We start from the raw sequence: 49,007 nt of genomic DNA, 5'->3' as shown, positions 1-49,007 counted from the left end.
TTACCTATCCCGATTGTATATTTTATCCTTTCAATGGAGGAATGTGTGCGTTTGATATTGACATGGATTGTTTTTATAAGAAAGAAATGGATGAAAAAGATTTGAAACTTATTAAGGAAAAGATTAAAAGGTTAAATTCAAAACATATATTTAATCTGTCAAATGTACGGCTGTTACTGATGATTATTATTACAGCATTATTATGGATTGTGCTGTTAAAGCTCGGCATTGCAAGACCAAGATGGTGAGGTGATGATATGGATAAAAATGAAAAAACTGCTAAAGTTCTCGGTATAGTTTCTTTTGTATTGAGTATTTTAGGATTAAGAATTGTCATAATCTATCCAAAAGAAATGAGGAAAGTTAATGTGGGACGAAAATAAGGTAAGAATAAAAGATATAGCGGAGGAGCTCGGAGTCAGTACGGCGACAGTATCTAATGTGCTTCACGGCAAGACAAGAAAGATTTCCGACAGGACAGTAAAAAAAGTTGAGCAAAAGCTTGAGGAGCGCGGCTATATTCCCAATATGGCGGCAACATTGCTCGCGCGTAATAATTCCAGAATTATCGGAGTTATAGTAAATGACCATCCGAAATACGAAGGGCATACCTTTGAAGATTTGTTTATTTCAGCAGCAATAAATCACTTGTCTGACGAAATAGAATTGTGCGGATATTTTATGATGCTTAAAAAAGCGAAGAAGATCTCGGAAATTGTAAGATTTGCATCAATGTGGAATTTGGACGGCGTTGTAATCATAGGCTTTTGTGAGGATGAGTATCAGGATCTAAGGGATCATATTCGTGTGCCGTTTGTGATTTATGATGGGTTTGCCGATGTTCAGAATCGTTTTGGCAACATTACAATTGATGATTTCGACGGAGGCAGGCAGGTTGGTGAATATCTCAAGAGTATGGGTCATAACCAAGTCCTATGTATTGCCGATAATGATGTGTGTATGGACCTTATGAGGTATAAAGGACTATGCGAAGGACTAAACCTCAAAGCTGATTTTTTAAAAATACCTATGGAAGCAGATGAAAGAGAAGAATTCTACCTTTCAAAACTTGATGAGTTAAAAAGACACACTGCCATATTTGCCGTGTCTGACTATTACGCAATTGAGCTTATGCGCTTTTTGCGTCGACATGGAATAATAATTCCTGATGAAATCTCTATAGTGGGGTTTGATGGCAGCAGAGAAGCATTTGATATTACTCCAAAGCTTACTACAGTTGCACAGAATAATCTACTTCGTGCGCAAACAGCAATATCATTATTGGTTAAGATGATTAATAACAACGAAGCGACTGAGAATTTGTGTATACCGGTAAAGCTTTTAATAGGAGAAAGTGTAAAAGAGTTAAATTGATGCATCCGGATTCTTGATACGATGTATAGGATAAGGTAAGGAGGTGGCTATTTTCAAAGAAAAATCAGATTGGATAATATGCCCGGTTTGCAAAAACAAGACAAGGACCAGGATGACAATAGATACTGTAATCAGAAATTTTCCTTTGTTTTGTCCAAAGTGTAAGAGGGAAACAGTAATAAGTGTTACAAGAATGAATATTTCAGTCATTGAAGAGCCGGACGCATCAGACGCAGAGCCGATGAACTTGTGAGCAATGACAGAGTACATCGGCTCTTATTTTATTGCTATTTAGCAGAAAGGAATGACGAATGGAGAAAAAACTTATTCTTAAATCAGATGTGCTTAATACATTTGAGAAGTTGGGATTGAAATCAGGACAAGTGATAATGGTACATACGTCCCTTAGCAGTATAGGCTATGTTTGCGGAGGTGCTCAGACCATTATTGAAGCTTTGATTGAAGCAGTTGGAAATGACGGTACAATTATGATGCCATCACAATCGTGGAAAAATCTTGATCCCGAATCAGGAGTGCATTGGGAGGTGGATGTGGATTGCTGGCAGACCATACGTGATAATTGGCCGCCGTATGATAAGGATGTTACACCGACCAATACAATGGGGGCAGTGGCAGAGATGTTTCGACTGTGGAACGGAACTATTCGCAGCGACCATCCCGCAAGGTCAGTAGCGGCATTTGGCAAATATGCAAAGTATTTGACGCAGGGGCATGATTTGTCGAATATTTTCGGGGACGGTTCTCCTGTCGGAAAGCTTTATGAGCTTGATGCATATGTGCTTCTTATAGGAGTTGGGTATGACAAGAATACCTCTCTGCATCTTGCTGATGCAAGGGCAGAGTATCCGGGCAAGCATCTCTGTACGGAATACAGTGCTGTTATGGAAAACGAAAAGAGAGTGTGGAAGGCATATGACACGCTCTATGTTGACGGCGAGGATTTTGAGCAGATTGGTACAGCCTTTGAAGAAAACTGTGAAGTTAAAAAGGCTACGCTGGGAAATGCAACTCTGCGGCTTATGAAGCAAAGAGAGCTTGTGGATTTTGCCGTTGGTTGGATTGAGAAAAACAGAGTTAATAACAAACATCAGGAGGACTAAAGATGATAAAAACAATTATTAAAAAAACAACTGTAGGATTACTTACATCAACGGGATTAAGCAACCGGATGGAACTATCAAGAACTTGCCGATAAAGCAAGTGGCTGACATACTCGGACACACAACGACCGAGATAACCGAACTCTACTATGTGAGACGAGAGAGCGATAAGCTCAACGGAGTTACCGACGGATTCGAATTATAAGAAAATGCTTGGGCTATACCGAAAGGTATGGCCCAAGCAGATTGACGATTTACTAAAGTGGTCCCCTTGTCAAGACCACGGCTTGAGAAAAATGCGTGAACATTGGCAGCGTTAATTCTGACTCTGTTGTATCCCGCCAAAAATGTTCGACACTGTGCCGGGCAGCCGCCCGCCTACAGCGGGTCGAAGAGCCTTGACCGGGCTCCGCTGGTCTGTTACAATGGCTCGCCGCGTGGTCGAGCTTTGTTTTCCTGACTCCGCCGCACCCACGCCGCCATCGAATCAACAGGCCAGCGGGGCACTGTCAAGGCCGGCGGTGATGGTTGCTGAACGGCTGAATGAGGCATAATAGACAGCATCCGGCGTTTTGTTGTCAAGCGCCTGGTGCGGTCGGATCGTGTTGTATTTCCGAATGTATTCTCCAACGGCATGACGAAGCTCCCGCGGGGTACGATATTCGTTGATGTAGATTTCTTCCTGTTTCAGACTGCGGAACCAGCGCGCCACCATGATGTTATCTGCCCAGCGCTTCCGCCCGTCCATGCTTTGCGTGATGTGATATTCTTTCAAAAGGCTTCTGTATTCCTTGCTTGTGAACTGACTGCCTTGATCGCTGTTGAGAATCGCCGGGGTACCGTACCGTTCTACAGCATCGCGGACAGCTTCCAATACATGATAAGTCTCAAGCGTATCCGCCAGCCTCCAGCCGACGATTTTCCTGCTGTACCAGTCGATGATTGCAGCCAGATACATGTGGTGACGGTACATTTTGATATAGGTGATGTCTATTGACCAATACTGATTGGGGAACAAAGCGGTTTTGTGCCGCAGGAGGTACGGTACAACGCCCTCTTTGCCGTCATTTTTTGACAGATTCGGCTTCGGATAGATTGCGTAGATTTCCATCTCGCGCATATAAGCCCGAACCAGTTTTCGACCAACCTTGTAACCTTCGTCCCGCAGCTTGGCTGCAATCTTCCTGGAGCCCATGGCCGGAAGCTCGGTGTGCCAATAGTCGATCCTGGCCATGATTTCTTCTTTCAGCAGGCGCTGCGTCTCCGTAGGTTCCTTAGTTTCGTAATATACGGAGGACCGGTTGACTTGCAGTAGCTCGCACTGCCGCCGAACAGACAAATCAGCGTTTTTCCGGATCAAGTTCCGGCACGGGACGCCCGCTTCGGCGAAAGCAGTCCTGAAGAAAGTCACGTTCAATCGTCAGCTGACCGATAGTTTTCAGCATGGTTTCCTTTTCTTTCTTCAGGGCTTCCTCCTTCCTGCGAGCTGCCTTTTCGGCTTTCTTCGGATTTTCGAAAATCATGCTCGCGTTCTCAAGAAACTCTGACTTCCAGTTCCGGACCATGTTGGGATTGAGGTTGTACTGCGAGGCAATCTCACTTAGACTTTTCTCCCCTTGGAGAACCTCGATGACTACCTTTGCTTTGAATTCCGACGTGTACGTTTTGTATGACATAGTTTGCGCTCCTTCCTTTAGTTATACGCATTATACCATGTTCACGCATTTTTTCAATCCCGTGGTCCAAATTACAGGGACCATTATAAAATCTCCCATAGCACCCGTGTAAAACATTTCGCATCCTTGTTCAGCTATTTTCAGCAAGCTTTCGTATAAACTGTTCAGTTATACTTCCAAATTCCTGTCTGTGACCAAAACTGCACCAGGTTTTTATCTTGTTCACGGCTATTCGACCCGTTACTATATGGATTTAAAACTTAATCGAAAAAGATCATAGCTTTTCTTTTACAAGGATTATATCCTTGTCATAATTAATTATAACATATATTTTACAGGATGTCATCACCATTAGTAATTGTTTCTTCCGTTTAGTTTGTGTATCTATTTTATAAAATCATCTATTCTAATAGTTGTAGAGAATAACTATAAGGAATGGTAATGCTATGAAAATGACTTCTATTGGTCAACACATTAGGCAATATAGACTTGAGAGGAATATGCGACAGGAAGACTTGGCGGAGAAAACCGGCTTAAGTGTTAATTATGTTGGAATGGTCGAGCGAGGTGAAAAGATTCCCGCTTTGGAAACTTTTATTACTATCCTCAATGCTTTAGGAATAACCGCTGATGTAGTTCTATGCGATGTCTTGGATAACGGATATACTATTAAAAATTCAATTTTAAACGATAAGCTTCAGGGTCTTTCCAAAGCCGAGCAAAATAAGATTTATGAAGTAATTGACACACTGATAAAGCATTCGAATAAATAAATTGCAACAATAAAAACATCGAGCAGAACTTTTAATAATTCTGTTCGATGTTTTCTTTTGTGCTCCCAATCGGCTATTTTTTTACGATTTCAAATCATCCTTATGAGTATCAGCCTTTCGGCACACCCGCTTTCTTGATAGGATTTACTTTTTATTGGGATTTTTCACCATTCTGCCGTTGACGAAGATGTAGTCGTCCTCGGTGTTTTCCGTATGGATGACGACAGGCTCCTCCTCGACAACCGGGTCAACAAATTCTCCGAGGTTCTCGATCAGTCCCTTTGATACCATCGCGATCACAAGATACGTGATGAGCATGGGGAAGACCGCGCCGATCAGTACGCAGGCGATGATTCTGCCGGCGCCGCTTGTGAAAATGATAATGAAAACCGCGGCGGCTGTCGGCACCGCGATCATCAGGAGGGCGAGCAGGTTGCGCGGAAGATTTCTGATGATCAGCAGCAGGGAATGCTTGTAGATATCGCGCCAGCGCAGTTCGTAGGTGACGGTCATCAGGGGCACATAGAACAGCATGACAAGCAGTGCGGCGATGAATATGCCGTAGATCGACAGCACATAGCCGAAGGTCACATCCTCCTGCGCGAGCGTGTAGTAGTAGAGGATGGCGAACGACGAGCAGGAGCAGACGGCGTATACCACAAAGCCGTGCAGCAGGAATGCTTTCCGGTTTTCCATTACCGCGCGGAAGAAGGTCGGGACAACGGGAACATAGTCGTTCTCTATTCCGTATTTGCGGATAACGGTGACAAGTCCCGCGTAGAACAGCATGCCCGGGATGATGCCCACGCCCCAGAGGATGATGCTGTTGAAGCCCGTCAAGAGGGAGATCAGGATGAAGATGCCCGTGCAAGCCGCCATGCACGCGGAGAAAAGAACGCCCGCGAGCAGCAGCTGCGGCAGCTTCTGAAAGAACACGGTGATCGGTTTTTCGTGTTTTGGTTTCATATGATGATTTCCTTTGTGTTTTTGTACCTCCCTATCATACCATATAACAGGGGTGGTTTTCAATAGGATTTTGAAATCAGTGTGAATCACTTGCAACTGCGGCGCCTTTGATGTATAATGAAGCTATCACACCAGCGAGGTAAAGCATGAAACGAATACTGCCCATTATTTTGATTATTCTGATTTTTCTCGTCGGACTCGGCATTCTGAGCTATCCGCTCGTCAGTTCGATGATCAACAACTATTTTGACCGCAGTGAGGCGCATGACAGGATGGTCGCCGCGGAAGGCATGCCGAAAGAGGAGATTCAGCAGTTCTTTGAGGATGCGGAGAATTATAACCGCAGCCTGACCGATACCGTCGTCCTGACCGACCCGTTCGACATGGAGAGCTACGAAAAAATCGGCGCGCACTACGACGAAACCTTCGATATTGACGGAAACGGCTTTATCGGCTACATCGAGATCCCGAAAATCAACGTTTTTCTGCCCATCTATCACGGCACCGACGACGAGGTGCTGCAAAAGGGCGCGGGACATCTGCACAACACCTCGCTGCCCATCGGCGGCGACAGCACCCACAGCGTTATTTCCGCGCATTCCGCCCTGCCGTCCAAGACGCTGTTTGACTATCTGCCCGATTTGGAGGAGGGCGACGAGTTCCATATCTATGTTCTCGACCGCACGCTGACCTACCGGGTCGATCAGATCAAAACCGTCCTGCCCAGCGAGATCGACGACCTCTACGTCGTCTCGGGCAAGGATCTGGTGACGCTTATGACCTGCACGCCCTACACGGTCAATACGCACCGTCTGCTTGTCAGGGGTGAGCGCGTAGCGGATGATGACGGCAAGACGGAGGAGAAGGCCGAAACGGAGACAAAGCCCTCCGACAAGAAAATCAAGTCTGTCAGCACGGGTAACGACAACTTCTTCTTCCTCGGCTACAAGGTCAGCTATCTGGCAGCGATCCTGAGCATCGCGGGCTTTCTGCTGGCGGTCGGTCTGACGGTATTCTTCATCGTTCGACGGAACATCCGCAGGGCGAAAAAGGACGGTGAGTAGCATGTGGAAAAAAGTGCTCGTCGTCATCGCGATTCTCATGCTGCTGACGGGAATCGGATTTCTGCTCTTTCCGCCCGTTTCCAACTGTGTCGGTCAGCAGAACGCCGATTCGCTGATTGAGAAGTATGACAAGGTGCTCGACAACGTGATCACGGAGGAGGACGCCGCACTCAAGGAGGAGCTTGGCGTGACCGCCGACAGCTTTGAGGAGGCGCGCGAAAAGGGCGAGGTCGACGAGGAAGGCTATCCGATCGACATTGTCACGGGTGAGCGTACCTACAGCTACCCGATCACCTTTCAGAACGACTTGAACCGTCTTTATGAGGACAGCAAGGCGTATAACGCCTCGATCCTCTACCATCAGGGAACCGTCGACACCGCCGACTTCCGCAAGGCGGCGCTCAACCTGTCAAGCTACGGCCTGTCGAATGTCTACGGCTACCTGTCCGCTCCCGCGATCGATATGGACCTGCCCGTCTATCTCGGCGCGAGCGACTATATGATGAATTTCGGCGCGGCGCAGCTTTACGGCACCTCGCTGCCGATCGACGAGAAAAACACCAACGTCTGTATCGCGGGGCACACGGGCTACATCGGCAGGATATTCTTCGACAATATCCGCAGTCTCAGAAAGGGCGACACGATCAGCTTTTCCAACTACTGGGAGACGATCGACTACAAGGTCATCGACTACAAGATCATCACGCCCATCCAGACAGAGGATTTTATCATTCAGCCGAACCGTCAGCTGATCACGCTGATCACCTGCACGCCCGCGGGTCACGGACAGTTCAACCGCTACATCGTGATAGCGGAAAAAGAGTAAAACGAAAACCGCTTCCTTATTCGGAAGCGGTTTTTTGCAGGAATCTGACCTCTTGGTCAAGAAGCACTTCTTTGATAAACAGATACGAAATCCAGACATAAAGCCCGATGTTGACGATGGACGTCATGCCGAGGGAGATGACCTCGTAGTCCCCGAACAGATAGAAGCAATAGCCTCTCAGGCTGATCATCAGCGCGATGACCGCCGTGAACGGATGCCGCCTTGTCGAGAAGAAGTAGATCAGCAGCAGTATGTCGAGCAGATAGGCGTAACGCTCGTGCATGGAGGACAGGAACATCAGGCAGGTGAACACCGACCAGATGCCCGTCATCAGAAGCTTCTTGTTGTCGGACAGGTCGACTCTTTTGCGGAGAATCAGGAACATGCCTGCCGCGAGCACCGTCAGCGTCAGCAGCACGGCGAAGCCCTTGAGCAGATAGTAATTTTCCGTATTCATTCTGTCGCACATGAAGGCGTAGAGGTTCGGATAGTTCATCTGAATCTGCTTGCCGTAGTCGGTCTGGTCGACGTAAATCTTGATGATATCCTGGAATGGTCTGCCCATTGCCACGACGGGCAGGCACATCAGAACATCCACCGCGGGAATCACGGTAAAGTGCAGAATACTGACCTTGCGCGTGGACGCCCAGTAATAGAGGAACAGAGGCAGGATGAAAACCATCTGCAGCTTGAACGCGAGCGACGCGCCGAGCAGCGCGAACGCGGGAAGGTAGTTTTCGCGCATGGTGAAGTAGATTGCGAGCGCGATAAAGAACGTGTAGATCGAATCGCACTGCGCCCAGAAGGACGAGTTCATCACAACGGTAAGCGAAAGCAGCACCGCGGAGTAGGTCATCAGCGGCATCATGTCAAAGAGCCTGCATTTCAGATATTCCTTGACGACCATTGCGCAGGATAGCGCGAGCGCGAAGTCGAAGATCACCGAAAGCAGCTTGTAGGAGTCCAGCGCGTCGAACGGCGTGAGCGTCATGAGGTAAATGATGATCTGATAGGGGATGTTGTAGTTGCCGACCTGCGCCTTCAGTCCGTCAAGACCGGCGTAGCCGATGGTGGAGAACCACGGGTTCAGAAAGCTGCGGAAGTCGTCGCTCTCATAGTCGATGCAGGCGAACCGCAGCATGACAGCCAGCGCGGTAAAGACGACAAACGCGATCAGCGGCAAATATTTGATAACAAGGTCAAAAAACTTGCGTTCTATCTTTGTCATTTGATAAAACCAACCTTTTTCATCACCTTGTCGAGAGTGCGGCTGCTGATTTTGTACGCGATTTCGTCAGCCTTGCGGTAGCATTCCGCGAGGTAGCCCTTGTCCGCAACGAGACGCTCATAGCGTTCGCGGATGGGACGCAGCTCCTCGACGACAGCCTCGCCGACGGCGGTTTTGAAGTCGCCGTAGCCCTTGCCCGCGAATTCGTTTTCGATCTCCTCAAAGGTCTTGCCCGTGACCGCGCCGTAGATGGTCATGAGGTTGTTCACGCCGTCCTTGCCCTCGGCGTAGCGCACGCAGGCGTCGCTGTCCGTGACCGCGCGCTTGAATTTCTTCATAATGACCTCGGGGGAATCGAGCAGGTGGACGCAGCCGTTGACGTTCTCGTCGGACTTGCTCATCTTGTTGAGCGGGTTCTGCAGCGACATGACGCGCGCGCCGTTCTTCGGGATGAAGCCCTCTGGAATCTTGAACACGTTTCCGTAAAGACCGTTGAAGCGCTTGGCGATATCGCAGGTCAGCTCAATGTGCTGTTTCTGGTCGGCGCCGACGGGCACCTTGTCCGCCTGATAGAGCAGGATGTCGCCCGCCATCAGCGAGGGATAGGTGAACAGCCCCGCGTTGATGTTATCGGCGTGCTTTTTGGACTTGTCCTTGAACTGCGTCATGCGCGACAGCTCGCCGAACTGGGTGTAGCAGTTGAGGATCCACGCGATCTGCGCGTGGGTGGGGACGTGGCTCTGGATGAAGAAAAGGCTTTTTTCCACGTCGATGCCGCAGGCGAGGATCGACGCGTAGGCGTCGATGATGTTCCTGCGCATCTGCGCAGGCTCCTGACGGACGGTGATGGTGTGGAGATCGGCAAGGGCGTAGATGCAGCTGTATTCGTCCTGCATTTTGACCCAGTTGCGGATGGCTCCGAGATAATTGCCCAGCGTGATGGTGCCGCTCGGCTGGATCGCGCTGAACACGACTTGCTTTTTAACGGGTGCGGTGTTTTCCATGATGTGTACCTCGGGATTCAATTATAGATCTTTCGCCAGCTCACCGAGGATTTTGATGCCCTTTTCGAGCTGCTCGTCGGTGGGAGTGGAGAAGTTGATGCGGAAGCTGTGGCATTCCTCTGTTTCATCGGTGAGGAAGGCGTTGCCGGGAACGACGCAGACCTTGTTGAGCACTGCCTTCTTGCAGAACGCGGGCATATCGACGTGCTCGGGCAGGTCGCACCAGATGAACAGACCGCCGTCGATGCGGTGATAGGTGATGTTTGGCGCGCAGTATTTGTCGAGCAGCTCCATGCAGAAGCGCGCTTTCTTGGTGTAGATATCGCGCAGGTGCTGCAGATGCGCGTTGAAGTCGTACTTGGTGAGGAACTCGTCGCAGACGCGCTGCGACCAGATGTTGGTGTGGACGTCGTTGCCCTGCTTGCAGACGACCAGCTTCTGGAAGATTTCCTTGGGCGCGATGGTGTAGGCGACGCGCATGCCGGGGGAGATGACCTTGGAGAACGAGCCTGCGTAGATGACCATTCCGTCGGTATCGAAGCTCTTGACATTGGGCAGATTCTCGCCGCTGTAGCGCAGATCGCCGTAGGGATTGTCCTCGAGAATCAGCACGCCGTACTGTCTTGCAAGCTCATACATTCTTCTGCGCTTTTCAAGGCTCATGGTCACGCCCGAGGGGTTCTGGAAGTTCGGGATGGTGTAGATGAACTTCGCGTTGGGATTCGCCTTGAGCTTCTCCTCCAGCTCGGTCATGCTCATGCCGTCGGGCTCGACGGTCACGCCGACGAGCTTGGCGTTGTAGCTGCGGAAGGTGTTCAGCGAGCCGATAAAGGACGGCGCCTCGCAGATGACGACCTCGCCCTCGTTGACGAGCGCCTTGGTGCAGAGGTCCATGATCTGCTGCGCGCCCGTGGTGATGAGGATGTCGTCGCTGTCGTTGCCGGTGTTGTGATATTTCTTCATGTACTCCTTGAGGTGGTTGCGCAGGGGGGTGTAGCCCTCTGTCACGCTGTACTGGAGCACGGAGATGGGATTCTCGCGGAAGATACGCTCGGAAATCTCGGTGATCGCCTCAACGGGGAACGCGTCGGGAGAAGGGTTGCCTGCCGAAAGGGAAACGACCTCGGGGTCGGCGGCGTATTTGAAGATTTCACGGATGGCGCTCGGTTTCAGATTGGAAACTCTGTCGGAAAAAACATATTCCATAGTACTAACCTCTTTTTCTTAATTTTATAACATACCAAATGCTATTGTATCATATTTAAAGGTATTTGTAAAGCGGCGGATTGCAAATCAAAGTGCAAGTTCCTACTTGTCAAAACGGAACTCTTGTAGTATAATAGAAACATTATGATTATGACCTAAAAGGAGAAATAGATATGGTTGCAAACAAGAAAATGGTCGAGGCGATCACCAGCCGCGACGAGGATTTTGCAAAGTGGTATACCGACATCGTCAAAAAGGCTGAGCTTGCCGATTATTCGGGCGTCAAGGGCTGTATGGTCATCCGTCCCTACGGCTACGCGATCTGGGAGCTGATGCAGGCGGATATGGACAGACGCTTCAAGGAGACCGGTCACGAGAACGTCTACATGCCCATGTTCATCCCCGAGAGCCTTTTGCAGAGAGAAAAAGACCACGTTGAGGGCTTCGCTCCCGAGTGCGCGTGGGTGACCGTCGGCGGTGAGGAAAAGCTGACCGAGCGTCTGGCTGTCCGTCCGACCTCCGAGACGCTGTTCTGCGAGCACTATAAGAAGGTCATCAAGACCTACCGCGACCTGCCCAAGCTCTACAACCAGTGGTGCTCCGTTGTCAGATGGGAAAAGACCACCCGTCCGTTCCTGCGCACCTCCGAGTTCCTCTGGCAGGAGGGCCATACCATGCACGCCACCGCAGAGGAGGCGCAGGAGGAGACTTTGAAGATGCTCAAGGTCTACACCGATTTCTACGCCGAGACCCTCGCGATCCCCGCTGTTGTCGGTCAGAAAACCGAGAAGGAGAAATTCGCGGGCGCCGAGGCGACCTATACCATCGAGCCGATGATGCACAACGGCGTCGCGCTTCAGGGCGGCACCTCGCACTACTTCGGCGACGGCTTCGCCAAGAGCTTCGGCATCACCTACACGGGCAAGGACAACCAGCTCCACTATCCGCACCAGACCTCATGGGGCACCTCGACACGCATGATCGGAGCGCTGATCATGGTGCACAGCGACGACGACGGCTTGGTACTGCCGCCGAGAATCGCGCCGATTCAGGTCGTGATCATCCCCGTCGCCCACCACAAGGAGGGCGTTCTCGAAAAGGCGGAGGAGCTCAGAGCGATGCTCGCGGGCAAGTTCCGCGTCAAGCTCGACGACAGCGACCACGCTCCCGGCTGGAAGTTCGCCGAGTATGAGATGAAGGGCGTTCCCGTCCGCGTCGAGATCGGCCCCAAGGACATCGAAAAGAACCAGTGCGTCGTGGTACGCCGCGACACCAGAGAAAAGGCGTTTGTGCCGCTCGACGAGCTGAGCGCCTTTGTGGAGAACCTGATGGAGACCATCCGTCAGGATATGTACGACAGAGCGGCACAGAATACCAAGGAAAAGACCTTCGTCGCGACGACGCACGAGGAGTTCATCGACACCGCGAAGAACCACCCCGGCTTCATCAAGGCGATGTGGTGCGGCGACAGCGCCTGCGAGGATCAGCTCAAGGACGAAACAGGCGGCGTCAAGAGCCGCTGCATCCCCTTTGAGGAGGAGCATCTCAGCGACGTCTGCGTCTGCTGCGGCAAGCCTGCAAAGCACATGGTATTCTGGGGCAAGCAGTATTAATTTGAAATCACGCATCAAGACGCGAAAGGAGTGAGAATATGCCGATTAAGGTTCAGAGCAATTTGCCCGCGATCAAGGTACTGGAGAGTGAGAACATCTTTGTCATGCCCGATGAGGTCGCGCTCAGACAGGACATCCGTCCGCTGAAAATCCTCATCCTCAATCTCATGCCCACCAAAATCACCACCGAAACCCAGCTCCTGCGCCTGCTTGGCAACAGTCCGCTGCAGGTGGATATCGAGCTGCTGCAGATGGCGTCTCACACCTCCAAAAATACATCGCCGCACCACCTCACCACCTTCTACAAGACCTTTGACGAGATCCGGAACCAGACCTTTGACGGTCTGATCATCACGGGCGCTCCCGTGGAGCAGATTCCCTTTGAGGAGGTCGACTACTGGGAGGAGCTGTGCGAGATCATGGAATGGTCGAAGCACAACGTCTATTCCACCTTCCACATTTGCTGGGGCGCACAGGCGGGTCTGTATTATCACTACGGCATTCAGAAATATCCGCTGGAGGAAAAGCTCAGCGGCATCTATCAGCATAAGGTGCTGACGCCCTTCCATCCGCTCATGCGCGGCTTTGACGACACCTTCGTCATCCCGCATTCCCGCTACACCACCGTCCGCTATGAGGACATCAAAAAGCAGCTTTCGCTGGAGGTGCTTGCCGTCAGCGAGCAGGCGGGTCCGGCTGTCATCGCCAACAAGAGCGGCAGACAGGTCTTTATCACCGGTCACGCCGAGTACGACAGGGAAACGCTCGCCAATGAGTATTACAGGGATCTCAACAAGGGCATCGAACCCAACCTGCCCTGCAACTACTTCCCCGACGACGACGCGTCGCTCACACCGCCGATGGTGTGGCGCAGCAACGCGACGCTGCTGTATACCAACTGGCTCAACTACTTTGTCTATCAGGCGACGCCATACGATCTGGGCGAGCTGCTGCGCAAATACCGATAATTTTGAGAGGCGTGTTGTCACGCCTCTTTTTGCCTTTCGGGGCGGCAAATGTGACAAGAACGGCGGAGACCATTGACAAAGCGGTTCCCGCTTGCTACAATAAACTTGATTACGCCGGCATCACGGCAAAAAAGAGGGATATCTATGAAACATCAGAATATGGCTATGCTTGTTGATTTCTATGAATTCACCATGTCAAACGGCTACTTCAAGAGCGGCTTCTTTGAGCGCAACGTCTACTTCGACGTGTTCTTCCGCAGCGTGCCCGACAAGGGCGGCTTCGCGATCGCCGCAGGACTGGAGCAGCTGATCGAATATATCAAAGACCTGCACTTTGAGGACGAGGATATCGCGTATCTTCGCTCCAAGGGCATCTTCGACGAGGGCTTCCTCGATTATCTGAAAAAATTCCGCTTCACGGGCGATATCTACGCCGTTCCCGAGGGAACGCCCGTTTTCCCCAACGAGCCGATCCTCACGGTCAAGGCGCCCGCGATCGAGGCACAGCTGATCGAGACCTTTGTGCTTTTGACGCTCAATCATCAGAGCCTGATCGCGACGAAGGCGAACCGCATCGTCAGGGCGGCGCAGGGCAGAGCGGTACTGGAATTCGGTTCCCGACGCGCGCAGGGCGCAAGCGGTGCGGTCGACGGCGCGCGTGCCGCCTATATCGGCGGATGCGCAGGCACGGCATGTACCCTGACCGACGAGCTGTACGGTGTTCCCGCAGGCGGCACGATGGCGCACGCGTGGGTGCAGATGTTCGACAGCGAGTACGAGGCTTTTAAAACCTACTGCGAGCTGTACCCCGAGAATCCCACCCTGCTGGTGGATACCTACGACACGCTCAAGAGCGGCATTCCCAACGCGATCAAGGTCTTTCTCGAAAAGGGCATCAAAAAATGCGCGATCCGTCTGGATTCGGGCGACATCTCCTACCTCTCCAAAAAGGCGCGGAAGATGCTCGACGCGGCGGGCTTGACGGAGTGCGGTATCACCGCCTCCAATGCGCTCGATGAAATTCTGATCCGCGACCTGATGATGCAGGGCGCCAAGGTGGATACCTTCGGCGTGGGCGAAAGACTGATCACCGCGTCCAGCTCACCCGTATTCGGCGGCGTGTATAAGCTGGTGGCGGTCGAGAAGCTGAACGGCGAGATCGAGCCGAAGATCAAGGTCAGCGAAAACGCCGCCAAGATCACCAATCCGCACTTCAAGAAGGTTTACCGCTATTTCGACAACGAGAGCGGCAAGGCGCTTGCCGACGAGCTTTGCGTCTATGACGAGATTGTGGACGACAGCAAGCCGCACACCATCTTTGACCCCAACGCCACATGGAAAACCAAGACGCTCACCGATTTCACCGCGAAGGAGCTGCTGGTGCCGGTTTTCAAGGGCGGCGAATGCGTCTATGAAAGCCCCTCGATTCAGGAAATCGCCGACTATTGCCGCGAGCAGGTCGATATGCTCTGGGACGAGGTCAAGCGGTTTGAGAATCCGCATAACTATTATGTCGATCTTTCCGAGCAGCTGTATCAGATCAAGAACATCCTGCTCAAAGTACACAAGATTTAAAAACAAAACGGGCGCTGCGTCATGCAGCGCCTGTTCTTCTTATGGGAATCTCTAATAATTCAATGTCGTGCAGAAGTACGGAAGATTTATGGCAGAATATTGTCAAAACGCCGCAGGAATACTGACGTATTTCAAGGCGTTTTGGCAAGATTATGTCGTGAAGATTTCGTGCTTATGCGCGGTAGGGAATTATTAGAGGTTCCCTTATTTATGAAAGCTTTTCTTCTTCAATGATCTCGCGGATCAGCTCACGTTCATCCATGTGGTACTTTACGCCCTTGATTTCCTGATAGTCCTCGTGACCCTTGCCCGCGAGGACGATGATGTCGCCGTCCTCGGCGTTGAGCATACAGTAGCGGATCGCTTCCTTTCTCTTGGGGACGACGACGTATTTGCCGTCGGTCTTGTGCAGACCGGTCTTGATGTCCTCGATGATGTCCATGACGTCCTCAAAGCGGGAGTTGTCCTCGGTAATGACGCTGAGGTCGCTCAGTCTGCCCGAGGTTTCGCCCATCTCAAAGCGGCGTACCTTCGGACGGTTGCCGCCTGCGCCGAACATCGTGATCAGTCGGTTGGGATTGTATTGACGGAGTGTCGTGAGGACGTTCTCCATCGAGAGCGCGTTATGCGCGTAGTCGATCAGCAGGGAGTAGCTGCCGGGAACGGAAACAGGTTCGACTCTGCCCTGGACGTGGGCGATTTTCAGTCCGTCGATGATTGCCTTGTCGGGAATGTCGAAGAACGACACCGCGCAGATAGCGGCAAGCGCGTTGTAGGCGTTGAATTTGCCGGGAACGCCGACGTCGAGGGAAAGGGTTTTCAAGCCCTCGGTCTCGAAGTGAACGCCGATAAAGCCGTTCTCCGAGAGAAGCCTGTCGTTTTTCGCGCGCAGCTGCGCCTGTTCCGAAAAGCCGTAGGTGAGGATATCGCCCGCAAAGTCTTTGGTAATATCGCGCCACGCGGGATCGTCGCAGTTCGCGGCAGCCTTGCGGCACTGACGGAAGAGCAGGCTCTTGCAGTAGAGGTATTCCGCCATGTCCTTGTGCTCCACGCCGCCGATGTGGTCGTCGGAGAAGTTGGTGAACACCGCCGCGTCAAAGGTCATGCCCGCAAGACGGCTGTGTTTCAGCCCGATGGAGGACGCTTCGATCACCATCGCTTTGCAGCCCGCGTCGATCATCGCGCGCAGCGCCTTCTGGATTTCGTAGGATTCGGGCGTGGTGTTGTCGGTTTTATAGGTGTTGCCGCCGTAGACGATACCGAGCGTGCCGATGGTGCCCGTTTTGATGCCCGCCTGCTCGAAGATCTCCGCGATCATCGCGGTGGTGGTGGTCTTGCCTTTTGTGCCCGTGATCGCGACGGTCATCAGCTCCTCCGCGGGATTGCCGAAGTGCTCCGCGCTCATGAGCGCAAGCGCCAAGCGGGTGTCGGCGGTTTTGACGACAGCGACGTTTTCGGGTACGGCGAAGTCGAGGTCGTCGCTGATCACGAGCGCCGCAGCGCCTTTTTCAACGGCGGGCTGCGCGTATCTGTGACCGTCGGAGGTGTAGCCCTTCAGACAGACAAAGACGGTGCCTTCCTCCACCTTGCGGGAGTCGTAGATGACGTCGGAAATGACGGGATCGCCGTCCTGAACGACGGTATAGGATACATGCTTCAAGAGGTCGTATAGCTTCATGGTAAACTCTCCTTATTTTGCAGATAAAACATTTTTGCGCGTCAAAAAAGCTCCGCGCGTTGCCCTGCGGGCGTCTGATTATTATTATATCAATATCCGTCGGTGATTACAACAGTTTTCACAAAAAGCGCAAAAAAATATACATTTCAAAAGATTAGTAAAATTTCACGAAAAAAACACCAAAACCATTTGAGGGGCGCCGATTTTCCCTTTGATTTAGACCGACAAGGTGCTCGTTTTCTCAAATAGATTTGGTTGACTTGCACAAGATGCACAAAGGGACTGTGGTAATAATCAACAGAATTGATTCATAAAGTTTGTAATAAACATTAATTTGGGAGAAATAACAGGATAATTTAAACAAAATTTTACTCTACTTTTAACAAGTTAGATAAAAAGTACAAAACCTGTTGCAATTTGATTCGTTTTTTGATATTATTTAATTAGTGAAGCAGAGCGCTATTTGTGCAATTTGCTCCATCGGAAAAAATTTTTTTGAAAGAGGGATATTCCAATGAAAAAGATTCTCGCCATTTTATTGGCAGGCATGATCACCGCAACTGCCCTCGCGGGCTGCGGCGGCGGCAACGGCGGCAGCTCTTCCACAGACAGCAAGTCTGACGCGAGCTCCGGCTCCGGTTCCACGGACGCTTCCGCGGAGAAGGTTGTTGATGCAAACACCGTTGACCCCGAGCTGTTCGGCGACGAGGACAACATCTCCCTGAAGGTATGGGCGCCTTCTCAGGCTCTCGAGCTTGTTAAGAAACAGGTTGAGGACTTCAAGGCTGCTTATCCCACCAAGACCTTCACCAACATCGAGGTTTCCGCTATGGCGGAGGCTGAGTCCGGCACACAGGTTCTGAACGACGCGAGCGCAGCTGCTGACGTATTCGGCTTCGCTTCCGACCACCTCAACAAGCTCGTTGACGCGAAGGTTCTCTCCGAGGTTGCTTTCGTAAACACCGTTTCCGAAATGAACGCTCCCGAGACCGTTGAGGCAGGCAAGATCAAGGGCACACTTTATGCGTATCCCGAGACCAACGATAACGGCTACTATCTCGTATACGACAAGACTGTCGTTTCCGAGGACAAGGCAGGCAAGCTCGAGGATATCCTCGCCGCTTGTAAGGATGCCGGCAAGAAGTTCATCTTCGACTGCGGCAACGGCTACTATGCCTGCACCTATGCGTTCACCGCTGGCGTTAAGATCGACGGTCTTGAGGAAGACGGCGTAACCCAGAAGTTCGTACAGTATGACGAGAACGAAGCAGTCAAGACTCTGCAGGCATTCTCCAGACTCATGCATGAGTACAAGGGCACCTTCACCTCTCTCGACGTTGCTCAGATCGCTTCCGGTTTCTCCACCGGCACACTGGGCGCAGGCGTTGACGGTTCCTGGAACACCAACGCTGACCAGAAGGCTCTCGGCGACAACTTCGGCGCTGCGAAGCTCCCCACCATCAATGTTGACGGCACCGACAAGCAGCTCATTTCCCTGTTCGGTTACAAGTACATCGGCGTAAACGCTGCTTCCAAGTTCCCCGCATCCGCTCAGATTCTGGCTTACTACCTCCACGGTGAGAAGTGCCAGGAGCAGAGAGCAGAAGAGCTCGGCTGGGGCCCCTCCAACAAGAACGTTCAGGGCAAGCCCGTTATCACCGACAACCCGATCCAGCAGGCTATCAAGCAGCAGTCTGAGAACGCTTGCGTACAGGTTAACATCGCTCCCACCTTCTGGAACCCCATGGGCAACCTCGGCAACAAGCTCATCGCTGACGAGACCGATCCCGAAGATGCTGAGTACTTCAGCAAGCTCCTCAAGGACACCGTTGCTAACGTCCGCGACGAGGGCTGATTCGTAAGCAAGGTTCACTGATACTTAAATTTTAACGTTTCGGGACGCTTTGCAAAAGCGTCCCGAAACAAGCCTTTACGTTTTCGATACACCAAACGAATAATGTTTTATTATAGGGAAAACGTAATAGAATATTATTAGTTTGGTGTACCCGTAATAAAAGAGAGATTTTCAGATTAATTAAGGAGAGCTTATATGACATACGTTGAATATAAAATGCTCAATCCTATGCAGAAGTTTGGTTACAAAGCCAAGAAGTTTCTTGTGTCTGTTCCCAAAGCAATCGGAAGATTTTTCAAGGCAATTGGTTTAGGCATTGTCAATTTCTTCAAAGCGTTTGCCAAGGGAATCAAGAACTACGGCTCCACTTTCGTTAAGGGTGACTGGGCAACCAAGTTATCGTATCTGATCTTTGGTATCGGCGATTTGTCCAAGGGCAAAATCTACAAGGGCATCCTCTACTTCCTCGTTGAGGTGTTCTACATTTTCTACATGGTCTCCTTCGGCGGACAGTATATCGCGAAGTTCGGTACCCTCGGTACCGTTGAGACTCACACCGAGAAGGTCGGCATCGTTTCCAAGACCGTATTCGGCGACAACTCCATGCTGATTCTTCTTTACTCGGTTGTTACCATCGTTATCACGGTGGTTGTATTCGCTGTCTATATCAGCAACATCAAGGACGCATACAAGCATCAGGTCATGAGAGAAAACGGCGAAAAGCCCACCAGCTTCTCTCACGACATGAAGGAATTCCTCGACGGCAAATACCACATCACACTTCTTTCTTTCCCTGTGCTGATGATCTGCGTATTCAACATCCTGCCGCTCATCTTCATGATCCTGATCGCGTTCACCAATTATGATAAGGCGCACATGCCTCCCGGAACCCTGTTCACATGGGTCGGCATGGACAACTTCGGCTCCCTGTTCAACCTCGTTGAGGGCGCCAAGAAGGGTAAAACCTTCATCGAACTGACCGAATGGACCATCCTCTGGGCTATCCTCGCAACCTTCTCGAACTACATCCTCGGTATGATCGTCGCTCTGATGATCAACAAGAAGGGCATCAAGCTCAAGGCTCTGTGGAGAACCCTCTTCGTTATCACCATCGCGGTTCCCCAGTTCGTATCCCTGCTTCTCATGAACCAGATGCTCCAGACCAACGGTGCGCTCAACGTACTGTTGTCCGACATCTCGAAGATGTTCGGCGGAGGACCGGTCGAGATCCAGTTCCTCAACAGCACCACTCTCATGGCAAGAGCAACAGTTGTTATCGTCAACTGCTGGGTAGGTATTCCCTACACCATCCTCTCTATGTCGGGCATTCTGATGAACATCCCCGAAGACCTGTATGAATCGGCGCGTATCGACGGCGCAAGCCCGGTAAAGACCTTTACCGCAATCACGCTCCCGTACATGATTTTCGTAACTACGCCGCAGCTGATCACCCAGTTCGTAGGTAACATCAACAACTTCAACGTTATCTACCTCCTGACAGGCGGCGGTCCCACCACGCAGGACTACTATCAGGCAGGTCGTACCGATATCCTTGTAACCTGGTTGTTCACCCTTTCGATGACATCTCAGGACTACGGACTCGCGGCGGCAATCGGTATTCTTGTATTTATCGTCTGCGCCACCATCTCCCTGATTGTATACAACAACTCGAAGTCTATGAAGGATGAGGAGGCGTTCTCATGATAAAAAGCTATAAAGCGAGAAGAATTATCTCGAACGGCCTGATTTATTTACTCCTTGCTATTATGGGCATCATCTGGGTATCGCCGTTTGCATATCTTCTGATGCACTCCTTCCGTCTTGAGTCCACCATCGCGGTTCCGTATCTGGTTCCCCAAGAGTGGACATTCCAGAACTACATTGACCTTTTCGCAGGCGCAGGTTCTTCCTCCGCTATCAACTTCCCGAGATGGTTCCTCAACACCTTCGTAGTTGCATGCTTCAGCTGCGTAATTTCCACCATCTCCGTTCTTGCGGTTGCTTACACCTTCTCCCGTCTCCGTTTCAGCGCTCGTAAAAAGCTCATGAACGTAGCCATGATCCTCGGTATGTTCCCCGGCTTCATGACCATGATCGCGATTTACTACCTGCTGAAGGCTATGGGTCTGAACCAGAACCTGATTGCGCTGGTAATCTGCTACAGCTCGGGCGCAGGTCTCGGCTTCCAGATTTCCAAGGGCTTCTTCGACACCATTCCGCGTGCGCTCGACGAAGCCGCTACCATCGACGGCGCGACGAAGAACCAGATTTTCTGGAGAATCATTCTTCCGATGTCAAAGCCTATCGTTGTTTACACCGTACTTACCGCGTTCATCGGACCTTGGTGCGACTTCATTCTTGCCAAGATCATCATGGGCGATAAGCGTGAGCTCTACACCGTAGCGATCGGTCTGCAGTCAATGACGAGTGCAGAATTCATCAATGAGTACTACAAGCAGTTCCTCGCGGGCTCCGTACTCGTTGCGATCCCGATCACCACTCTGTTCCTTATCATGCAGAGATACTATGTAGAAGGCGTAACCGCCGGCGGCGTAAAGGGTTAATTCACATTTCCCAACACAAGCTCTTTTTGGGCGGCAGTCATTGGCTGCCGCCTTTATTTTACATCGCGGACTTCTTTTACATCGCGGACTTCTTTTACATCGCGGACTTCTTTTACATCGCGGACTAAGGGTTTCTGCGGCGGTGGGTGCACATTTACGCGGGAGGAGTTCATCAGACTCTTTCCAATCCCATTTCCCGTGGACAGCTTGCGTGTAAATCCCATTACTTGAGGACAGCTTGCGGGAGAAGCCTGTTTTCGCGACGGGAATGTGATAATTACCCGACCGCTCACAACTGACAATTTCTAAAATGAGGTTTCATTATGAAAAAACTGATATCTTTACTGCTCTGTGCAGTTCTTTTGGGAAGCGCGGTGCTCACGGGCTGCGGCGGCAGCTCGGATCCGATGGAGAAGCGCACCGCAAAGGCTTCCGACGACAAATACCGCAATTTCTATGAAATCTTCACGCAGTCCTTCTGCGATTCCAACGGCGACAGCGTCGGCGATCTGCAGGGAATCATCTCACAGCTGGACTATCTCAACGACGGCGACCCCGACAAGGGCGACGACCTCGGCATCGACGGCTTGTGGCTGACGCCGATCATGCCGTCGAAATCCTATCATAAATATGATGTGGAAAACTACTACGACATTGACCCCGCATTTGGTACGCTCGACGACTTTGACGCATTGGTAGAGGGCTGCCACAAGCGCGGCATCAAGCTGATTATCGACTTAGTGCTCAACCACATTTCCTCCCAGAACCCGCTCTTTACACAGGCGGTCAAGGAGGTCATGGACGGCAACCTCGACGGCAACGCCAAATATTTTGAGATCCACCCCAAGGATTATTTCGATCCTTCCACGCAGGTCGTCAGCATGGGCGACTACGCCTGCGAAGCGAACTTCTCTCAGGACATGCCCGAGTGGAACCTCAATGCCGAGGAAACGCGCGAGGAATTTAAGAAAATAGCCAAATTCTGGCTTGACCGCGGCGTAGACGGCTTCCGTCTTGACGCCTGTCTCTACTACACCAACAAGACGACCGACGGCAAGGAATTCCTCAAGTGGTTTGTCGACACCTGCCGCGACATCAACCCCGACGTCTATATCGTCGGAGAGACGTGGTCGGGCGACGCGGATATCGAAAATCTCTATCCGAGCGGCATCGACAGCCAGTTCGCGTTCAAATTCGCGACCTCTACGGGCTTGATCAACGAATTCATCAGCACCACAAAGGGCAAGGCGCTTGTCTCGAAGGTGCTCAGCTACGACAGCAAAATGCGCAAGGCGAACGCGGACGAGATCAACGCGATGTTCCTCTCGAATCACGACCAGTCCCGAATCGCGAACTCACTCGGCTCCAAGGGACTTGATTATGAGAAATTCGGCGCGGCAGTCTATATGCTATTCCCGGGCAATTCCTTTACCTACTACGGTGAGGAAATCGGTATGAAGGGACCGAGCACGACAGGCGACGCGAACTTCCGCACGCCGATGGTATTTGACAGCGAGAACATGCAGGAGATCATTGTCTACAACCTCGGCAGCAGCTTTGAAGCGCCTCCGCACGGCGGCGTCAAGCAGCAGCTCGCGGACAAGGATTCGCTGCTCAACTTCTATCGTAGAATTATCAGGGCGAAGCTCCAGAATCCCGAGATCGCGCGTACCAAGGACGCGAAAGCCGTTGACGCGGGCGACGACGCGATCGGCGCGTTCATCGCGGAATACGACGGCAAGCAGGTCATGGTGATCCACAACTTCGACGCGGAGGAGCAGAAGCAGGTTGCCATCACCGACGACATGCTTAAAAACCCCGAAGTCGCAGCGGACTTCATCACGGGAGAAGCCAAGATCGAGCTGAAGGACGGCAAGCTGACCATGCCGCCTCATTCCTCGGCGATTCTCCGCACAAAGGAAAGCTGATACTAAGCCAGCGCGCAAGCGTCGGCTTTTGTATTTTTACTTTCCGCACAGACAAAGAGTAGATAAAAATTACATGTTGCATTTTTTTGTAACTCATGATAAAATAATAAATTAGGTATATGGATTGCTGTTTGACGATAAGAATGACGGAGGGTGCAGAGTGAAACTGGGACTGGACATAGGCTCAACGACGATCAAGTGCGTTGTGCTCGACGACGAAAACAAGCTGATTTACAGTACATATGAGCGCCACTATTCTCAGATAACCGAAAAAATAGCAGAGCTGCTCAGCCGTGTGCGCCGTGAAATCGAAGGAGCGGAGCAGGCGTTTGTCGCGCTTTCGGGTTCCGCAGGCATGGGCGTGGCGCAGGATTGCGGCATCGACTTTGTGCAGGAGGTGTACGCGACGCGCGTCGCGGCGAACACCTTTATTCCCGGCACCGACGTTGTCATCGAGCTTGGCGGTGAGGACGCGAAAATCCTGTTTCTCACGAACGGTCTCGAGGTACGCATGAACGGCACCTGCGCAGGCGGTACGGGCGCGTTCATCGACCAGATGGCGACGCTGCTCAACGTCCCGCTCGAGGAGCTGGACGACCTCGCGAAGCAATACGAAAAGACCTACACGATCGCGTCGCGCTGCGGCGTGTTCGCGAAAACCGATATACAGCCGCTCCTGAATCAGGGAGCGCGCAAGAGCGACATCGCGGAGAGCATTTTCAAGGCGGTCGTCAGTCAGACCGTCGCGGGATTGGCGCAGGGCAGAGAGATCGAGGGACAGGTTGTCTACCTCGGCGGACCGCTCACCTTTATGAGCGAGCTGCGCCGCTGTTTTGACCGCACGCTCGGCACGACGGGCATCTGTCCCGAAAATTCGCTCTATTACGTCGCCTGCGGCGCGGCACTCTGCGCCGACAAGCCGATCGATTTTGACGACGTGATCCACCGCGTCAAGAACTACCGCGGCTCGGGCAACTTCGCGTTCCAGCCGCCGCTTTTTGAAACCAAAGAGGACTACGCGGCGTTTCAGGCGCGTCACGCCAAGGCGGACGTGAAGCAAAAGGAGCTGAAGGGCTACAAGGGCAAAGCCTACATCGGCATGGACGCCGGCTCCACTACGGTCAAGGGCGTGGTGCTCAATTCCGACGGCGAGCTGCTGTTCTCGCAGTATCTTCCCTCCAAGGGCAACCCCGTCGAAATCATCAAGGCGTTCCTCGAGGAGATTTATTCGATCAATCCCGATCTCAATATCGTGTCCTCCGCAGTCACAGGCTACGGTGAGGACATCATCAAAAACGCCTTCGACGTGGACTACGGCATCGTCGAGACGATCGCGCACTTCACGGCGGCGAAGTATTTCATGCCCGACGTGGAGTTCATCATCGACATCGGCGGACAGGATATCAAGTGCTTCAAAATCCACAACGGCGCGATCGACAACATCTTCCTGAATGAAGCCTGTTCGTCGGGCTGCGGCAGCTTTTTACAGACCTTCGCCAACGCCCTCGGCTATAATATTAAGGACTTCGCAAAGCTCGGACTGTTTGCCAAGCGACCCGTCGATCTCGGCTCACGCTGTACGGTGTTTATGAACTCGAGCGTCAAGCAGGCGCAGAAGGACGGCGCGACCATCGAGGATATCTCGGCAGGTTTGTCACTCAGCGTCGTCAAGAACGCCTTATATAAAGTTATCCGCGCCTCTGACCCCGACGAGCTGGGGAAGCGCATCGTCGTGCAGGGAGGCACCTTCCTCAACGACGCGGTGCTCCGCGCCTTTGAGCTGGAGATGGGCGTCGAGGTCGTCAGACCGAATATCGCGGGTCTGATGGGAGCCTACGGCGCGGCGCTCTATGCTATGAAAAAGTCAGCGGGCAAGGGCAGGAGCAAGCTCTCCACCGCTGAGGATCTCCGTAACTTCGTGCATGAAATCAAGGTCACGAACTGCGGACTCTGCAACAACAACTGCCGTCTCACGATCAACTCCTTCGGCGGCGGAAGAAAGTTCATTGCGGGCAACCGCTGTGAACGCCCGATCACGAAAAAAGCGCCCGCAACGGGCATGAATATGTATGAATATAAGCTCAGCCTGATCAACAGCTACAAGCCCGTCGAGGGTCTGCGCGGCAAGCTGGGCATCCCGATGGGGCTGAATATGTTCGAGCTGTACCCGTTCTGGTACCGCTTCTTCACCGAGCTGAAATTCGAGGTGATGCATTCGCCCTATTCCAACCGCAAGCTCTATCAGCGCGGTCAGCAGACGATCCCCAGCGACACGGTCTGTTTCCCGGCAAAGCTGATGCACGGTCACGTGCAGACGCTGATCGATCAGGGAGTGGAGACGATTTTCTATCCCTGCCTGTCCTACAACTTCGACGAGCACCTCGGCGACAACCACTATAACTGTCCTGTGGTCGCCTACTATCCCGAGGTCATCCGCAACAACATGAAGGACGTCAAAAAGGTCAACTTCATCAAGGAGTACTTCGGCATCCACCGTCCCAAGGACTTCCCCAAGAAGGCGTATGAGCGACTGAGCTTTTACTTCCCCGACCTCACGCTGAACGAGGTCAGAGTCGCCGCCAAGCGCGCCTATGACGAGCAGGCGATGTACCGCGCGAAGGTGCAGGCGAAGGGCGACGAGATCATCAAAAAAGCCGAGCAGGAGGGCAAGCGCATCTTTGTCCTCGCGGGCAGACCCTATCACATCGATCCCGAGATCAACCACGGCATCGACAAGCTCATCGCGGGCTTTGACGTGGCGATCATCAGCGAGGACGTCGTTTCCTCACGCGTCGACCGCTTCCACACCGACGTGCTGAATCAGTGGACGTACCATTCCCGTCTGTACGCGGCGGCAAGATACGTCACCACACGCAAGGATATGGAGCTGGTGCAGCTCGTATCGTTCGGCTGCGGCGTCGACGCGATCACCACCGACGAGGTGCGCGAGATCCTCGAGGCGAAGAACAAGATTTACACCCAGATCAAGATAGACGAAATCACCAACCTCGGAGCGGTCAAAATCCGCATCAGAAGCCTTTTGGCTGCCATTGAGGAGCAGGCGTCCGAGAAATAAACACACAGGAGTCATTCATGGCTGAATTAAAATACGACAAAAAAACAGGACGGCTGCTCTTTACCAAGCAGATGAAGCGCGAGTACACGATTCTGATGCCAAACATGGCGCCGATCCATTTCCGTATGCTCAAGGACGTCTTTGTCCACTACGGCTACAAGGCGGAGCTGCTCGAAACAACGGGACCCGAGATCGCGCAGACGGGACTGAAATACGTCCACAACGATACCTGCTATCCTGCGCTGCTGGTCATCGGACAGTTTATCCACGCGCTGCAAAGCGGAAAATACGACGTGCATAAAACCGCGCTGATGATTACCCAGACGGGCGGCGGCTGCCGTGCGTCGAACTATATCTTCCTGCTGCGCAAGGCGCTCAAAAAGGCGGGCTTCGCGTTTGTTCCCGTCATCTCACTTTCATTCGGCATGGAGAAGAACCCCGGCTTTTCGCTGACGGTTCCGCTGATCCGCCGTTTCGTTGGCGGTTTGGTCTACGGCGACCAGCTGATGCTGCTTTCCAACCAGATCAAGCCCTACGAGGTCAACAAGGGCGAGACGATGGCGCTGGTGCAGAAATGGAGCGACCGCCTTTCCGAGATGCTCATTGAGGGCAAGGGCTACACCCTCGAGGAAATCGACGAGAACCTCCACAAGCTCACCAAGGACTTCTCCAAGATCGAGGTCAACCGCGTGCCCAAGGTCAAGGTCGGCATCGTCGGCGAGATTTACGTCAAATATTCCAAGATGGCGAACAACGGTCTGGAGGACTTCCTCGCCGAGCAGGACTGCGAGGTCTGCGTTCCCGGTCTGATGGGCTTCGCGGCGTTCAAGGTCGACAACCGTCTGGAGGACTATAAAATGTTCGGCGGCAACCGCCTGAAATATGAGTTCTGCAAAATGCTGCTCGACTACGTGACCAAGCTCGAAACGCTGATGGTCGAGGCGGCGAAGCGCTTCAACTTTGTGCCGCCGCATCAGTACGCGCACACCAAGGAGCTTGTCAAGGGCGTCATCGGCTACGGCAGCAAGATGGGCGAGGGTTGGCTTCTGACAGCGGAGATGCTCGAGCTTGCCGAGACGGGCTACGAGAACATCGTCTGCACGCAGCCGTTCGGCTGCCTGCCCAACCACATCAACGGCAAGGGCGCTATCCGCCGCATCAAGGAGATCAAGCCCAACGCCAACATCGTCACGATCGACTATGACCCCGGCGCGCCGAAGGTCAACCAGGAGAACCGCATCAAGCTGATGCTTGCCGTCGGCAGGGAAGAGCTGCAGAAGAAAATCGACGCCGAGAAAGCGGACAAGGCGGAAACAGAAGATCAGTAATAAAATAACGGGAGCGGACAGACGTCCGCTCTTTTTTAGGTTATCCTGATACAAATTGCCGGTATTGTTTGTATTGCGGCAGGAACCGCACAAAAAAATTGCCGCACGGTCATTTAAATACTTGACAAACCGCGCAAGAAAGGTATATAATGAGTAAACGTGGAGCATTCTCTAGGTGCGCCCATTTGGGAGCGTGAGGGCTTCACGAGGTTTTATCAATTTCCAATACATTTTGAAAGGAGGAAAAACATGCCTACATTTAACCAGTTGGTACGTAAGGGCAGAGAGGTTACTGAGAAGAAGGCAAAGGCTCCTGCGCTTCTGAAGGGCTGGAACTCCAAGAAGAGAGTTGCCATCAACCAGAATTCCCCTCAGAAGAGAGGCGTTTGCACCGCTGTCAAGACAGCCACCCCGAAAAAGCCTAACTCCGCGCTGAGAAAAATCGCCAGAGTAAGACTTTCTAACGGTATTGAAGTCAGTTCCTACATCCCCGGCGTCGGTCACAACCTTCAGGAGCACAGCGTTGTTCTGATCCGTGGCGGACGTGTAAAGGATCTCCCCGGTGTGCGTTACCATATTGTAAGAGGTACACTCGACGCACAGGGTGTCAATGGTCGTATGCAGAGCCGTTCCAAGTACGGTGCAAAGCGTCCTAAGAAGAAATAAGGAATTGACAAAACTCTCTTGACTTAAATTGATTTAAGTTCTGCTATGCGGCAGATGCTTCATATATACGGAGCGTCTTGTTGGCATACGGGAGTTTGTCGCTTTCGAGTACCGATGATATCTCAATTATTGTGAAGGAGGGAAGCAAAGTGCCAAGAAGAGGTTCTATTGCTAAGCGTGACGTATTACCCGATCCGCTTTATAATTCAAAATTAGTAACCCGTCTGATCAACAATATCATGTACGACGGCAAGAAGGGCGTTGCCCAGAAGATTGTTTACGGTGCATTCGATATTATTGCTGATAAGACAGGCAACAACCCGCTTGAGGTTTTTGAGCAGGCAATGGAAAACGTTATGCCTGTTCTCGAGGTAAAGGCCCGCCGTGTCGGCGGTGCGACTTACCAGGTTCCGATGGAGGTCAGAGCCGAAAGACGTCAGACACTCGGTCTGCGTTGGATCTCGACCTACTCAAGAGCCAGAAGTGAGAAGACCATGAAGGAAAGACTTGCCGGTGAGATCCTCGACGCCACCAACGGCGCCGGCGGCGCGTTCAAGAAGCGCGAAGATACTCACAAGATGGCAGAAGCCAACAAGGCTTTCGCTCACTACAGATGGTAATCTGATTGACGGAGTAATTAATTATAGGAGGATTTTATGCCCAGACAGGTTTCACTTGAACAGACAAGAAACATCGGTATCATGGCGCACATCGATGCCGGTAAAACCACGACAACCGAGCGTATCCTGTACTACACCGGCGTAAACCACAAAATCGGCGAAACCCACGACGGCGCCTCCACCATGGACTGGATGGCTCAGGAAAAAGAGCGTGGTATCACGATTACTTCTGCTGCGACCACTGCTTTCTGGGAAGGCAGCAAGCACCAGTATAAAAAGCACAGAATCAACATTATCGACACCCCCGGACACGTTGACTTTACCGTTGAGGTAGAGCGTTCTCTGAGAGTTCTCGACGGTTCTGTAACGGTTCTCTGCGCCAAGGGCGGCGTTGAGCCTCAGTCCGAGACCGTATGGCGTCAGGCTGATAACTACGGCGTACCGAGAATGGTTTACGTTAACAAAATGGACATCATGGGTGCTGACTTCTACCATGTTGTTCAGATGATGAAAGACAGATTAAAATGCAACGCTGTTCCCATTCAGCTGCCCATCGGCGCTGAGAGCGATTTCACAGGCATCATTGACCTCGTGACAATGAAGGCGGAAATCTATCACAATGAGGACGGCACCGACTACTCAGAGGAGGATATCCCTGAGAATATGCAGGAGCTCGCTGACGAGTACCATGAGAAGCTCATCGAATCCGTTGCGGAACTCGACGAGGAACTGATGGAAAAATACTTCGGCGGCGAAGAGATCACCATTGACGAGATCAAGGCTGTGATCAGAAAGGCGACCATCGAGAACACCATGGTTCCCGTGACCTGCGGTTCTTCTTACCGCAACAAGGGCGTTCAGATGATGCTCGACGCCGTTATCGATTACATGCCCGCTCCGACAGACATCCCCGCTATCAAGGGTGTGAACCCCGAGACCGACGAGGAAGAGGACAGACCTGCATCTGACGAGGAGCCCTTCGCGGCGCTCGCGTTCAAGATCGCGACCGATCCCTTCGTCGGTAAGCTCTGCTTCTTCCGTGTATATTCCGGTAAGGTAGACGCGGGTACCACCGTATTCAATTCCGTAAAGGGCAACAGAGAGCGTCTGGGACGTATCCTGCAGATGCACGCCAACGACAGAAAGGATATCGACTGCTGCTACAGCGGTGATATCGCGGCTGCCGTCGGTCTGAAGAACACCACCACCGGTGACACACTCTGCGACGAGAAGCATCCCATCATTCTGGAGTCCATGGAATTCCCCGAGCCTGTTATCCGCGTAGCCATCGAGCCCAAGACCAAAGCCGGTCAGGAGAAGATGGGTATCGCCCTCGCAAAGCTCGCCGAGGAGGATCCTACCTTCAAGGCGTACACCGACGAGGAAACAGGTCAGACCATCATCGCCGGTATGGGCGAGCTTCACCTTGAGATCATCGTTGACAGACTTCTCCGTGAGTTCAAGGTAGAGGCGAACATCGGCGCTCCCCAGGTTGCTTATAAGGAGACCATCCGCAAGGAGGCTTCCGTTGACGAGAAGTATGCCCGTCAGTCAGGCGGTAAGGGTCAGTACGGTCACGTTAAGATCAACGTGTTCCCGAACAAGGACCACGGCTACGAGTTCGTCAACTCCGTCGTCGGCGGTGCGATTCCCAAGGAATACATCCCCGCTGTCGATCAGGGTATCCAGGGCGCGATGCTCAGCGGCGTTGTCGCAGGCTACAATGTAGTAGACGTCAAGGTAGAGCTGTATGACGGCTCCTACCACGAGGTTGACTCCTCTGAAATGGCGTTTAAGATCGCGGGCTCCATGGCGTTCAAGAGCGCGATGAAGAAGGCGGATCCCGTCCTTCTCGAGCCCATCATGAAGGTTTCCGTTATCACCCCCGAGGAGTACCTCGGCGACGTTATCGGCGACCTCAACTCCCGCCGCGGTATGATCCAGTCCATGGAGGCTGACAACGGCGTGCAGAGAGTTACCGCTCACGTTCCCCTTTCCGAGATGTTCGGCTACGCGACCGACATGCGTTCCAAGACACAGGGCCGCGGTCAGTACGTCATGGAGCCCGACACCTATGCCGAGGTTCCCAAGAACATCGCCGAAAAGATCATGAGCGACCGCAACAAGAAGGACTGATTTGATCCTTTGCGTGCTGTTTTTCAGAAAAAATCAAAAAACTATTGATTTTTTCCCGAAAAATTGGTACAATAATTTAAAATATGCTGTAAACAGGATTTACAGACACTAAGGAGGAAATTTCCAATGGCAAGAGAAAAGTTCGAAAGAAATAAGCCGCACGTTAACATTGGTACTATCGGCCACGTTGACCACGGCAAGACCACACTGACCGCTGCTATCACAAAGGTTCTCGCTCTTGAGGGCGACGCTGCTTTCGTTGATTACGCTAACATCGATAAGGCTCCCGAGGAGAGAGAGCGCGGTATTACAATCAACACCGCTCACGTTGAGTACGAGACCGCTAACCGTCACTATGCTCACGTTGACTGCCCCGGCCACGCCGACTACGTTAAGAACATGATCACCGGTGCTGCTCAGATGGACGGCGCTATCCTCGTTGTATCTGCTGCTGATGGTCCTATGCCCCAGACCAGAGAGCACATCCTGCTTTCCCGTCAGGTAGGCGTACCCTACATCGTTGTATTCATGAACAAGACCGACCAGGTTGACGATGAGGAGCTTCTTGAGCTCGTAGAGATGGAGATCCGTGAGCTCCTCGACGAGTACGAGTTCCCCGGCGACGACACACCCATCATCAAGGGTTCCGCTTATCTTGCTCTCACCAGCGACTCCAAGGATCCCAACGCTCCCGAGTATGCTTGCATCCACGAGCTGATGGCTGCTGTTGACGAGTTCATCCCCACTCCCGACCGTAAGGCTGACCTGCCCTTCCTGATGCCTGTTGAGGACGTATTCACCATCACAGGCCGTGGTACGGTTGCTACCGGTAGAGTTGAGAGAGGCCAGATCAAGACTTCCGAGTCCGTTGAGATCGTTGGTCTTACCGAGGAGAAGAGAACTGTTGTTGTTACAGGTCTTGAGATGTTCAGAAAGACTCTGGACTATGCTGAGGCCGGCGACAACGTAGGCGTTCTGCTCCGTGGCGTTCAGAGAACCGAGATCCAGAGAGGTCAGGTTCTTGCGAAGCCCGGCACCATTCACCCCCACACCAAGTTCCGCGGCCAGGTTTACGTTCTGACCAAGGACGAGGGCGGCCGTCATACTCCTTTCTTCAACAACTATCGTCCCCAGTTCTATTTCAGAACCACTGACGTTACAGGCACCATTTCTCTTCCCGAGGGCACAGAGATGTGCATGCCCGGCGATAACGTAGAGATGGACGTTGAGCTGATCACTCCTATCGCTATCGAGGTAGGTCTCCGCTTCGCTATCCGTGAGGGCGGCAGAACCGTAGGCTCCGGCGCTGTAATCGCTATCAACGAGTAATTTCAAATTCTCACATTTTCAGGCAGTCTTGCTCAGCAGGACTGCCTGTTTTTCCGAGATTTAAGACTATAAGGAGATGGGTAGAAAAATGGGTAAGAAAAACGACGGTATCTACGACGCGCGGACGCTCGGCAAGCCGAAAATGATGATTCTCGGCATCCAGCACCTGTTCGCGATGTTCGGCGCCACGATTTTAGTTCCGATTATCACAGGTCTTGACGTTTCCACCACGCTGCTGATGGCTGGTCTGGGAACGCTCCTGTTCCACTTTATCACGAAATTCAAGGTTCCCGCCTTCCTCGGCTCGTCCTTCGCGTTCCTCGGCGGTTATGCCGCGGTCAAGGCGCTCGCACCCGAGGGAGCCGACCCCAATTCGATGCTGCCTTACGCCTGCCTCGGCGTTGCCTGCGCAGGTCTGGTGTACTTCATTCTCGCGGGCATCATCCGCGCGATCGGCGTGCAGAAGGTCATGAAGTTCTTTCCGCCTGTTGTGACGGGTCCGATCATCATCGCGATCGGTCTGGGACTCGCTCCCTCCGCGGTGAGCAACTGCACCACCAACTGGCTGCTCGCAATCATCGCGCTCGCGGTGATCATCGTGTTCAACATCTGGGGCAAGGGAATGATGAAGATCGTCCCGATCATCATGGGACTGCTGATTTCCTACGCGATCGGTCTGGTTCTCTATTTCATCGCGCAGGGCAATCCCTCGCTGATTTCCGACATGCCGTGGCTCTTTTCGGGCGGTACGGTGCTGGACGATTCGGGCAACGTGACGCAGTATCTGCCCATCTTTGATTTCAGCAAGGTGCAGACGATCGTTTCCAACATCGGCAGCGGTCAGATCTTCGGCGCAGAGGGTTTGATCGGCTTCCCGATTTACTGGGACAAGACCGCGATCGGCGGCATCGACTGGTCGAACGGCTCTGTCATCGCTTCCGCGATCATCGCGATCGTGCCGATTTCTCTCGCGACTATGATGGAGCACATCGGCGACATCAGCGCGATCGGCTCCACCGTCGGCAAGAACTACATACAGGATCCCGGTCTGCACCGCACCCTGATCGGCGACGGTCTGGCGACCACTCTCGCGTCGATCTTCGGCGGTCCCGCGAACACCACCTACGGTGAGAACACGGGCGTTCTCGCGCTCACAAAGGTCTATGACCCGCGCGTTATCCGTATCGCGGCGATTTTCGCCTGCGGCATCTCGTTCTTCCCGATTGTCGCGGCGATCATCGGCTCCATTCCGAGCTGCATCATCGGCGGTATCTCCTTCGTGCTCTATGGCATGATCTCCGCTATCGGCGTGAGAAACGTCGTCGAGAACAAGGTGGACTTCACCAAGAGCCGCAACCTGATCGTCGCGGCGGTCATTCTGGTCTGCGCTCTCGGTCTCGGCGCGAATACCGTCAGCTTCGCGATCGGCAGCGCGAACATCACGCTCTCACCGCTTGCGGTAGCGTCCATCGCGGGTATTGTCCTGAACGCGATCTTCCCCGGGAAGGACTACAAATTCATTACCAACGGAAAATAACAGAACAGGCGCGGCTGCCCTATGGACAGCCGCGTTTTTTTGTCGTCTTGACACGGGATAATTTGTGAATTATAATGAAATCAGTATATGGGAACCTTAACAATTCCTTACCGCACATTGAATTATTAGAGATTCCCATATGACAAAGAACGGAGGGTGATGAATGAAAAAAGCGAATACGCTGGGAGGACTCTATTTTCTGGTTCATTTTCTTGTGGAGATCACCTCGTTTTATGTCGTCACCTCCTATACGCAAAGCCCGTATGTCTGGATTCTGATGTTCGTCTATGACTTTGTCGCGTTTGTGCCGCAGGGCGTTTTCGGCTATCTGCGGGACAACGGCATCCGCGTCAATTTTGCGCTCGTCGGAACCGCGCTGACGACGCTTGCGCTCGTGCTGATGTGGGCGGATTCCAACGTGTTTTTGATTGTGACGGTGGTCGCGATAGGAAACTGCTTCGTGCATATCCACGGAGCGGAGGTGACGCTGCGCAATTCGCCGGGACGCATCACGCCCGCCGCGGTGTTTGTGGCAGGCGGCTCGTTCGGCGTGATTACGGGAAAGCTGCTGGCGGCGAATCAAATCGCCGTACCGTGGCTGATCGGGCTGAACCTGCTCTCGCTTTTGCCGATTCTGTTTGCGGACGGCTCAAGGAGGGCGACGGGCAGGAAAACCTGACGCAGTACCGCTTTGCGAACACCCGCTTCCGCGCGTCGGTGATCATCGCGCTGGCGGTGTTTGTTGTCGCTGTGCGCGCGTACATGGGCTACGGCATCCCGACCTCGTGGAACAAGACGACCGCGCAGTCGATCATGCTGTTTTGCTGCATGGGAGTCGGAAAAGCGATGGGCGGCGTTTTGGTGGATACCATCGGAATCCGCGCGACCTCGCTGATCAGCACGCTCGGCGCTTTGCCGCTGCTGCTGTTCGGCGCGGAGGTGATGTCGGTGTCGCTGATCGGTATCGCGTTTTTCAGCATGACGATGGCAATTACGCTGGCGCTGATCGTGTCCTGCCTGCCGAAAGCCCCGGGAGTCGCGTTCGGCTTCACAACGGTGGGACTGTTTCTCGGCACCGCGCCCGTGTTTTTCTTCCGCATCCATTCATTTGTCATCAATTGTATTATGATTTCAACGCTGTCTGTCCTGTGCGTCATCATTCTGTGTATGATTTGTGCGAAGCGGACGGCGCGTAAGGAGGTATAATAGAAAATGCCGGAACCGAGTTTTATTGTCGCCGACGCGATCATGCCGCCCGAGCTGCTGCCGACGGAGCCGGAAGTTTCCGAGCCGGAGATCGAGATTATTGCAGAGGTGGAAGAACCGCAATACGAATCGAAAAACGAACAGGAAGATGAACAGGGATCCGTGCAGGAATCCGCACAGGAATCCGCGGAGAATCATGAGCAGGAGGTCGTGCAGGAAGCGGAAACGGAGAAGCAGACGGAAAAGCAGACCGAAAAGCAAACCGAAACACGTGCTGCCGTGACGGAGCAAAAAACGACTGCTGCCACGACTGTGCAGACCGTGACGATACCGCCCATCAATCCGTTCAGCGGAAATACGGCGCTGATCAACACCCTTTGCGTGGTGATTCCGCTGCTGCTCGCGGCACTCGGCGCAATCATCGCGATTGTGATCGTTCGCAGCCGCAAGAAGCTGAACGAGGAGGATACTTCGTATCATGAGATACCACCGCTCAATCGCAATACGGACAACCCAAACGACCATAACCATGTGTCGTAGCGGACAGGGAGGAAAAAATGATGGTACTTGCCGATGCTGCAACGCCCTATAATTTGTTCGGTATGATTCCCGACGGCTTTGTGTTGCTGACGGTGCTGATTCTGGTGGTGCTGTTCCTGCTTGTTTCCGCGGGAGGAATCATCGCGATCGTGCTGGTGAGAAGGAACAGGAAGCCGCCTGCTGAAAAGAATCCGCCGGATAACCGCGGGAATATGCCGTGAACAGTCTGCTTTTCGGGCTTGCCTACGGTCTTTCCGTGACGCTGGTGACAGAGCTGTCAGTCGCCGCTCTGCTGCGCGTGAGAGGCTGGGACTTGGTGCTGATCGGTCTGGTGAACTGCCTGACGAACCCCGTTGTGAATCTGATCTACGCGTGGTCGCTGCTGAATTTTTCGCAGAACAGCGCTGTGCCGTATCTGGTTCTTGCTGCGCTGGAGATCGCGGTCGTGTTCGGAGAAGCGTGGGCGTTTCGCGTCACGCTGAAATATCGGCGGATCCGTCCGCTGCTGCTGTCGCTGATACTCAACGGCGTTTCGTTTTCGGTCGGTTTGATTTTGAATATTCTTTTCTGAATGAAGAAAGGCAGCCTAGCGGCTGCCCTTCTCTTGTTATTCGCAGTTTTTACCGGTCTGAACGTCCTTGCAGTTGCTGTAGGAGCGGCTGCGGTCAGACGGTACCGCGCCTGTCATTTCGTTGGAGGACACGGTGTGCATCTGCTCAACGGTCTGTTCGTCGGGATTCTGCTTTTTGGTATTCTTTTTCTTGCTCATCAAAAATCACCTCGGGATTAGTATTGCCCAAGGTGACGAAATTATTTCACAATATATTCTTTTATTTTAAAAACATCGCCGTCCATGATGGTGTACTGACTGCGCAGCTCGCCGTTGATCTCGGGTGAAATGCTCTGATGGATGTAGAGCGAATCGATGCCGAAATCCGCCGCTCCGCCGATATCGGAGATGTAGTCGTTGCCGATCATGATACTCTCGGACTTTTCCAGACCGTAGCGCTCAAAGAGCGTCTGATAATAGTGGTAATCGGGCTTGGAGCATTCCTCGTCGGAGCTGATGACGATGCCGTCAAAGTACTTCGTCAGACCGAGCATGTTCAGCTCGTTCTCGGTAAAGACGCGCTGGGCGTTGGAGAGCAGATAAACGCGCTTGCCCTTTGCCTTGAGGGTGTCGAGAAGATCGATCACGCCGTCATAGAGCTTGATGTATTTGGTCGAGAAGCAGCGGAACGCCTCGGCGATGAAGCAAAGCTCCTTTTTGGTGACCTTCACGCCCTTCTGCGCGAACAGCTCGCGGAACACCTTTTCTATTTTGATATCGATCACCGTGTATTCGGGATGGCGGCGGCGGACAGCCGCTTTTTCCTTTTCCACCAGTCTGCCGTACTCGTTTTTGATTTCGGTGTAGGAATATTCCGCGCCGCGGTAGCCGTAGAGGATTTGCAGGCTTTTCCAGAGCTTCGCCTGCCATTCGTCGGTGTTGATGTCAATGAGGGTGCCGTAAAGGTCAAAGATATAGTTCTGATACATGGTTTTCTCCTTTGGATAAGTCCGATTTTGATTGCATTGGATGAAAAAATATGGTAGAATTCTGTTAGTTATCGAAATTTGGAGGTGGGTGTATGACAAAAAAGGAAATCGCGCACGCGGCAGTCGACGCGCTCAAAGCGGAATATCCCGACGCGAAGTGCTCGCTCGATTACAAAACGCCGCTGCAGCTGCTGATCGCTACGCGGTTGTCGGCGCAGTGTACGGACGCGCGTGTCAATCTCGTGACGCCCGCGCTGTTTGAACGCTTTCCCGACGCGGAGAGCTTTGCGCAGGCAGAGGTGTCGGAGGTCGCGGAGTACATCAAGTCCTGCGGGCTGTTCAAGACCAAATCGCGCGATATTGTGGCGATGGCGCAGATGATACTTGATGATTTCGGCGGCGAGGTGCCTGACAATATCGACGACCTCACCAAGCTTCCGGGAGTGGGACGCAAGACCGCTAACCTGATCTGCGGCGACGTCTACGGAAAGCCCGCCGTGGTGGTGGACACCCACTGCATCCGTATCACGACACGGCTCGGTCTGCATAAAGAAACCGACCAGAAAAAGATAGAAACCGCGCTGCGCAGGCTGCTGCCTCCCGAGGAGAGCAACAACTTCTGTCACAGGCTGGTGCTGCACGGCAGAGCGGTCTGCACCGCGCGCTCCCCGAAGTGCGCACAGTGCTGCATGAACGGCTTTTGCCGCTTCGGGAGAACGGAGCTGAAAAATGGACATTAAGCTTCTCGCGTTGGATTTGGACGGAACCGTCCTGCGCAGCAATAATACGCTGTCCGCAGGGATGAAAACCGCCCTTGAAAAAGCCGTTGACAGCGGATTGGAGGTCGCCGTCGCGAGCGGCAGACCGTATTCCTCGATGCCGCAGGACATTTTGAATATCGACGGCATCGACTGGGTGATCGCCTCCAACGGCGCGTCGATCTATCACCGCGGCGAGCGGCTGCGGGCGCTGAAGCTCAGGGAGCAGGATGTGCTGGATATCCTCGACCTGACAAAGGCGCATGACCTGATTTGGGAGGCGTTCATCGACGGCGTCGCCTGCACCGACAAGCGGTACTATGACGATCCTATGCGCTACGGCTGCAGCGCGGCTTACGTCAGCTATGTCAGGGGTTCGCGCGATGTGAGCAGCGATATGCGCGGCTTTATCCGCGACCACCGCAGGGTGCTGGACAGCATCGAATTTGTCTGTCCCGAACAGACGCTGCGCGAGCGTCTTTGGGACAATATCGCACGGGAGGTCGAGGGCGTTTATATCACCTCATCCTCGGCGCATTTCGTGGAATTTATGCACGCCGACGCCACCAAGTCGGGAGCCGTCGGATGGCTGTCCGAGCGGCTCGGAATCGCGCAAAATGAGATCGCCGCCGCGGGCAACGCCGACAACGACAGGGATATGCTCCTGCACGCGGGACTCGGCGTCGCGGTCAGCAATGCGACGCCCGCGTGCCTTGACGCCGCCGACTGGATTGTCGGCAGCTGCGACGAGGACGGCGTGAGCGAGCTGATCGAGCGGCTGATCGGCGAAAGGGGAGCGAAATAGTCAGTACTGCGGCGGTTTATTTTTCGGGTACGGCAGGCTTTTCACCCGTGAGGAACTCGATGCTGCGCTCGATCGCGTCCACCGAGGTGCCCCAATCCTGTCCCTTGTTGCGGTAGTCGAACATCGAGACGAAGTGCTTGATGTCGCCGTAGAGCGCTTCCATGTAGTTCTTTGTCAGCGCTGCGGTGTCGGCGTGGAACTCGCCGAGCAGCTTGGACGGTATGCCGCCGCGTGCCATCGCAGCGGTCATGATGTACTGATAGTGCTTCAGGCAGATGAACGGCTGCTCGCGGTACAGCTCACGGAATTCGCCGCCCTTTGCCCATTCCATGAGCACGAGCGATACAAGGTGCGCGACGTTCGAGGCGATGCGGTCGCAGACGTAGCAGGAGCCGAGCATGTCACGCAGTCCCTCAAGCTTCTTCTTATCGGGCTTGCCGCCGTCTTTTTTGGGCAGATAATTCGCCATGACCTCCTCCATGTGCGTTTCGAGAAGAAGGGCGTTCGGCAGACGGTTGCCCAGCATCAGCATCCGCGAGAAGTGGCGGTGGCAAAAGCCTTTTTTGTTGGTGGCGACGCGGACGCTCGGCTCCATCATCGCGTCACCCGTGATGTACTGCACGCCCTGTTCCTCGAGCATCTCCTCCATGCGGCAGACGGGACAGCCGCACTTCGGGCGGAACAGGTCGTTGATGGGGATAGTCAGAATGGTTTCACTCATCATCAAAACACCTCAATAATATTGATAGATACATTGTACCATATTCCGCTGCAATATGGTATCTTTTTTTCGGAAAAGGATGTGAAAAATATGACGGAATCCGTGTTAGTGATTCAGAATGTCAGCGATCTCGACCTTGTGCAGACGCTCGACTGCGGTCAGAGCTTCCGCTGGACGCAGATCGCGGACCATTCCTTTGCGGGCGTCGCGTTCGGCAGAGCGGTCACGGTCACGCTCGACGGGACAAATCTGCGTATTGAGAACGCGCCCGAGAGCGACAGGGCGCTGTGGGAGGACTACTTTGACCTCTCACTCGACTACGGCGGCATCCGCCGCGAGCTGAGCGCGCTGCACCCTGTTCTGCATGAGGCGGCGGACTACGCCGCAGGCATCCGTATTCTGCGGCAGGAGCCGTATGAGGCGCTGTGCACCTTCATCATCTCGCAGAACAACAACATCAAGCGCATCAAGGGCATCGTGCAGCGGCTTTGCGAGAGCTTCGGCGAGCCGCTCGCGGGCGGTTATTTCACTTTTCCGACAGCCGAAACGATGTCGCTGCTCAGTGTGGAGGATCTGGCGCCGCTGCGTGCAGGCTTCCGTGCGAGATATCTGATCGACGCGGCGCAAAAGGTCAGCGCGGGTGAAATTGACTGGGAGCTGTGCCGCACGGGGGACTACGAACAGGCGCGGCGTGAGCTGATGAAGATCACAGGCGTCGGCGTGAAGGTCGCGGACTGCACGCTATTGTTCGGACTGCACCGCGTGGAGGCGTTTCCGCTGGACGTCTGGATGAAGCGCGCGATGGAGCGGCTGTTCCCTGATATGAGGCCCGCGGATTTCGGCAGCTATGCGGGCATCGCCCAGCAGTATATTTTCCATTTCAGCCGCATGCATCCCGAGATGTTTGTGTGAGGAATCCGCATAAACTCTTGACATCAGCGCTTTAATGCGGTAAAATAAGCGTTAGCATGTTTTTTTGAATCAATCATAAGGGGTTATGAATTACTATGAAATTAACAGGTGCGGAAATCATTTGCGAATGTCTGCTGGAGCAGGGTGTCGACACCGTATTCGGCTATCCCGGCGGCGCTGCGCTCAATACCTATGACGCGCTCTACCGCTACAGCGACAGAATTAACCATATTCTCACCGCCCACGAACAGGGCGCTTCCCACGCGGCGGACGGCTATGCCCGTTCGACAGGCAAAACGGGCGTGGTGCTCACCACCTCGGGTCCCGGTGCGACGAACATCGTTACGGGTCTTGCCACAGCCAATATCGATTCGATTCCTATGGTGGCGATCACCGCCAACGTCAACACCGACCAGCTCGGCAGAGACAGCTTTCAGGAGGTCGACATCGTCAACATCGTCAAGCCCATCACCAAGGCAAGCTGGCTGGTTGAGCGCGTCGAGGATCTCGCGCCCTCTATCCGCAAGGCGTTCGCGCTTGCCAAGGACGGCAGAAAGGGTCCCGTCCTGATCGACGTTCCCAAGGACATCACCGCGCAGTCGGCGGAATATTTCCCCGAAGAACCCGCGCGTTCCAAGATGATCAAAATAGAGAATCCCGACAGCATCCGCAGGGTGCAGGAGCTGATCCGCAATGCCAAGCGTCCGATGATCTACGCGGGCGGCGGCATTCTCAGCGCGGACGCCTGTAAGGAGTTCCTCGCGTTCGCGGAGCTGATCGACGCGCCCGTATGCTGCTCTCTGATGGCTCTCGGCGCGATTCCTGCCAGTCATCCGCTCTTTATCGGCAACATCGGCATGCACGGCGGCTATGAAACGGGCAAGATCACTGCGGAATGTGACCTCATGATTTCCTGCGGCGCGCGTTTCTCCGACAGAGTCGCGGGCGACCGCGAGAAGTTCGGTGAGCAGGCGAAGATCGTCCAGCTCGAAATCGATAAGAAAGAAATCAACAAGAACGTCCGCGTGGATGAGTATGTCCTCGGCGACCTCAAATCGAGTGTTACCGCGCTCACCGTCGGTCTCGAGCAGCAGAAGCACTCCGAGTGGCTCGCGCAGATCGATGTATGGAAGCACGAGCTCGACAGCGTGAAGCCCTATGAGGATGAATATCCGCAGCCGCACGACATCATCTATGCGGTCAACGGGCTGAAAAAGCCGACCGATATCATCGCGACCGACGTCGGCCAGCACCAGATGTGGGTCGCCCAGTTTGCCAAGATCGAGGCAGAGAGAACCCTCCTGACCTCGGGCGGCATGGGTACGATGGGCTTCGGCATGGGCGCCGCTATCGGCGCGCAGATCGCGCATCCTGACAGACGCGTATTCCTGTTTACAGGCGACGGCAGCTTTCATATGAATCTCAACGAGCTTGTCACGCTGAAATCCTACAATCTGCCGATTATCGTGCTCGTGATGAACAACGCGGTGCTCGGTATGGTGCGCCAGTGGCAGAAGCTGTTCTACGGCAGCCGCTTCTCCCAGACCGACCCGCACAGAGCGACCGATTTTGTCAAGCTCGCCAACGCGTTCGGCGTGGAGGGTATGCGCATCGCCCACGACGATGATATCATGCCTGTTCTCGAAAAGGCGATCGCGCTCAACGCGCCCGTCGTGATCGACGTGCAGATCAGCCCCGACGAGAATGTTCTTCCCATGATTCCCCCGGGAAAGACCGTCAACGAGATCGTTACGGAAATGGATTGAAATATTTGAAAAGAGGTACCCGACGAAAGGGTACCTCTTTGTGATTATTATGGGAGAAAAAGTTTTCTGCTCTCTCGAAATTGCCTGCGGGGCTTCCCGTCGCTCGCCTTCAAATCCGGTTATCAGCCTTTTTGCCGAGGTAAAATAAAAGCAGGCACCCCTAAAGGCTGATACTAATAAGGATGATTTGAAATCACAAGAAAAGCAGCCGATTGGGAGCCCAAAACAGGACACCGTACAGAGTAAATAATTCTGTGCGGTGTTTTTCTATGTTAATGTACTTGATAGTACTATTTAATCTTAAAATATTTTACACAGACTACTCATGACGAAAATATCAGGCGCTATTACTTTTCTTAATATGATAGCCCTGTTTTTATTTTTACATCTTGACAAGCTAAAAGCTATTAGCTATAATAAAGCTAACAACTTTTATCTTTATTATTTGGAGGGAATTATGTCTACAAAAGATAGAATACTGGAAGAAGCGCTGACGCTATTTGCTGAGAACGGATACGACGGAACGGGCGTAGAACAAATCGCCGAGAAGGTTGGAATCAAAGCTCCGTCACTCTACAAGCATTTTAAGGGTAAAGAGGATATTATGACTGCGCTTATTGATTCGGCGGAAGAACGTTACGAGGAATCCTTCGGATCGGAGCAGCACATTGGAGAGATCCCTGAAAACAGGGAAGATTTCCTCCGCTCGACAATGGGCAGGATCGCGTTTACCATGCACGACCCGATGATCAGGAAAATACGCAAGTTCCTTGTACAGGAGCAATTTCGTAATGAAAGACTTGCCGAGATCTCCACCCGCCATCAGCTTGTCGGCATACAGAAGATGTATGAGAAAATCATCGAAGGGATGATGAAAAACGGTCTGTTTATCCATGACGACCCCGCACTTCTCTCAATAGAGTTGGTATCACCTGTTGTCCTTTGGGTATCCAAGGCAGACAGACAGCCGCAATATGAGCAGGAAATCATGGACAGCATCGAAAAGCATATCCGGCATTTTTGTGATGTTTATATGAAGGATAAATAAATGGAATTTAACGAAAAACTACAAAAATTGAGAAAAGATCAAAGCCTGACGCAAGAGGAATTAGCCGAGAAGCTTTTTGTTTCCCGCACAGCTATCTCCAAATGGGAATCGGGACGGGGATATCCCGGCATTGATTCATTGAAGGTTATCGCGAAATATTTTCATATAACGATTGATGAACTGATAGGGAACGAAGAAATAATATCTCTTGCTGAGCAGGATATCAAGGAGAATAAGAAAAAGCACACCGCGCTGATCTGCGGTGTGTTGGATTGCTTTATCACATTGCTGTTTTTTCTTCCGCTGTTCGGCAACGGCGATTCAAGCGGCGCGTCGGTGACGGTGTTCTCGTTGACAGGAGTCAGTGGGTGGCTGAAGATCGTGTTTATTGTCGCGATCGGTCTGACGGTGCTCAACGGTTTCTGCGGCGTGGTGCTCGGCAGCTTCGACAAGCCTGTTTGGAACAAGCGCGTCGTTATCGCGGGCTTGGTACTGTCAGTTTTGGCGGCGGCTTTGTTTATTTTGTCGAGACAGCCGTATGCAGGTGTATTCTGCCTTTTTGTGCTGATTATAAAGGGCATTTTGCTCCTGAAAAGCAAATGACACGGAGCGTATCATCACTGTGAAAGCGCGTTTCTTGCGGTATCATTCGATTTCTTCTAAAATGAGCTCAGTTCATTTTGAAAGGATGATATGCATGAAACACAGAAAACTACTCACAGCAGGAATCGGATTGTTGCTGACGGTCATCTTGATCGCGCTCGTCCGTTTGGTCGACGCCGCGCCGATCGGAGCGCAGGGGACAAGCATCGGACTGTCGCACCTCAATCAATTCGTCTTTGACTTGTTCGGGGTGAATATGCTCTGGTACAATATCACGGATTGGCTCGGCGTTGCGGCGGTTCTGACGGGCTTCGTTTTCGCGGTAACGGGATTGGTGCAGCTGATCAAGCGAAGAAGTCTGTTGAAGGTCGATCGTGAGATACTCGCTTTGGGCGGTCTTTACATCGTCGTGATTGGGCTCTATCTTTTCTTTGAAAATGTGATCATCAACTACAGACCGATCATCATGCCCGATAACACGAGCCCCGAGGCTTCCTTTCCGTCGTCGCATACGATGCTCGTCTGCGTGATCATGGGAAGCGCCGCCATGCTGATTAACAGGTATATAAGAAACAAACCGCTGAACCGGATTCTTCGGGCGGTCTGCTATGTCATCATCGGCGTGACGGTCGTTGGCAGATTGATCGCGGGCGTTCACTGGTTCACGGACATACTCGGAGGAATATTGATAAGCGTCACCTTGCTGTCGCTTTATGAGGAGGTCATCAGCCATGGAAAATAACTATATCATTCGATTAGAGAAAAAAGAGGAATATAGAGCGGTCGAAAACCTTGTCTGTGAATCGTTCTGGAATGTCTACCGACCGGGCTGCAGCGAGCATTATGTGATTCATGTGCTGCGCGATGATCCGGCATTCATCAAAGAGTTAGATTTTGTGATGGAGCAGGACGGCAGAATCATCGGTCAGAATATGTTTATTCGAACAATCATCGAAGCCGACGACGGCAGAACGATTTCCGTGCTGACAATGGGTCCGATTTGTATTGCGAACGATTTGAAGCGGCAGGGCTACGGCAAGGCTTTGCTTGACTATTCCTTGGAAAAGGCAGCCACGCTCGGTTTCGGCGCGGTGTTGTTTGAGGGCAATATCGACTTTTACGGCAAGAGCGGCTTTGACTTTGCGAGCAAATTCGATATCCGCTATCACGACCTGCCCGAGGACGCGGATTCGTCGTTCTTCCTCTGCAAGGAGCTGAAAAAGGGCTATCTCGACGGTATCAGCGGCGTGTATCAAACGCCGCAGGGCTACTATGTAGACGATGCGGAGGTTGAGGAGTTTGACAAAGACTTTCCGCAAAAAGAAAAGCAGAAACTTCCGGGACAGATTTTTTGATGATGACAGGAGGAAAGAATATGAAACTCACCTATGAAAAGAAATAATGTTCGGGAAAAATCAAATGAACACTTTACATATTTAACAAAAGAACAGTGGGAGGAAATATGAAAACAGCAATCATTTATTATTCCATGAGCGGCAATACCACATATGTCGCAAATATTCTGAAAGAACAGCTTGATCCAGAAGTTGACTTGATTGAGATAAAGCCTGTCAAGGCGTTCCCCGACAGCGGCTTCAAGAAGTTTTTGTGGGGCGGAAAAAGCGCTGTTATGGCACAGAAACCCAAACTGCAACCTTACACATTTGACGAGGAAAAGTATGATCAAATCATTATCGGATTTCCTGTATGGGCAAGCAGAATCGCGCCGCCGGTTCGCACCTTTGTTGAGGAAAACAAGTCTGCTCTCAAAAGCAAAAGCATATCCGCCTTCGCCTGTCAGGCAGGCTCAGGAGGAGAAAAAGCACTCAGCGGCTTAAAGAGCCTAATAGGAATCGAAGCATTCAAAGCATCTATGATTCTCATTGAGCCAAAAGAAAAGCTGTCAAGCATATATGACGGCATCATAAAAGATTTTTGCGGTAAAGTATTATGAAAGCACAATTCAAACACTACAATATAGAAGATTATGAAGCTGTCTGCGACTTTTTGATCGAACTGAACCGCGAAAATCAGAACCATATCAACTGGAACTGGGCGCGGTTTGAGTGGATGATGGAACACCCTGAGTTTGACAAAAGCCTTATTGATTCTATCGGGCTTTGGTTAGACGGTGAGAAGGTCGTCGGCGCGGCAATTTACGACATGTATTTCGGCGAGGCGTTTTGTGGCGCACTACCCGGATACAGCGATCTCTATGATGAGATACTCGATTACGCTTATCGGAATCTGAAGGATGAAAACGGCTTGGGAATCGCGATTTGTGATGAAAACGTAAAAGAAAACGCGTCAGTAAAACGTGCAGGTTTTACACTTTCCGAACAGTCTGAAACGGTGATGAGCATAAGGCTCAGCGAACCCTTGCCCGTACAGCTCCCGGAACATTTTTGCATTACCGAGCTTGACCCCACAAAGGAACCGTATGCTTTTCAATGGCTGTTGTGGCAGGGCTTTGACCACGGAACGGACAGAGAGGTGTTTGAGCACGAGGGGGATCTCATTTCGGAAATCCCCGTGTTCCGCAGGCATTTCGATCCCACACTCAGTATCGCGGCGGAAAGTAGTGACGGAGAATATGTTTCCTATTGCTGTCTGTGGTACAGCGATAAAGCCGACTATGCCTATGTCGAGCCTGTCTGTACTGTCCCTTCATACAGAGGCAAAGGGATAGCAAAAGCAGTCATTTATGAAGCGTTGAACCGTGCCAGAGCACTCGGCGCGAAAAAGGCGTATGTTATCTCGGATACCAAGTTTTACAAAAAGCTGGGCTTTGAAAAAGAATACAGGTTTTCGTTTTATTGGAAAAAGCCCTTAACAGTCAACGGTACGGAATATCATATCTTTAAGCTGCTCGGTAAGGGCAAGGGCGGATATTCCTACTTAGCTCAGCTTAACGGCAGGTAATACGTCGTCAAGCAGATTCACCATGAGCCGTGCGATTACTACACTTTCGGCAACAAAATCGAAGCCGAGCGAAATGACTATGAACGGCTGAAAAACGCGGATATCAGAATCCCCGAAATGATCGATATTGATATCGAAAACGAACGGATTGTCAAGGAATATATCGACGGCGATACCATTTTTGATTTAGTAAAAAACGGCGAATCTGTCGAGATTTTTCTTCCGCAAGTCAGAGAAATGGCTCAGCTTGCAAAGGCGGCAGGGCTGAATATCGACTACTTCCCGACAAATTTTGTCATTCAAGACGGCTTGCTATGGTACATTGATTATGAGTGCAACAGCTATACGGAAGAATGGAGCTTTGAAAACTGGGGCGTGAAATACTGGTCACGAACGCCCGCATTTGAGGAATATTTGCGTAATCATTAAGGAGAGTGGCGGCAATGAAAATATTAGTCATCAACGGAAGCCCGAAAAAAGAAAAAAGCGACACCATGCACATCACCCGCGCCTTTCTGGACGGGATGAACGAGGTGTCGCAAAACGAAGTACATATCATTCATGCGATTGACAAGCATATCGAATACTGCACAGGCTGTTTTGCCTGTATGAGAAACGGCGGCAACTGCATCCACAACGACGATATGCGCGGTATTTTGGAAGAAATCCTCGACAGCGATTTACTGATTTGGAGTTATCCGCTCTACTGCTACGGTATGCCCGCGCCGTTGAAGGCTCTGCTCGACCGCACATTGCCGCTATCATCAATGGCGATGCAGAAGGTCGGCGACCGCTATGAGCACGTCGGTCAGGCGGATTTCAGCCACCTGAAATATGTGTTGATCTGCGGCTGCGGCTTCCCGAACAGCAAGCATAACTTTGAGCCTGCGGTCATGCAGTTTACAAGGTGTTTTCCAAACGAACACACGATGATCACCGTGCCCGAAAGTCCGATGTTCAACGCGCCCGAAGCAGCTGTCGTCACTGTCCCACGCTTGGAGCTTGTCAAAAAGGCGGGAATGCAGTTCGCTGAGAACGGCGCCATCGGCGATGAACTTCTAAAGGAAATCACCTCTCCGATGATACCCGAGGAGCAGTATGCAGAAATCGTTAATGGCAGTATGTGATGACGGAAAAACGAGTATGATTAAACAACTGACAAAACAGGAAATCATCAATGCCTTGCCGATGGTGTGTAAGGTGTTCAATGAATATGAGGCGGTGAATTATCCGCCATCGGGAACGCAGACATTTTATCATGCGATCCATGACGAAGGCTTTATCAGTCAGCTTTCCGCATACGGCGCGTTTGACGGGGATTCATTGATCGGTATTCTAGCTGCGAGAAACGAGGGCGGTCATATCGCGCTGTTCTTTGTAGACGGCGCGTATCACGGTCGGGGGATCGGCAGAAGCTTGTGGAACGCCTTTCTCGCCGACAGCGACAAGGATGAGATCACAGTTAATTCATCGCTGTACGCGGTCGAGATATATGAAAAGCTCGGCTTCACTAAAACCGCCGAACCGCAGGAGGACAGCGGTATCCGGTTCGTACCGATGATGTACCGAAAATAAGGGGTAAAGACGATGACGTTTGACTACAAGAAAGAATACAAAGAATTCTATATGCCGAAGAACAAGCCGTCCATCGTGACTGTGCCGCAGATGAATTATATCGCGGTGCGCGGACAGGGCGATCCCAACGCACAGGACGGAGAATACAAGCAGGCGATCGGGCTGTTGTACGGAATAGCGTTCACCATCAAGATGAGTAAGAAAAGCGATCATCAGATCGACGGATATTTCGATTATGTTGTGCCTCCGTTGGAGGGCTTCTGGTGGCAGGACGGCGTAGAGGGTATCGACTATGCGCATAAAGAGAGCTTCCGGTGGATCTGTGTGATCCGTCTGCCGGATTTCGTGACGAAAGCGGATTTCGATTGGGCTGTCGAAGAAGCGGCAAGGAAAAAGAAAACCGACTTTTCCAAGGTGGAATGGTTCACCTATGACGAGGGCTTGTGCGTGCAGTGTATGCACATCGGTTCCTACGATGACGAACCCGCCAAGATCGGAAGA

52 protein-coding genes are annotated in these 49,007 nt (G+C 52.4%); 41 read left to right on the top strand and 11 right to left on the bottom strand.

Annotated features, from left to right (window positions below; genetic code table 11):
• The 5 genes from JKK62_RS17365 to JKK62_RS11505 all read left to right on the top strand — a co-directional run.
• Window positions 1-248 (top strand): hypothetical protein (locus tag JKK62_RS17365; protein ID WP_207752181.1); only part of this gene is annotated, 248 nt, incomplete at its 5' end.
• Window positions 249-257: 9 nt separating this feature from the next.
• Entirely contained in the window at window positions 258-383 is a 126-nt protein-coding gene (locus tag JKK62_RS17820) for a hypothetical protein (protein ID WP_279380630.1), read from the top strand.
• Window positions 367-1,374, top strand: coding sequence for a LacI family DNA-binding transcriptional regulator (locus JKK62_RS11515; protein ID WP_201428019.1), 1,008 nt, complete (start codon window positions 367-369; stop codon window positions 1,372-1,374). The genes JKK62_RS17820 and JKK62_RS11515 overlap by 17 nt, the downstream gene beginning before the upstream one ends.
• 112 nt (window positions 1,375-1,486) lie before the next feature.
• Entirely contained in the window at window positions 1,487-1,627 is a 141-nt protein-coding gene (locus tag JKK62_RS11510) for a cysteine-rich KTR domain-containing protein (RefSeq protein WP_207752184.1), read from the top strand.
• Between the two features lie 58 nt (window positions 1,628-1,685).
• Window positions 1,686-2,495: an AAC(3) family N-acetyltransferase gene (locus JKK62_RS11505; protein ID WP_092970513.1), complete on the top strand. Its 810-nt coding sequence runs from the start codon at window positions 1,686-1,688 to the stop codon at window positions 2,493-2,495.
• 487 nt (window positions 2,496-2,982) lie between these two features.
• Here the strand turns inward: JKK62_RS11505 and JKK62_RS11500 are convergent, their stop codons facing one another.
• Both JKK62_RS11500 and JKK62_RS11495 read right to left on the bottom strand, forming a co-directional pair.
• Complete coding sequence (locus JKK62_RS11500; protein WP_366503348.1) at window positions 2,983-3,906, bottom strand: IS3 family transposase; 924 nt, start codon at window positions 3,904-3,906, stop codon at window positions 2,983-2,985.
• Entirely contained in the window at window positions 3,836-4,171 is a 336-nt protein-coding gene (locus tag JKK62_RS11495) for a transposase (RefSeq protein ID WP_201428017.1), read from the bottom strand. Before JKK62_RS11495 ends, JKK62_RS11500 begins: the two co-directional genes overlap by 71 nt.
• A 446-nt stretch (window positions 4,172-4,617) precedes the next feature.
• On the opposite strand from JKK62_RS11495, the gene JKK62_RS11490 reads away from it, so the two are divergent.
• Window positions 4,618-4,944 (top strand): helix-turn-helix domain-containing protein, encoded by a 327-nt coding sequence (locus tag JKK62_RS11490; protein ID WP_092969217.1) that lies wholly within the window; start codon window positions 4,618-4,620, stop codon window positions 4,942-4,944.
• Window positions 4,945-5,088: 144 nt separating this feature from the next.
• On the opposite strand, the gene JKK62_RS11485 is transcribed toward JKK62_RS11490, so the two are convergent.
• Window positions 5,089-5,910 carry a YesL family protein gene (locus tag JKK62_RS11485; protein ID WP_201428016.1) on the bottom strand — a complete coding sequence of 274 codons (822 nt, stop codon included), beginning with the start codon at window positions 5,908-5,910 and terminating at the stop codon, window positions 5,089-5,091.
• 146 nt (window positions 5,911-6,056) lie between these two features.
• Between JKK62_RS11485 and JKK62_RS11480 the strand changes: the two genes are divergently transcribed.
• Window positions 6,057-6,974, top strand: a complete 918-nt coding sequence (locus tag JKK62_RS11480) for a class C sortase (RefSeq protein WP_092969211.1) — start codon at window positions 6,057-6,059, stop codon at window positions 6,972-6,974.
• A gap of 1 nt (window position 6,975) precedes the next feature.
• Window positions 6,976-7,800: a class C sortase gene (locus JKK62_RS11475; protein ID WP_201428015.1), complete on the top strand. Its 825-nt coding sequence runs from the start codon at window positions 6,976-6,978 to the stop codon at window positions 7,798-7,800.
• A 16-nt stretch (window positions 7,801-7,816) separates the two neighbouring features.
• Here the strand turns inward: JKK62_RS11475 and JKK62_RS11470 are convergent, their stop codons facing one another.
• Genes JKK62_RS11470 through JKK62_RS11460 form a run of 3 tightly spaced genes read right to left on the bottom strand, consistent with a single transcriptional unit; the run spans window position 7,817 to window position 11,238 of the window.
• On the bottom strand, window positions 7,817-9,028 hold the full coding sequence (locus JKK62_RS11470) for a putative hexosyltransferase (protein WP_201428014.1): 1,212 nt from the start codon (window positions 9,026-9,028) through the stop codon (window positions 7,817-7,819).
• Window positions 9,025-10,032 (bottom strand): tryptophan--tRNA ligase, encoded by a 1,008-nt coding sequence (gene trpS, locus JKK62_RS11465; protein ID WP_092969201.1) that lies wholly within the window; start codon window positions 10,030-10,032, stop codon window positions 9,025-9,027. Before trpS ends, JKK62_RS11470 begins: the two co-directional genes overlap by 4 nt.
• Window positions 10,033-10,053: 21 nt before the next feature.
• A complete protein-coding gene (locus JKK62_RS11460; RefSeq protein ID WP_092969198.1) occupies window positions 10,054-11,238 on the bottom strand; it encodes an aminotransferase-like domain-containing protein in 1,185 nt (394 codons plus the stop codon).
• 173 nt (window positions 11,239-11,411) lie between these two features.
• On the opposite strand from JKK62_RS11460, the gene proS reads away from it, so the two are divergent.
• The 3 genes from proS (at window position 11,412) to JKK62_RS11445 (ending at window position 15,394) form a co-directional block, all read left to right on the top strand.
• Window positions 11,412-12,851, top strand: coding sequence for a proline--tRNA ligase (gene proS / locus JKK62_RS11455; protein WP_201428013.1), 1,440 nt, complete (start codon window positions 11,412-11,414; stop codon window positions 12,849-12,851).
• 38 nt (window positions 12,852-12,889) lie between these two features.
• Window positions 12,890-13,819 (top strand): homoserine O-acetyltransferase MetA, encoded by a 930-nt coding sequence (gene metA / locus JKK62_RS11450; RefSeq protein ID WP_092969192.1) that lies wholly within the window; start codon window positions 12,890-12,892, stop codon window positions 13,817-13,819.
• A 144-nt stretch (window positions 13,820-13,963) separates the two neighbouring features.
• A complete protein-coding gene (locus JKK62_RS11445; protein WP_201428012.1) occupies window positions 13,964-15,394 on the top strand; it encodes a nicotinate phosphoribosyltransferase in 1,431 nt (476 codons plus the stop codon).
• A 208-nt stretch (window positions 15,395-15,602) separates the two neighbouring features.
• Here the strand turns inward: JKK62_RS11445 and JKK62_RS11440 are convergent, their stop codons facing one another.
• Window positions 15,603-17,072 (bottom strand): UDP-N-acetylmuramoyl-L-alanyl-D-glutamate--2,6-diaminopimelate ligase, encoded by a 1,470-nt coding sequence (locus JKK62_RS11440; protein ID WP_201428011.1) that lies wholly within the window; start codon window positions 17,070-17,072, stop codon window positions 15,603-15,605.
• Window positions 17,073-17,586: 514 nt separating this feature from the next.
• Between JKK62_RS11440 and JKK62_RS11435 the strand changes: the two genes are divergently transcribed.
• The 3 genes from JKK62_RS11435 to JKK62_RS11425 all read left to right on the top strand — a co-directional run bounded on the left by JKK62_RS11435 (window position 17,587) and on the right by JKK62_RS11425 (window position 21,491).
• Entirely contained in the window at window positions 17,587-18,927 is a 1,341-nt protein-coding gene (locus JKK62_RS11435; protein WP_092969183.1) for an extracellular solute-binding protein, read from the top strand.
• A gap of 195 nt (window positions 18,928-19,122) precedes the next feature.
• The gene (locus JKK62_RS11430; protein ID WP_092969179.1) at window positions 19,123-20,631 is read left to right on the top strand and encodes a carbohydrate ABC transporter permease; all 1,509 of its coding nucleotides are present in this window, start codon (window positions 19,123-19,125) and stop codon (window positions 20,629-20,631) included.
• Window positions 20,628-21,491 (top strand): sugar ABC transporter permease, encoded by an 864-nt coding sequence (locus JKK62_RS11425; protein ID WP_092969176.1) that lies wholly within the window; start codon window positions 20,628-20,630, stop codon window positions 21,489-21,491. Before JKK62_RS11430 ends, JKK62_RS11425 begins: the two co-directional genes overlap by 4 nt.
• A 53-nt stretch (window positions 21,492-21,544) precedes the next feature.
• Here JKK62_RS11425 and JKK62_RS11420 read toward each other — a convergent pair whose 3' ends face one another.
• Window positions 21,545-21,715: a hypothetical protein gene (locus JKK62_RS11420; protein WP_176753539.1), complete on the bottom strand. Its 171-nt coding sequence runs from the start codon at window positions 21,713-21,715 to the stop codon at window positions 21,545-21,547.
• A gap of 99 nt (window positions 21,716-21,814) precedes the next feature.
• Here JKK62_RS11420 and JKK62_RS11415 point away from each other — a divergent pair, with 99 nt between their 5' ends.
• From JKK62_RS11415 to JKK62_RS11355, 13 genes are all read left to right on the top strand, one after another.
• Entirely contained in the window at window positions 21,815-23,419 is a 1,605-nt protein-coding gene (locus JKK62_RS11415) for an alpha-amylase family glycosyl hydrolase (RefSeq protein ID WP_201428010.1), read from the top strand.
• A gap of 160 nt (window positions 23,420-23,579) precedes the next feature.
• Window positions 23,580-26,495, top strand: a complete 2,916-nt coding sequence (locus tag JKK62_RS11410; RefSeq protein WP_201428009.1) for an acyl-CoA dehydratase activase — start codon at window positions 23,580-23,582, stop codon at window positions 26,493-26,495.
• Window positions 26,496-26,512: 17 nt separating this feature from the next.
• A complete protein-coding gene (locus JKK62_RS11405) occupies window positions 26,513-27,823 on the top strand; it encodes a 2-hydroxyacyl-CoA dehydratase (protein ID WP_201428008.1) in 1,311 nt (436 codons plus the stop codon).
• 249 nt (window positions 27,824-28,072) lie between these two features.
• Entirely contained in the window at window positions 28,073-28,489 is a 417-nt protein-coding gene (rpsL, locus tag JKK62_RS11400) for a 30S ribosomal protein S12 (RefSeq protein ID WP_092969163.1), read from the top strand.
• Window positions 28,490-28,638: 149 nt separating this feature from the next.
• The gene (gene rpsG, locus JKK62_RS11395; protein ID WP_092969160.1) at window positions 28,639-29,109 is read left to right on the top strand and encodes a 30S ribosomal protein S7; all 471 of its coding nucleotides are present in this window, start codon (window positions 28,639-28,641) and stop codon (window positions 29,107-29,109) included.
• A 36-nt stretch (window positions 29,110-29,145) separates the two neighbouring features.
• Window positions 29,146-31,245 carry an elongation factor G gene (fusA, locus tag JKK62_RS11390; protein ID WP_092969157.1) on the top strand — a complete coding sequence of 700 codons (2,100 nt, stop codon included), beginning with the start codon at window positions 29,146-29,148 and terminating at the stop codon, window positions 31,243-31,245.
• A gap of 126 nt (window positions 31,246-31,371) precedes the next feature.
• On the top strand, window positions 31,372-32,574 hold the full coding sequence (tuf, locus tag JKK62_RS11385) for an elongation factor Tu (protein WP_092969154.1): 1,203 nt from the start codon (window positions 31,372-31,374) through the stop codon (window positions 32,572-32,574).
• Window positions 32,575-32,662: 88 nt separating this feature from the next.
• On the top strand, window positions 32,663-34,111 hold the full coding sequence (locus tag JKK62_RS11380) for a uracil-xanthine permease family protein (protein ID WP_092969151.1): 1,449 nt from the start codon (window positions 32,663-32,665) through the stop codon (window positions 34,109-34,111).
• Between the two features lie 163 nt (window positions 34,112-34,274).
• A complete protein-coding gene (locus JKK62_RS11375) occupies window positions 34,275-34,790 on the top strand; it encodes an MFS transporter (RefSeq protein WP_201428007.1) in 516 nt (171 codons plus the stop codon).
• Window positions 34,706-35,317, top strand: a complete 612-nt coding sequence (locus JKK62_RS11370; RefSeq protein ID WP_201428006.1) for a hypothetical protein — start codon at window positions 34,706-34,708, stop codon at window positions 35,315-35,317. Before JKK62_RS11375 ends, JKK62_RS11370 begins: the two co-directional genes overlap by 85 nt.
• A gap of 6 nt (window positions 35,318-35,323) precedes the next feature.
• A complete protein-coding gene (locus tag JKK62_RS11365; RefSeq protein WP_201428005.1) occupies window positions 35,324-35,857 on the top strand; it encodes a hypothetical protein in 534 nt (177 codons plus the stop codon).
• 17 nt (window positions 35,858-35,874) lie between these two features.
• The gene (locus tag JKK62_RS11360) at window positions 35,875-36,078 is read left to right on the top strand and encodes a hypothetical protein (RefSeq protein ID WP_143001706.1); all 204 of its coding nucleotides are present in this window, start codon (window positions 35,875-35,877) and stop codon (window positions 36,076-36,078) included.
• On the top strand, window positions 36,075-36,428 hold the full coding sequence (locus JKK62_RS11355; RefSeq protein ID WP_201428004.1) for a hypothetical protein: 354 nt from the start codon (window positions 36,075-36,077) through the stop codon (window positions 36,426-36,428). The genes JKK62_RS11360 and JKK62_RS11355 overlap by 4 nt, the downstream gene beginning before the upstream one ends.
• A 36-nt stretch (window positions 36,429-36,464) precedes the next feature.
• On the opposite strand, the gene JKK62_RS11350 is transcribed toward JKK62_RS11355, so the two are convergent.
• Entirely contained in the window at window positions 36,465-36,626 is a 162-nt protein-coding gene (locus JKK62_RS11350; protein ID WP_176753538.1) for a hypothetical protein, read from the bottom strand.
• Window positions 36,627-36,667: 41 nt separating this feature from the next.
• Window positions 36,668-37,396 (bottom strand): HAD family hydrolase, encoded by a 729-nt coding sequence (locus JKK62_RS11345; protein WP_092969136.1) that lies wholly within the window; start codon window positions 37,394-37,396, stop codon window positions 36,668-36,670.
• A 92-nt stretch (window positions 37,397-37,488) separates the two neighbouring features.
• Here JKK62_RS11345 and nth point away from each other — a divergent pair, with 92 nt between their 5' ends.
• Window positions 37,489-38,136, top strand: coding sequence for an endonuclease III (nth, locus tag JKK62_RS11340; RefSeq protein ID WP_092969133.1), 648 nt, complete (start codon window positions 37,489-37,491; stop codon window positions 38,134-38,136).
• On the top strand, window positions 38,126-38,959 hold the full coding sequence (locus tag JKK62_RS11335; RefSeq protein WP_092969130.1) for a Cof-type HAD-IIB family hydrolase: 834 nt from the start codon (window positions 38,126-38,128) through the stop codon (window positions 38,957-38,959). Before nth ends, JKK62_RS11335 begins: the two co-directional genes overlap by 11 nt.
• 16 nt (window positions 38,960-38,975) lie before the next feature.
• Here JKK62_RS11335 and JKK62_RS11330 read toward each other — a convergent pair whose 3' ends face one another.
• Entirely contained in the window at window positions 38,976-39,680 is a 705-nt protein-coding gene (locus JKK62_RS11330) for a DUF6062 family protein (protein ID WP_186833056.1), read from the bottom strand.
• Window positions 39,681-39,770: 90 nt separating this feature from the next.
• On the opposite strand from JKK62_RS11330, the gene JKK62_RS11325 reads away from it, so the two are divergent.
• The 12 genes from JKK62_RS11325 to JKK62_RS11270 form a co-directional block, all read left to right on the top strand.
• Window positions 39,771-40,592, top strand: a complete 822-nt coding sequence (locus JKK62_RS11325) for a DNA-3-methyladenine glycosylase family protein (protein ID WP_201428003.1) — start codon at window positions 39,771-39,773, stop codon at window positions 40,590-40,592.
• 95 nt (window positions 40,593-40,687) lie between these two features.
• Window positions 40,688-42,358 carry a biosynthetic-type acetolactate synthase large subunit gene (ilvB, locus tag JKK62_RS11320; RefSeq protein WP_092969121.1) on the top strand — a complete coding sequence of 557 codons (1,671 nt, stop codon included), beginning with the start codon at window positions 40,688-40,690 and terminating at the stop codon, window positions 42,356-42,358.
• Between the two features lie 457 nt (window positions 42,359-42,815).
• Window positions 42,816-43,406, top strand: a complete 591-nt coding sequence (locus JKK62_RS17815) for a TetR/AcrR family transcriptional regulator (RefSeq protein ID WP_201428002.1) — start codon at window positions 42,816-42,818, stop codon at window positions 43,404-43,406.
• On the top strand, window positions 43,407-44,009 hold the full coding sequence (locus JKK62_RS11310; RefSeq protein ID WP_201428001.1) for a helix-turn-helix domain-containing protein: 603 nt from the start codon (window positions 43,407-43,409) through the stop codon (window positions 44,007-44,009).
• A 94-nt stretch (window positions 44,010-44,103) separates the two neighbouring features.
• Entirely contained in the window at window positions 44,104-44,751 is a 648-nt protein-coding gene (locus tag JKK62_RS11305) for a phosphatase PAP2 family protein (protein WP_243411832.1), read from the top strand.
• Window positions 44,741-45,364, top strand: coding sequence for a GNAT family N-acetyltransferase (locus JKK62_RS11300; protein ID WP_201428000.1), 624 nt, complete (start codon window positions 44,741-44,743; stop codon window positions 45,362-45,364). Before JKK62_RS11305 ends, JKK62_RS11300 begins: the two co-directional genes overlap by 11 nt.
• 107 nt (window positions 45,365-45,471) lie before the next feature.
• Window positions 45,472-45,963 carry a flavodoxin family protein gene (locus JKK62_RS11295; RefSeq protein ID WP_092969109.1) on the top strand — a complete coding sequence of 164 codons (492 nt, stop codon included), beginning with the start codon at window positions 45,472-45,474 and terminating at the stop codon, window positions 45,961-45,963.
• Window positions 45,960-46,931, top strand: a complete 972-nt coding sequence (locus tag JKK62_RS11290; RefSeq protein ID WP_243411831.1) for a GNAT family N-acetyltransferase — start codon at window positions 45,960-45,962, stop codon at window positions 46,929-46,931. Before JKK62_RS11295 ends, JKK62_RS11290 begins: the two co-directional genes overlap by 4 nt.
• Before the next feature lie 117 nt (window positions 46,932-47,048).
• Entirely contained in the window at window positions 47,049-47,360 is a 312-nt protein-coding gene (locus JKK62_RS17550) for a BUD32 family EKC/KEOPS complex subunit (protein ID WP_243411830.1), read from the top strand.
• Between the two features lie 14 nt (window positions 47,361-47,374).
• Entirely contained in the window at window positions 47,375-48,058 is a 684-nt protein-coding gene (locus JKK62_RS11280) for a flavodoxin family protein (protein WP_201427999.1), read from the top strand.
• A 16-nt stretch (window positions 48,059-48,074) separates the two neighbouring features.
• A complete protein-coding gene (locus JKK62_RS11275) occupies window positions 48,075-48,506 on the top strand; it encodes a GNAT family N-acetyltransferase (protein WP_201427998.1) in 432 nt (143 codons plus the stop codon).
• A 12-nt stretch (window positions 48,507-48,518) separates the two neighbouring features.
• The coding region (locus JKK62_RS11270) for a GyrI-like domain-containing protein (RefSeq protein WP_201427997.1) at window positions 48,519-49,007 on the top strand (489 nt) is incomplete at its 3' end.

This window comes from Ruminococcus difficilis, assembly GCF_016680995.1.
The sequence above is the reverse complement of the archived record's forward strand: the minus strand, read 5'-3'. Positions and strand labels throughout refer to the sequence as shown.

What these genes read in the sequence shown, in the direction of transcription:
- JKK62_RS11415 (WP_201428010.1), top strand. Translation starts at nt 21,815, where the DNA reads ATGAAAAAACTGATATCTTTACTGCTCTGTGCAGTTCTTTTGGGAAGC.
- JKK62_RS11440 (WP_201428011.1), bottom strand. Translation starts at nt 17,072, where the DNA reads ATGAAGCTATACGACCTCTTGAAGCATGTATCCTATACCGTCGTTCAG.
- JKK62_RS11405 (WP_201428008.1), top strand. Translation starts at nt 26,513, where the DNA reads ATGGCTGAATTAAAATACGACAAAAAAACAGGACGGCTGCTCTTTACC.
- JKK62_RS11445 (WP_201428012.1), top strand. Translation starts at nt 13,964, where the DNA reads ATGAAACATCAGAATATGGCTATGCTTGTTGATTTCTATGAATTCACC.
- JKK62_RS11485 (WP_201428016.1), bottom strand. Translation starts at nt 5,910, where the DNA reads ATGAAACCAAAACACGAAAAACCGATCACCGTGTTCTTTCAGAAGCTG.
- JKK62_RS11290 (WP_243411831.1), top strand. Translation starts at nt 45,960, where the DNA reads ATGAAAGCACAATTCAAACACTACAATATAGAAGATTATGAAGCTGTC.
- JKK62_RS11345 (WP_092969136.1), bottom strand. Translation starts at nt 37,396, where the DNA reads ATGTATCAGAACTATATCTTTGACCTTTACGGCACCCTCATTGACATC.
- JKK62_RS11425 (WP_092969176.1), top strand. Translation starts at nt 20,628, where the DNA reads ATGATAAAAAGCTATAAAGCGAGAAGAATTATCTCGAACGGCCTGATT.
- JKK62_RS17815 (WP_201428002.1), top strand. Translation starts at nt 42,816, where the DNA reads ATGTCTACAAAAGATAGAATACTGGAAGAAGCGCTGACGCTATTTGCT.
- metA (WP_092969192.1), top strand. Translation starts at nt 12,890, where the DNA reads ATGCCGATTAAGGTTCAGAGCAATTTGCCCGCGATCAAGGTACTGGAG.
- JKK62_RS11325 (WP_201428003.1), top strand. Translation starts at nt 39,771, where the DNA reads ATGACGGAATCCGTGTTAGTGATTCAGAATGTCAGCGATCTCGACCTT.
- JKK62_RS11420 (WP_176753539.1), bottom strand. Translation starts at nt 21,715, where the DNA reads ATGGGATTTACACGCAAGCTGTCCACGGGAAATGGGATTGGAAAGAGT.
- JKK62_RS11380 (WP_092969151.1), top strand. Translation starts at nt 32,663, where the DNA reads ATGGGTAAGAAAAACGACGGTATCTACGACGCGCGGACGCTCGGCAAG.
- JKK62_RS11460 (WP_092969198.1), bottom strand. Translation starts at nt 11,238, where the DNA reads ATGGAATATGTTTTTTCCGACAGAGTTTCCAATCTGAAACCGAGCGCC.
- nth (WP_092969133.1), top strand. Translation starts at nt 37,489, where the DNA reads ATGACAAAAAAGGAAATCGCGCACGCGGCAGTCGACGCGCTCAAAGCG.
- JKK62_RS11305 (WP_243411832.1), top strand. Translation starts at nt 44,104, where the DNA reads ATGAAACACAGAAAACTACTCACAGCAGGAATCGGATTGTTGCTGACG.
- JKK62_RS11515 (WP_201428019.1), top strand. Translation starts at nt 367, where the DNA reads ATGTGGGACGAAAATAAGGTAAGAATAAAAGATATAGCGGAGGAGCTC.
- trpS (WP_092969201.1), bottom strand. Translation starts at nt 10,032, where the DNA reads ATGGAAAACACCGCACCCGTTAAAAAGCAAGTCGTGTTCAGCGCGATC.
- rpsL (WP_092969163.1), top strand. Translation starts at nt 28,073, where the DNA reads ATGCCTACATTTAACCAGTTGGTACGTAAGGGCAGAGAGGTTACTGAG.
- JKK62_RS11310 (WP_201428001.1), top strand. Translation starts at nt 43,407, where the DNA reads ATGGAATTTAACGAAAAACTACAAAAATTGAGAAAAGATCAAAGCCTG.
- JKK62_RS11470 (WP_201428014.1), bottom strand. Translation starts at nt 9,028, where the DNA reads ATGACAAAGATAGAACGCAAGTTTTTTGACCTTGTTATCAAATATTTG.
- JKK62_RS11300 (WP_201428000.1), top strand. Translation starts at nt 44,741, where the DNA reads ATGGAAAATAACTATATCATTCGATTAGAGAAAAAAGAGGAATATAGA.
- ilvB (WP_092969121.1), top strand. Translation starts at nt 40,688, where the DNA reads ATGAAATTAACAGGTGCGGAAATCATTTGCGAATGTCTGCTGGAGCAG.
- JKK62_RS11375 (WP_201428007.1), top strand. Translation starts at nt 34,275, where the DNA reads ATGAAAAAAGCGAATACGCTGGGAGGACTCTATTTTCTGGTTCATTTT.
- JKK62_RS11275 (WP_201427998.1), top strand. Translation starts at nt 48,075, where the DNA reads ATGATTAAACAACTGACAAAACAGGAAATCATCAATGCCTTGCCGATG.
- JKK62_RS11295 (WP_092969109.1), top strand. Translation starts at nt 45,472, where the DNA reads ATGAAAACAGCAATCATTTATTATTCCATGAGCGGCAATACCACATAT.
- JKK62_RS11360 (WP_143001706.1), top strand. Translation starts at nt 35,875, where the DNA reads ATGATGGTACTTGCCGATGCTGCAACGCCCTATAATTTGTTCGGTATG.
- JKK62_RS11490 (WP_092969217.1), top strand. Translation starts at nt 4,618, where the DNA reads ATGAAAATGACTTCTATTGGTCAACACATTAGGCAATATAGACTTGAG.
- JKK62_RS11330 (WP_186833056.1), bottom strand. Translation starts at nt 39,680, where the DNA reads ATGAGTGAAACCATTCTGACTATCCCCATCAACGACCTGTTCCGCCCG.
- JKK62_RS11475 (WP_201428015.1), top strand. Translation starts at nt 6,976, where the DNA reads ATGTGGAAAAAAGTGCTCGTCGTCATCGCGATTCTCATGCTGCTGACG.
- proS (WP_201428013.1), top strand. Translation starts at nt 11,412, where the DNA reads ATGGTTGCAAACAAGAAAATGGTCGAGGCGATCACCAGCCGCGACGAG.
- JKK62_RS11350 (WP_176753538.1), bottom strand. Translation starts at nt 36,626, where the DNA reads ATGAGCAAGAAAAAGAATACCAAAAAGCAGAATCCCGACGAACAGACC.
- JKK62_RS11365 (WP_201428005.1), top strand. Translation starts at nt 35,324, where the DNA reads ATGCCGGAACCGAGTTTTATTGTCGCCGACGCGATCATGCCGCCCGAG.
- JKK62_RS11505 (WP_092970513.1), top strand. Translation starts at nt 1,686, where the DNA reads ATGGAGAAAAAACTTATTCTTAAATCAGATGTGCTTAATACATTTGAG.
- JKK62_RS11480 (WP_092969211.1), top strand. Translation starts at nt 6,057, where the DNA reads ATGAAACGAATACTGCCCATTATTTTGATTATTCTGATTTTTCTCGTC.
- JKK62_RS11335 (WP_092969130.1), top strand. Translation starts at nt 38,126, where the DNA reads ATGGACATTAAGCTTCTCGCGTTGGATTTGGACGGAACCGTCCTGCGC.
- JKK62_RS11510 (WP_207752184.1), top strand. Translation starts at nt 1,487, where the DNA reads ATGACAATAGATACTGTAATCAGAAATTTTCCTTTGTTTTGTCCAAAG.
- tuf (WP_092969154.1), top strand. Translation starts at nt 31,372, where the DNA reads ATGGCAAGAGAAAAGTTCGAAAGAAATAAGCCGCACGTTAACATTGGT.
- JKK62_RS11495 (WP_201428017.1), bottom strand. Translation starts at nt 4,171, where the DNA reads ATGTCATACAAAACGTACACGTCGGAATTCAAAGCAAAGGTAGTCATC.
- JKK62_RS11435 (WP_092969183.1), top strand. Translation starts at nt 17,587, where the DNA reads ATGAAAAAGATTCTCGCCATTTTATTGGCAGGCATGATCACCGCAACT.
- JKK62_RS11430 (WP_092969179.1), top strand. Translation starts at nt 19,123, where the DNA reads ATGACATACGTTGAATATAAAATGCTCAATCCTATGCAGAAGTTTGGT.
- JKK62_RS11280 (WP_201427999.1), top strand. Translation starts at nt 47,375, where the DNA reads ATGAAAATATTAGTCATCAACGGAAGCCCGAAAAAAGAAAAAAGCGAC.
- JKK62_RS17820 (WP_279380630.1), top strand. Translation starts at nt 258, where the DNA reads ATGGATAAAAATGAAAAAACTGCTAAAGTTCTCGGTATAGTTTCTTTT.
- fusA (WP_092969157.1), top strand. Translation starts at nt 29,146, where the DNA reads ATGCCCAGACAGGTTTCACTTGAACAGACAAGAAACATCGGTATCATG.
- JKK62_RS17550 (WP_243411830.1), top strand. Translation starts at nt 47,049, where the DNA reads ATGATCGATATTGATATCGAAAACGAACGGATTGTCAAGGAATATATC.